Annotated in this window: 22 protein-coding genes and 1 pseudogene (2 of these 23 only partly in view); 16 read left to right on the top strand and 7 right to left on the bottom strand. The window is 74.0% G+C overall.

Features of this window, described 5'->3' with window-relative positions:
* Positions 1-2,071, bottom strand: the 5' portion of a protein-coding gene (locus tag ADK86_RS31925) for an ABC transporter ATP-binding protein (protein ID WP_159394007.1). 1,583 nt of this gene lie to the left of the window's left edge; 2,071 of the gene's 3,654 nt are visible here — the first part of the coding sequence; the start codon lies at positions 2,069-2,071; its stop codon lies off the left edge, out of view.
* Between the two features lie 144 nt (positions 2,072-2,215).
* Here ADK86_RS31925 and ADK86_RS31920 point away from each other — a divergent pair, with 144 nt between their 5' ends.
* From ADK86_RS31920 to ADK86_RS31910, 3 genes are read left to right on the top strand one after another with little or no spacing between them, the layout of a single operon-like run.
* The gene (locus tag ADK86_RS31920) at positions 2,216-3,376 is read left to right on the top strand and encodes a nucleotide disphospho-sugar-binding domain-containing protein (protein WP_053699716.1); all 1,161 of its coding nucleotides are present in this window, start codon (positions 2,216-2,218) and stop codon (positions 3,374-3,376) included.
* Entirely contained in the window at positions 3,376-4,713 is a 1,338-nt protein-coding gene (fes, locus tag ADK86_RS31915; RefSeq protein WP_053699715.1) for an enterochelin esterase, read from the top strand. Before ADK86_RS31920 ends, fes begins: the two co-directional genes overlap by 1 nt.
* Before the next feature lie 35 nt (positions 4,714-4,748).
* Positions 4,749-5,729, top strand: coding sequence for an ABC transporter substrate-binding protein (locus ADK86_RS31910; RefSeq protein ID WP_053699714.1), 981 nt, complete (start codon positions 4,749-4,751; stop codon positions 5,727-5,729).
* 23 nt (positions 5,730-5,752) lie between these two features.
* On the opposite strand, the gene ADK86_RS31905 is transcribed toward ADK86_RS31910, so the two are convergent.
* On the bottom strand, positions 5,753-7,093 hold the full coding sequence (locus tag ADK86_RS31905) for a cytochrome P450 (RefSeq protein WP_053699713.1): 1,341 nt from the start codon (positions 7,091-7,093) through the stop codon (positions 5,753-5,755).
* A 180-nt stretch (positions 7,094-7,273) separates the two neighbouring features.
* On the opposite strand from ADK86_RS31905, the gene ADK86_RS43980 reads away from it, so the two are divergent.
* On the top strand, positions 7,274-7,807 hold the full coding sequence (locus ADK86_RS43980) for a hypothetical protein (protein WP_063789136.1): 534 nt from the start codon (positions 7,274-7,276) through the stop codon (positions 7,805-7,807).
* The gene (locus tag ADK86_RS31895) at positions 7,804-10,743 is read left to right on the top strand and encodes a M48 family metalloprotease (protein ID WP_053699712.1); all 2,940 of its coding nucleotides are present in this window, start codon (positions 7,804-7,806) and stop codon (positions 10,741-10,743) included. Before ADK86_RS43980 ends, ADK86_RS31895 begins: the two co-directional genes overlap by 4 nt.
* A gap of 21 nt (positions 10,744-10,764) precedes the next feature.
* Here ADK86_RS31895 and ADK86_RS31890 read toward each other — a convergent pair whose 3' ends face one another.
* Together ADK86_RS31890 and ADK86_RS31885 are read right to left on the bottom strand one after the other, a co-directional pair.
* The gene (locus tag ADK86_RS31890) at positions 10,765-11,826 is read right to left on the bottom strand and encodes an HD domain-containing protein (protein WP_078952397.1); all 1,062 of its coding nucleotides are present in this window, start codon (positions 11,824-11,826) and stop codon (positions 10,765-10,767) included.
* Positions 11,827-11,930: 104 nt separating this feature from the next.
* A complete protein-coding gene (locus ADK86_RS31885; RefSeq protein ID WP_053699711.1) occupies positions 11,931-12,884 on the bottom strand; it encodes an aldo/keto reductase in 954 nt (317 codons plus the stop codon).
* Positions 12,885-13,032: 148 nt separating this feature from the next.
* Between ADK86_RS31885 and ADK86_RS31880 the strand changes: the two genes are divergently transcribed.
* Entirely contained in the window at positions 13,033-13,968 is a 936-nt protein-coding gene (locus ADK86_RS31880) for a helix-turn-helix transcriptional regulator (protein WP_053699710.1), read from the top strand.
* An 18-nt stretch (positions 13,969-13,986) separates the two neighbouring features.
* Here ADK86_RS31880 and ADK86_RS31875 read toward each other — a convergent pair whose 3' ends face one another.
* On the bottom strand, positions 13,987-14,949 hold the full coding sequence (locus ADK86_RS31875; RefSeq protein ID WP_107088620.1) for an RNA polymerase sigma-70 factor: 963 nt from the start codon (positions 14,947-14,949) through the stop codon (positions 13,987-13,989).
* Positions 14,950-15,123: 174 nt separating this feature from the next.
* Between ADK86_RS31875 and ADK86_RS31870 the strand changes: the two genes are divergently transcribed.
* Both ADK86_RS31870 and ADK86_RS31865 read left to right on the top strand, forming a co-directional pair.
* Complete coding sequence (locus tag ADK86_RS31870) at positions 15,124-15,603, top strand: carboxymuconolactone decarboxylase family protein (protein ID WP_053699709.1); 480 nt, start codon at positions 15,124-15,126, stop codon at positions 15,601-15,603.
* Positions 15,604-15,795: 192 nt separating this feature from the next.
* Positions 15,796-16,080 (top strand): annotated as a pseudogene (locus ADK86_RS31865) (cupin domain-containing protein); the annotation flags it as partial.
* Between the two features lie 14 nt (positions 16,081-16,094).
* On the opposite strand, the gene ADK86_RS41635 reads toward ADK86_RS31865, so the two are convergent.
* Positions 16,095-17,816, bottom strand: coding sequence for an RNA polymerase sigma factor (locus ADK86_RS41635; protein WP_053699708.1), 1,722 nt, complete (start codon positions 17,814-17,816; stop codon positions 16,095-16,097).
* A complete protein-coding gene (locus tag ADK86_RS43465; protein ID WP_030589007.1) occupies positions 17,813-18,094 on the bottom strand; it encodes a hypothetical protein in 282 nt (93 codons plus the stop codon). The genes ADK86_RS41635 and ADK86_RS43465 overlap by 4 nt, the downstream gene beginning before the upstream one ends.
* A gap of 863 nt (positions 18,095-18,957) precedes the next feature.
* Here ADK86_RS43465 and ADK86_RS31850 point away from each other — a divergent pair.
* From ADK86_RS31850 to ADK86_RS45795, 8 genes are all read left to right on the top strand, one after another.
* Positions 18,958-19,989: a GDP-mannose 4,6-dehydratase gene (locus ADK86_RS31850; protein WP_030589004.1), complete on the top strand. Its 1,032-nt coding sequence runs from the start codon at positions 18,958-18,960 to the stop codon at positions 19,987-19,989.
* A gap of 129 nt (positions 19,990-20,118) precedes the next feature.
* Complete coding sequence (locus ADK86_RS31845; protein ID WP_053699707.1) at positions 20,119-20,886, top strand: thioesterase II family protein; 768 nt, start codon at positions 20,119-20,121, stop codon at positions 20,884-20,886.
* Between the two features lie 132 nt (positions 20,887-21,018).
* Positions 21,019-23,922: a helix-turn-helix transcriptional regulator gene (locus tag ADK86_RS31840; RefSeq protein WP_053699706.1), complete on the top strand. Its 2,904-nt coding sequence runs from the start codon at positions 21,019-21,021 to the stop codon at positions 23,920-23,922.
* 19 nt (positions 23,923-23,941) lie between these two features.
* Positions 23,942-26,749 (top strand): helix-turn-helix transcriptional regulator, encoded by a 2,808-nt coding sequence (locus ADK86_RS31835; protein WP_234346140.1) that lies wholly within the window; start codon positions 23,942-23,944, stop codon positions 26,747-26,749.
* Positions 26,739-29,495 (top strand): ATP-binding protein, encoded by a 2,757-nt coding sequence (locus tag ADK86_RS31830; RefSeq protein WP_053699705.1) that lies wholly within the window; start codon positions 26,739-26,741, stop codon positions 29,493-29,495. Before ADK86_RS31835 ends, ADK86_RS31830 begins: the two co-directional genes overlap by 11 nt.
* A 310-nt stretch (positions 29,496-29,805) precedes the next feature.
* Entirely contained in the window at positions 29,806-30,567 is a 762-nt protein-coding gene (locus ADK86_RS31825; protein ID WP_078952394.1) for a LuxR C-terminal-related transcriptional regulator, read from the top strand.
* Between the two features lie 369 nt (positions 30,568-30,936).
* Complete coding sequence (locus tag ADK86_RS43460; protein WP_234346139.1) at positions 30,937-52,191, top strand: type I polyketide synthase; 21,255 nt, start codon at positions 30,937-30,939, stop codon at positions 52,189-52,191.
* Positions 52,191-57,671, top strand: partial view of a type I polyketide synthase gene (locus ADK86_RS45795; protein ID WP_234346137.1) — the 5' portion only. It continues 1,674 nt past the right edge of the window; only the first 5,481 of its 7,155 coding nucleotides appear in the window; its start codon is at positions 52,191-52,193; the stop codon falls past the right edge of the window. Before ADK86_RS43460 ends, ADK86_RS45795 begins: the two co-directional genes overlap by 1 nt.

The following is a 57,671-nucleotide window of genomic DNA, read 5'->3' as shown; positions in this document are numbered from 1 at the left end:
TGACAGCCAGCACCGCGCCGTCGCCCGCACCGACCCCGGCGTCCAGGCCGTGCTGGACGAGCAGCGGCAGCGCGAGGGAGGCGAGGGAATCGGCGACGACGAGCAGCAGGCCCAGCAGCAGCGCGGCGCGGACCGGGGCGAGCAGCCGCCGGAAGCGGGCGTCGGGGTCGGGAGCGCGCAGCCGGGCCTCGTCCAGGCGCGGGTCCTCGGCGGTCTCGTCCGCCGCGGCGTCCGGGGCCGCACCGGCCGGGGGCTCCGGCCACAGCTCCGGGGTGACGCCCCGGTCAGTGGTGTCCGGGGCGGCGGTGACCCGTACGTCGAGGGAGTCGCCGGGCCCGGCCAGCAGCTCGCGGAACAGCGGGCAGCGCGCGGTCAGCTCCTCCTGGGTGCCGGTGTCCACCACGCGGCCCTCGTCCAGGACGGCGATGCGGTCGGCGAGCTGGAGGGTGGAGCGGCGGTGTGCGATCAGCAGGGTCGTACGGTCGCCGGTGACGGCGCGCAGGGTGCGGTGGATGGTGGCCTCCGTACCGGCGTCCACGGCGGAGGTCGCGTCGTCCAGGACCAGCACCCGCGGGTCGGCCAGCAGGGCGCGGGCCAGCACCACGCGCTGCCGCTGCCCGCCGGAGAGGGTCAGGCCGCGCTCGCCGACCCCGGTGGCGTAGCCGTCCGGCAGCGCCTCGATGAACTCGTGTGCCTCGGCGGCCTCGGCAGCCGCCCTGACCTGCGCGTCGGTGGCGTCCGGCCGGCCGTAGGCGATGTTGTCGCGGACCGAGCAGGAGAACAGGAAGGGCTCTTCGAAGACCACGCCGAGGGTGGCGCGGAGTTCCGCGAGCGACAGGTCGCGCACGTCGACGGCCGCTCCGGGCGGGCCGACGCGTACGGAGCCGTCCTGCGGGTCGTAGAAGCGGGGGAGGAGCAGCGAGACGGTGGACTTGCCGGAGCCCGACGGGCCGACCAGGGCCAGCGTCTCGCCGGGCCGGACGGCCAGGGACAGGCCGTCGAGCACCGGGTCGCTCGGCGAGTACCCGAAGCGTACGCCGCGCAGTTCCAGGCCGACCGGCCCGGCGGGCAGGGCGACCGGGTCGGCCGGTTCGGTGATGTCGGGCCGGGCGTCGATGAGTTCGTAGACCCGCTCGGCGGCGGCGCGCGCCTGCTGGGCGGTGACCAGGAAGCTCGCGAACAGCCGGGCCGGTCCGGCCAGCAGCGCCAGGTAGGCGGCGAAGGCGAGGAAGGTGCCGGGGCCGATGGTGCCGCGCAGCGCCAGCCAGCCGCCGAAGGCGAGGACACCGACCTGGCCGAGCGCGGGCAGCGCCGCGAGCGTGGCGGTGGCGCCGGCCTGGATACGGGCCACCCGCATCCGCCGCCCGAACAGACCGCGGGCCGCGCGGGCCAGCCTGCTGACCTCGCGGTCCTCCTGGCCGAAGCCCTTGACCACCCGGACACCGGTGACGGCCTCCTCGACCTGCTCGGCGAGGCGCGCCGCACCCGCCTGTGCCTCGCGGGTGGCGGGGACCAGCCGGGCCCGGCTGCGGGCGGCGGCCCACGCGGTGGCGGGCACCACGGTCAGCGCGACCAGGGCGAGCGGGGCGCACAGCCACAGCATCGCGCCGACGGCGACGAGGAAGAGGGCCGAGGTGCCCAGCGGGATCGGCAGCATCCCGAGCATGACCTGCACCTGCGTCAGATCGCTGTTGGCGCGCGAGACCACCTGGCCGGTGCGCAGCGCGTCCTGTTTGACGCCGTCCAGGCGCTGGAGGGAGTCGAACACCTCGGTACGCAGCCGGTGCTGGACGCCGAGGGCGAGCTTTCCGGCGGCGTACCGGCGGGTGAACTCGGCACCGAACTGGACCAGGGCCAGTCCCGCCATGGCGGCGGCCAGCCAGCCGATGCGGCCGGTGTGCCCGGCCACGGCGTCGTCGACGCCGAGCCGGGCCAGCAGGGGGCCGACCGCCTCAAGTCCCGTGCCGCACACGGAGGTCACGGCGACGGCGAGGAGGAGTCGAGGGTGGTGGCGGCACGCGGCACCGAGCCTGCGCAGCCAGCCGGGGGACGTTGTTGATCTGCTGAGCACGTGGTTAGCTTAGGCTTACCTTAGTCAGGGTCGCCACCTCGGATGTGTGACCTGACCCACACCCGCCGCTCCGCGCCACATTGCCGCACCACCCGTGCCCCGTAAGCCGCCTGACGGCCCGTCGGGGAGGAAAGCAGGTTGTCGATGCGTGTCCTGTTCGCCGGGCCGCCCTTCTTCGGGCTGCTCTACCCGATGGTGCCGCTGGCCCAGGCGTTCCGCGCCGCGGGCCACGAAGTCCTCGTCGCCACCTGCGGACGGGCCGTCGGCCACGCCGCCGCGGCCGGACTCCCCGCCGTCGACTGCGCGCCCGGCATCGACCCCGACGCCCTGTACGCCGCCATGGAGAAGGGCCGGCAGGGCAAGCCGCCGTCCCCGGGAGAGAAGAACGCCCCGCCCAAGGGCAAGGGATTCTCCTTCTTCAGCGACGAGATGGCCGACACCATGACCGGCCTCGCCCGCAGCTGGCGGCCCCACCTCGTCGTGCACACCCCCAACGGCGTGGCCGGCCAGCTCGTGGCCGCCGCGCTCGGCATCCCCTCGGTCCTGCACGCGGTCGGCTTCGGCCACACCGGCCGGCACGTCGCGATGATGAACGACGCCCTCGCCGGCGGATACGCCCGCCACGGCCTGGCCGGGCCCGGGCCGGTCGCCGCCTGGCTCGACGTGACCCCGCCCGGCATGAGCGTCACCGGCGAGCCGCACCGCCGCTATCTGCGCTACGTCCCGTACAACGGCGGCGGCGACCTGCCTCACTGGCTCTTCGGCAAGCGCGAACGCCCCCGGGTCGCGGTCACCCTCGGCACCGTCCGCCCGGTCGTGGACGGTGTCTCGCCCATCGAGTGGGTCATCGACGCCGCACGCGTCACCGACGCCGAATTCGTGCTCGCGCTCGGCGGCGCCGACCTGTCCGGGCTCGGCCCGCTGCCCGAGAACGTACGCCCCGTGGCGTGGACACCGCTCGGCGCCCTGCTCGCCGGCAGCGACGCCACCATCCACCACGGCGGCGCCGGCACCACCCTCACCGCCCTGGACTCCGGCCTGCCGCAGCTCGTCCTCGGCGAGGGCGCCGACCGGCCGGCCAACGCGGCGGCGGTCCGGGCACGCGGCTGCGGCCTGGTCCCGCCGGACCCGTCCGCCCTCGCGGGCCCCGACCGTCCCGGACGCGAGCTGGTCCGGCGGCTCCTGGAGGACGAGGCGCTGGCCACGGCCGCCCGCGAGACGGCCGAGGAGATGGCCGCCATGCCCAGCCCGGCGGACATGGTGCCCCGGCTGGTGGAGCTGGCGCTGACGCACGGAGCGACCTGATGACCCGTACGAACGGCAGCGCCCCCACCGCCTTCCCGGCCACCCCGCCCCGCACGCCCCGCCCCCATCCGGCCGAGACCGCGGAGAGTCCGCGCCTGACCCGTCTGGCCGCCGAGCTGGCCGAGGCCGGCTCGTCCCGCGCGCACGCCGCCGAACTGGCCCGGTTCTGGGCCGAGACGGCGGCCACCGGCACCCCGCTGGTCGAACCGCTCGACGGCGACCCCCAGCACCGCGCCGTCACCTTCCTGTGGCGCGGCGACCCCGCGACCCGCCAGGTGCTGCTGCTGGTCAACCGGCTGATGGACCGTACGGACCTCACCACGAGCCTGATGCGGCACCTGCCCGGCACGGACGTGTGGCACCTGACCTACCGCCTGCGCACCGACCACCGCGGCTCGTACCGCATCGCCCCCGGCACCGAGGAACGGCCGCCCGGCGACCTCGGCCGGCTGGCTGCCACCGGCGTCAGCGACCCCCTCAACCCGCACACCATCGCCACCCGCTGGCACGGCCCGCCCGGCTCCGTCTTCGAGCTCCCGCACGCCCCCGCCCGCCCCTGGCCCGACACCCCGCGCCCCGGCATGCCGCGCGGCACGGTCCGGCGCCACCAAGTGCCCAGCACGGCACTCGGCGGGGAACGCGAGGTGTGGACGTACGAGCCGGCCGCGCCCCGAACGGGGCGCGCCGACGGGCACACCCTCGTCCTCCTCGACGGCGACATGTGGTTCGGCCAGCTGCACCTGGAAGACATCCTCGACGGCCTGATGTCCGACGGCACGGTCCCGCCGCTGACGGTGCTCGCCCCGCACGCCGTCGACAACGCCACCCGCGCCCGGGAGTTCGGCGGCCGTCCCGCATACGTCGACTTCCTCGCCGGAGAACTGCTGCCCTGGGCCGCCGGGCACCTGCCGGTCGCTACGGACCCGGCGCGCACGGTCGTCGCGGGACAGAGCCTCGGCGGGCTCACCGCCCTGTACGCCGGGTACGCGGCGCCGCACCGCTTCGGCAACGTCCTGGCCCAGTCCGCCTCCCTGTGGTGGCACCCGCCGGGCGAGCAGGCCGGGGAGACGGCGTGGATCACCCGCCGCTACGCCGAAGGCGCGCCGTGTGCGCTACGGGTGCACCTGGACGTGGGGCTCCACGAGTGGGGCATGCTCGAACAGACCCGTGACCTGCGCCGGACGCTCCGCGCCGGCGGCCACACCGTCACCGGCGCCGACTTCAACGGCGGCCACGACTATGCCTGCTGGACCATCGCCCTGGCCCAGGGCCTGATCGCCCTGCTCGGACCGGAAGCCCCGCCCAACGACCCCCCTTCTTCTGTCAGACACCGCTGACCCCACCCTTTCCGCACACCCAAGGAGCACCACCGATGCGTTACCGCCGCCCCGCCGCCCTGCTCGCCGTCGCCCTCGCCGGCGCCCTGACCCTCGCCGGCTGCGGGGACGGCGCCGACGGCGGCAAGGACGGCGCCGACGGCACGGCGGGCGGCTCCGGCACCCGTACCGTCACCGACGCCAACGGCGAGAAGGTGAAGGTGCCCGCCGCCCCCCGGAAGGTGGTCACGCTCAGCGAGCCCACCCTCGACGCCGCGCTCGCCCTCGGCACCCGGCCGATCGGCGCCACCAGCGGCCGCGGCCAGTCCGGCGTCTCCGGCTACCTCGCCCCCAAGGCCGGGTCCGCCGAGATCGTCGCCAACACCGCCGAACCCGACCTGGACAAGCTCGCCGCCCTGCGGCCGGACCTGATCCTGCTCGACGAGACGGTGGGCGCCAAGCGCGTACAGGACAAGCTCCGCCGCATCGCCCCCACCGTGCTCACCGCCAAACTGAACGCCCCCTGGCGGGACGCCTTCACCGCGACCGCCGACGCCCTCGGCAAGAAGGCGGACGGCGCGAAGTGGCTCACCTCCTTCGACAGCCGCCTGAAGACCGTGAAGGACGGCCTCGGGCCCAACGCCGGAGCGGTCACCAGCGTCATCCGCTGGCAGAACGGCGCGCCCTCGGTCGTCGGCAAGGGCAAGGGACACGTCGGCGACACCCTCGCCGCGCTCGGCCTCAAGCGCCCCCAGGGCCAGCAGGGCGCGAGCTCCGGCCACAGCGAACCGGTGAGCCTGGAGCGCCTGGACACCATCGACGGCGACTGGCTCTTCGTCGGCGCGCTCGGCGACCGGGCCGCGGGCGACAAGGCCCTCGAGGAGGCCACCGCCGTACCGAACTTCACCAAGCTCAAGGCCGTCGGGAAGCACCACGTCGTGGTGATCGACGGCTCCGCGTGGAACAGCTCGGGCGGCCCGCTCGCCGCACAGGCGGTCCTCACGGACGTCGAGAAGGCGCTGACGAAGAAGAGCTGAGCGGACGTCGACGGGGCGGGGGCTCACGGGCTCCCCGGTCCGGCACTCCGCGGGCTCACGAACATCCGGATGTCGTCGGCCGCCCACAGCACGAACCGCTCGACCGGCGTCACCTCGTGCCCCGGCACGGGCCGGAACCGGAAGCGCTTGAGCAGTACGGCCAGGATCAGTTGCGCCTCGACCGTGGCCAGACCGGCGCCCTCACAACTGCGCGGCCCGAGCCCGAACGGGATGTACGCCAGCCTCGGGCGCTCGGCCACCGCTTCCGGAAGGAACCGCTCGGGTACGAACCTCTCGGGCTCGGGCCAGTAATCAGGGTTGAGATGGACGGCCCAGAACGGATAGAAGACCACCGTCCCGGCCGGAACCTCGTACTCGCCCAGGACCAGCGCCTCGGTCGTCTCCCGCGCACCGTACGGGCCCGGCGGGAACAGCCGCATCGACTCCTTGAGGACCATGTCCAGATACGTGAGGCGCCGCAGATCGGCGTACCCGGGCACCGCACGGTCACCGAGCACGCGGTCCAGCTCTCCGGCGACGCGTTCGGCCACCTCGGGATGGCGCCCCAGCAGATGCAGGGTCCACGACACGGCCACCCCGGTCGTGTGGTGCGCGGCCAGCATCGTCATCATCACCGTGTCACGGATTCGCGCCGGGTCTTCACCGGCCGTCACGAGCGCCCCGATCAGATCGCTCCGGTCCGTACGGCTGTCGGGGCGGTGCGCCGCCACCACCCGGTCGACGGTCGCCCGCAGACAGGCGAGGGCCTGCTCCGCCCGCCGGGTGCGCTCCTCCTCCGTACCGGGCACGGGCACCTGGTAGAGCCGTCCCAGATACTCGGTGAGCACCTCCTCGAAGGCCGCGACGACCTTCTCCGGATCCGCCGCGTCGCCCCCCAGTGCGTACGCACCGATCATCCGCAACGACAGCGCGGTCAGATCCTTCTGCAACGCGACCGGTTCCTGTTCGCCCTGCCCGGCCCACCGGTCGGCGAGGGCCGTCACCAGCTCCGTGAACCGCCCGAAGTGCCGCTCGTGCGACGGCCGCCCGGCCAGCACCGACAACAGCAGCCGACGCCACGGGGTGTGCTCCTCGGCCGGCAACACCTGAAGATTGCCCGCCTCGCACAGCGGCGCCAGAAACTCGAACAACCGCTCCGGCCGCTTGTCGAGGTGCGCCGTGGCCTCCAGCAGCACCGGATCCGCCACCGACACGGCCGTCTCCGCCCCTGGCAGCTGGAACCGCACCACGGGCCCGTACTCGGCATGCAGCCGCAACTGATACCGGTGCAGCCCACCCGCCGCCGCAACAGCATCCACCCCGCCGTCCGGCCGGGGTTCGGGTCCAGGAATGTGCGTGGCCATGGCGTGCCTCCTGACTGACAGGCTGATCCGGTACCGAGGGCGCCCGCTCGGGCGGGCCGGGCGTCCATCATCTGCCCTGGCAGCGCCCCGGCCCATGAATGCCTTCACCACTGTTTCCCCTGTGGCGAAGTGCTGCTCCAATGGTCTCAACTGACTGCTGGGTATCGGGGGTTGCTCACCGTGTACGTACGTGATCTGGTGCGCGAAGTGGTGGCGGAGCACGCGGCGCACGAGCTGCCGCTCGTCGACAGCCTGCGGAGGCTGGACGACGACCGGGTGATCCGCACCCTCACCGGCCGGGGACGGAAACGGGAACCGCTCGGCTTCGGGTACGCGGAACTGACCGCGCTGGTCACGCCCGTGGTCTGGCTGGTCCTCGACCAGGCGGCCCGCCGTACCGTCGACGCGGCCATGGAGAGCGTGACGGCGCGCGGCCGGGCCGGGATGCGCAGACTGTTCCGCCGGACACGGACTCCGGCCGCTCCCGCTCCCGACCGGGTACTGGCCGGGCTGGACCCCGCCGAGCTGGCGCTCGTACGGCGGCACATCCTGGAGCGAGCGGCCGAGCGCGGCATCGACGCCCGGGAGGCGGAGGCCCTCGCGGACGGCGTCGTGGCGCGGATCGCCACGGCCGGCGGGGAACAGCCGGCGGTCACCGACGGCCCCGACGCACCCCCTGCCCCGGACGCCCTCAGGCCGCCCGGCGTCTCATGAAGACCTTCACCGCGTCCAGGAGCCTCACCGGAACCGGAGCCCGCTTCGCGCTGCTGATGGTGATGGTCACGGCGGCCGGCGTCCCCACGTTCGACATCCTCCTGTCGAACCTCCGGGACCGCGCCGACAAGGGCGCCTCCCAGCTGCGCGGCACCATGGGCTGCCTGTACGCCGCGGGTTTCGACCCGAGAGGCAGCGACCTGGACAACCTCATGGCGACCATGCGGCGGGGCGGGCTCCTGACGAAGTGCCTCGCCGAACACGCCGAACGGCCCTACGCGGGGCTGCTCGCGACCCTGGCGCTGTTCGTCCTGGCCGCGCTGGTGTACTGGTTCCTGCCGGCGGTACGCGACCGGCGGCGCCGGACCGTGGCCGTCGGCGAGGTCGACGCCGACGGCACGCTGGGCGCCGAGCTGGCCGCGCTGCACTCGCGCACCGGGATCCGCTCGGCCCTGCGCTTCCGCGTCGACCCGGCCCGTATGACGTCCGGGGCCGCCGTCTACGGCCGTACCGGCAGCTACACCGTCTGCCTGCACGCGGGCCTGCTGGCCCGGCGCGGCACCGACCCCGAGGGCTTCCGTGCCGTCGTCCTCCACGAACTCGCCCACGTGCACCACCGCGACGTGGACCACGCCTACGCCAGTACGGCCCTGTGGCGGGTCTTCGTCCTGCTCGCCCTGCTGCCCACGCTCGCCATGGACGCCTGGACCACCGTCCTCGCCCTGTCCGGCACCGACTCACCGTGGTGGCCCGACGCCGCGACCGTGATCTTCGCATCCGCCGGGTCCGGGCTGCTGCTCGCCGGACTGGTCCACCTGGCCCGGGCCGACCTGCTGCGGCGGCGCGAACTCCACGCCGACGTCCAGGCAGTGGAGTGGGGCGCCGACCCCGCGAACTGGAACCGGCCGGAGCCGCCCGGTACCGCGTCCGTGGTACCTCTGCTGTACCGCCTCACCGCACCACTGCGCACCCATCCGGGCTGGGCGGAACGCCGGCGGGTACTCGCCGACACCGGCCGCCTCTCCCGGATCAGCCCACTGGAGATGTTCCTGACCGGCGCCTCGGCGGCACTGCTGACCAGCTCGCTCGGGACACTCAACTTCCTCGGCGAGGGCAGTACGTCCCTGTGGCTCGCGGTCGCGCTGGTGACTCCGGTGATCTGCCTCATCCTGGGGGCGCCGATCGTACGGGCGCGGCGCACACCGGCCGGGCGCGCCGGCTCCGGCGCGGTCGCCGGTCTCTGGCTGGGCTGCGGGCTGCTCGTCGGCGAGTGGGTCGAAAGCGGGCGCTACCGGGTCGACTGGTTCATGCCGCAGCCGCAGTATCTGCTGGCGTTCCTGTTCATCGCGGCCGTCCCCACGGTGTGGTGGTCGCAGACCCTGCGCCTGTGCCTCGGCCTGCCCAAGCGGGCGCAGCGCCGGGCGGCGGCGGTGCTCTGCGCGGCCGTGACCGCGGCCGTGCTGTGGAGCGGCCTGTGGTGGTGGGAGCTGGGCGGCCGGCGCATCGCGCTGGGCGGCGGCGACATGGGCGGCGGGGGACTGGCCAAGTACTACGCCAGGACCGTTCCGGGCTTCTGGCACGAGTACACCATGGATCTGTCGGGCCTCTCCTGGGGGCTGGCGCTGATCACGCCGTTGCACCGGGAACAACTGGCCGGCGCCGCCACGATCCTGATGTGGCTCGTACCGCTGGTCCTCCTGCTCCTGCAACGCCCGGGCGCGCGTCCACGGATGCGCCGGACGCTGGTCGCCGGTCTCGCGGGCGGGCTCATGGCCTGGGCGGGCGTGGCCTTGGCGTCGTTCATGCTCCACTTCCAGCGGCCCGGCACACCCAGGGAACGCACCGGTCCCTTCCTCGTCGTCCACGAGTGGTGGACGATCGTGGCGGTCATGGCGGCCTGCCTGCTGACCGCCGCACTCGTGGCGGCCTTCTCCCGGCGGTACCAGCTGGTACGGGCGCTGATCGCCGCGCAGGTCACCCAGCTGGCAGCGTACGCAGGGGTGTTCCTCCTGTACGCGGCCGACGGCTGCCTCGGGCCGCTGAACACGGTCTTCGACCGCTGCCAGTGGCATACCGACAACGGCCTGAACGTCGGCCGCGCGGTCGTCCTCCTCACCCTCGTCAGCACCGTTCTCGGCTCGGCCTGCGCTGCCTTGGTGGGGGAGGGGGCGGCGGGAGCTGTTCGGTGGGTGCGGAGGCGGCGGGCGGCTGCGGGCGATTCCGTACGGGCGCATGTCCCCGCCCCGGCGCCGGTCGCACCGGTACGCAGGGCCGCGGTGCTCCTCAGAGCGGGTACGGTCCTGGCGCTCGGCGCCCCCGCCGTACTCCTGGCTGTCGTGGCGACCACAACGCCGACCTCTCCGGCCATGTCGGCCCGGCTCCAACAGGAATCGACCGAGCAGAACAAACAGCCCGGCGAACAGCCGGACAAGCAGCCGACCAAACCGCCGGGCAACCCGTCGGGCAAGAACGAAGCAGAGACGGCCACATTGCGTTCCTGGCAGACCTGGTCCTGGCTGAACAACGGCGGCGCCGTGCACGTACAGCAGGTGGCCCGCGCCGCGCTGTCCCTCAACAAGGAAATCCTCAGGACCGCCGCGAAGGAACGGCAAGCGAACGGCAAGGTCAATGTGGACGAGAAGACGTTCAGCCGCCTGTGCGGCGCCTTGGGCAAGCGGGCCGCAGAGGCCGAGGACTACTTCCCCGTACCCGTACGAGACCTGCAGAAGCCATGGTCGAACGCGCTGAGCCGGCTGCGCCACGGAGCCCGCGACTGCCAGGCGGTCACGACCCCGCCCAACGGCAACCCGCCCCGCTCACCCGCGGAACGCGAACGCCTCTTCAACGCCTCCCTCAACGAAGTCACCAAAGGAATAACCGGCCTGGGCAACGCGTACCGGACCATCTACAAAACAGCCGACACACACGGCAAGTGAGGAATCGGGACGGGTACGGGATCAGCCCCACCAGACGCGGAAGGTGAGGGGCAGCGACTGCAAAGCGGCCAATTCGGCCGCCAGTTCAGGAGCGGCCACCTCAAGCCGTTCCCCTTCCAGCAGTGGCGCGGAACCATAGATCTTGCGAAGCGAGAAGTCCCAGCCGGAAACCCTTCCTCGCTCCCCTTCACCCATGGTCGCCCTGACCTGCAACCGGTGCGGCTCGTACCGGATCATGTCGCTTTCTGCACGCGTATCGGTGCAGGATTCGAGCGCGGACCACAGCTGGGCATCGGTCATCCGGGCAAGCTCGGCCGAAGTGAGCGGCGAACGGTCCAACAGCCTGCCGACCAGGCGCCGGACCACCGAGACCGGCCCCACGTTGTCCCACGAGATGTGCAGCCGCGCCTCCGCGCGGACCAGGCCGACGAGCGACGCGGCGGTCTCACGATCGGCCGCCGATACCGCCGCGTCCACGATGCCGAGCCGCCCCAGCAATTCGGCCGGATCGGCATCGAGACGCCCCGCCGCACGCCCGCTGCGTACGTAGGAATCGAGATGGTCCAGATTCAGCAATCCGGAACGGTTGGTGAGGGGCGAGGCCGGTTGCCTGCCGAGTGCTGCGACGACGGACTCGCTACGGATTCCGTGCTTCTCCAGCACGGAACGGATCGGGTCGGCCCGCGGCAACTGTTCGCCGATGGTGTGATGGTCGAGGCCGGCGATGCCCTCGGCGGTGTGGCTCAGCGGCAGATGTCCGATGTCGTGCAACAGCGCGGCGCTCCGCAGGAGTTCGTCCGCCGGGCGGAAGTGCGCGACCAGCGCGAAGACGCCGAGGGTGTGCTCAAGCCTGGAATACGACTGCAAGGTGCTGATGGTGGAGGCGCCACCGTGGGCGATGAAATGCAGACGCCGTAGGGGTTCGGTACGCAGCAGGTCGATCTCCACGGGATGCAGACGGACGGAAATCCGCCATAGCGGGTCGGTGAAATCGGGGGAAAGGCCCACGACATGGGTCGGGACGGGCTCGACGACGGTGTTCTTGAAGCTCTGCGACTGATTCTGGTGCTGTTGGCCGGCCATCAGATCACCTTAGGCGGCACCACCACACGCGTGTCCCACGGCCAGTAGGCTGGGAAAACCCGCACCACGGCCGAGCGTGGTCCCTTCCCCGGTCCCAACCACTGCTACATCTCGTGCTCCCACCAGCCGCGCGTGTCGACGTCTGCGGCATCCGCCGGCGCCTCCAGTTCCGCGATCTCCCCGTCGGTGAGCTCGATGCCGCGAGCTCGGAGCACCCCGTCGATGTAACCCGCCTTCGTGACCCCGATGATCGGGGTGGTTCCCTTGGCGATGGCCCAGGCGATGGCGACATCGGCGGCGAAGGCTCCCCGGTCCTTGCCGATCGCCTCCATCCGGTCCGTCAGCGCCCGCAGCCGGGGCAGGATGCCGTTGTACACGGCCGCCCGGCTGCTCCCCTCCGGCAACGGATGCGCCGGGCTGTACCTGCCGGTCAGCGCTCCCTGTTCGAGGACCATGTAGGAGAAGAACCGCACGTCGTGCTCGCGGCAGTGGTCGAGGATGCCCGCGCGCTCAGAGCTCCGGTACAGGAGGCTGTAGTGGTTCTGGACCGCCTCCACGCGGAAGCCGGCCTCGCCGAGGATCCGGTCGGCGAGAGCGATCTGCTCCAGGTTGTGGTTCGAGACGCCGACATGCTTGATGGTGCCGCTCTTGAGCAGCGGGATCACAGGCGGCGTCCATCGCGCCACGTCGGCAGGGTTGTGGATCCAGAAGAGATCCACATAGTCCGTACGCATGCGGTCGAGGCTCTGCTCCAGCATGTCCGCGACCGGATCGTCGCCGTCGCCCGCGAGCTGCGGGGTGAACTTCGTCGACAGCTGGTACTCGCTGCGGTGACAGCCCGTCAGTGCCTGGGCGAGGGCGGTCTCCGAGCGGCCCATGCCGTACGCCACGGCGGTGTCCCACAAGGTGAGCCCGTTCGCCTGCGCCTTCTCGACGACCTCTCGCAGGCCGGACCCGCTCAGCCGGCTGCCGAAGTAGCCGTCGCCTGCCTCGCCGCTGTCTCCCCAGGCCCAGGTGCCCAGCGCCACCGCCGGCACAGTCAGCGCCTTGCTCGTCATGCCGTGCCTCCGTTGTCCGTTTCCGGGATCGTGTCGCAACGACCGAACTCCAGGAGACCGTGATCGCCGCCACCGGAGAAGGTCGCGTCCATGGGGGGTACAACCTCAACCCCCCCTCGCGCCGTGACCGGCGGATAACCTGAATGGCATGGACCAGCAGCCCGGAAACCGCGGCGACATCCGGGACTTCCTTGCCGGCAGGCGCGCCAGGATCACCCCGGCGCAGGCCGGACTGCCGACCAGCGCCCGCCGCCGGGTCGCCGGGCTGCGGCGCGAGGAGGTCGCCGTCCTCGCCGGCGTGAGCACGGAGTGGTACACGCGGCTGGAGAAGGGCCACATCGGCGGCGTCTCCGAAGACGTCCTCGACGCGGTCGCCCGTGCCCTGCGACTGGACGACGACGAACGCACCTACCTGTTCGACCTGGCCCGGTCGTCGCGGCACGCGAGTCGCACGCCGTCGCGTCGCAGGGACGTCGAGGTCCCGCCCCGGGTCCAGTGGCTGCTCGACTCCATGACGATGTCCTCGGCGTTCGTACGCAACGGCCGCACGGACATCGTCGCCGGCAACCCCCTGGCCCGGGCCCTGCTCGCGCCGATGTACGACAGCGCCACCGTCGACAAGCGCGGCCGCCCCAACATCGCCCGCTACATCTTCCTCGACCCTGGCGCCCATGACTTCTTCGTCGACTGGGACGCCGCCGGCGTCGCCACCGCCGCTCTGCTGCGCGCCGAGGCCGGGCGCGAGCCCCGTGACCGGGCACTGCGCGAGCTCGTCGGCGAACTGTCCACCCTCAGCCCGGAGTTCCGCAGCCAGTGGGCCGCGCACGACGTCCTGATGCGCCATGACGGCGTCAAACGGCTCCAGCACCCCCACGTCGGCCACCTGGAACTGACCTTCCAGTCCCTCGACCTGCCCCTGCCGGGCCGAGCCGTGCACGACCTGATCATCTACACTGCCGAACCCGGCACCGCATCCGAGGACCGGCTCGAACTCCTCGCCGGCTGGGCAGCCACCCAATCCCGGGCGGCCCGGCCCACCCGCCGCTCTCCTCGGCCCGGGCCGCCTCTTCTTCGAGATCGGTGAAGGGGTGATCCAGGCGGATCAGCGGCGCAGGGCGGTCTCCTGGTGCATGTGCGAGAGCTTTTCGGGGTTGCGTACGGCGTAGAGCCCGGTGATCAGGCCGTCGTCGATGCGTACCGTCACGACGGTGTCGATGGCGTCGTCCAGCCGGAGCACCAGGGCGGGGTGGCCGTTGACCTGAATGGGCCGCAGGGAGCCCAGCGCGGCGACGTTGCCCAGGCCGGCGGCCAGCAGGCGGGACACCTTGTCGGACCCGACGACCGGTCGCAGGACGGCCTGCTTGACCCCGCCGCCGTCGCCCAGGAAGACGACGTCCGGCGCGAGCAGATCGCACAGGCCCTGGAGATCGCCGGTTTCGGCCGCCCGCCGGAACGCCTCCAGCGCGCCTTCGGCCTCGGCGGCGGACACGGCGCCGCGTGGCCGGCGGGCCGCGACATGGGCCCGGGCCCGGTGGGCGATCTGGCGGACCGCGGCCGGGCTCTTGCCGACGGCCTCGGCGATCTCGTCGTATCCGAGGGCGAACACCTCGCGCAGCACGAACACCGCCCGCTCGGTGGGCGCGAGGGTTTCCAGTACGAGCAGCATCGCCGTCGAGACGCTGTCGGCCAGTTCGACGTCCTCGGCCACGTCGGGCGTGGTGAGCAGCGGTTCGGGCAGCCAGGGGCCGACGTAGGACTCCTTGCGGCGGCCGAGCGTACGCAGCCGGCTCAGCGCCTGGCGGGTGGTGATCCGGACCAGGTACGCACGCCGCTCCCGTACCGAGTCGAGGTCCACCCCGGTCCACCGCAGCCAGGTCTCCTGGAGGACGTCCTCCGCGTCGGCGGCCGAGCCGAGCATCTCGTAGGCGACGGTGAACAGCAGATTGCGGTGGGCGACGAAGGTCTCGGTGGCGGGGTCCAGGCTCCCGCCACCGGCGGGCCGCCCGGCCGGGCCCGCCGTGGCTCCGCCGCATCCGTCCGTGCCTTCGCCGTGCTCGCTCGTCACCACTCGCTCCCGCCTGTCCGTTTCCGACTCCGTCACGCGCACAAGACGCCGGTCCCCGCGGTTCTGTGACACCGGCGTGCGGTGGCATACGTCACACGGGCGCCCCGTCACAAGGGGCGGCGCGCCGGCATCTTGTGGGCGTTCGGTTCGCTGCCAAGAGATTGGGACGACGTCATGGACGCCCGGTTCAACCTGTTCGAGAACGAGTTCGCCGCCAAGTTCACCAAGCGGTTCGCCAACGCCGGTCTGCTGATCGCCCAGTCGGCCCTGCCGAAGACCACGCAGGAACTGGTGGCGCTGCGCGTCAGCCAGATCAACGGCTGCGGCTGGTGCGTGGACGCGCACGCCAAGGAGGCCGCGGCTGCCGGTGAGACCGCGGTACGGCTCAGCCTGGTCGCCGTGTGGCCCGAGGCCACCGTGTTCACCGAGGCCGAGCGGGCCGCGCTGGCCCTCGCCGAGGAGGGCACCCGGCTCGCCGACGCCCACCAGGGCGTCTGTGACGAGACATGGGCCCAGGTGCGCAAGCACTACGACGACGACCAGGTCGCCGCGCTGGTCACCTTGGTCGCCATGGTCAACGCGGCCAACCGGCTCGCGGTGATCGTGCACCAGAAGGGGGGCTCCTACGAGCCCGGCATGTTCACGAACCTGTGAACTGACCGGCGTACGCGCCCCGGCCCGGCCTGGAATGGTTCGACCCTGGCCGGGCCGGACGTCGTCATGCACGACCGGGACCGGCGCCTGGACCGGGAGCCGACGAGGCCATGTGGGGAACGCGTGGTCCGGGCAACGGTTTTGGTGCGCCGGGATCTCGTAGGGCAGACGGGAAGCCCGTATAGCTGCCGGAGGGGCCGGCTGACGACCTCCGGCCCGGCCACCGTAGAGATCTGGCGCTGGCAGCTGGAACCCGGTGAGGAATACCCCAGCCACCCGCACCAGGCCGGAGCCGTGGAAACCGTCAGCGTCACGGCCGGGTGCATGACCCTGGTGGTCGACGGTGTCGAGCACACCGTCGAGGCCGGCCAGACCGCCACCTTCGACGGCGACGCCGCCCGCACCTACCGCGGCGCGGGCGACGGAACCTGCCACTTGATCATGACGGTGCACCTGCCGCCCGGCCCCGGAAGGTGATCTCCGGCGGAGCGCTACCCGGGCTCGTCGCTGGTGGGGGTCGAACGGACGAGGAACTCCTGGAAGGCGGAGGGACGCTGGACGGAGGGGTCGACGGCGGATGAGCCGACCGATGATGACTGGGATGGCGTCTGGGAGGTCGACTGGGACGCCGACTGAGAGGTCGACTGGGACATGGACGCCTGCATATCCGTGCTCCCGGTACCCGGGTCCGGGTCAGGGGCCGGGTCCGCCGGGAGTTGTTCGGACGGCCGGGTGCCCGCGGGCTCCTCGTGCGAAGACTGTCCCTCGGCAGGGGCTTGCGTCGACGCCGGGGGCGGGGAGCCGCCCGCCGGCCCGGTGGACCGGTGCGCCGCCTCATCCGCCTTCGGAACGGGCCGGGTGACCGGGCTCGTGGCGGCCGAGCTGTCCGGCGGCGCGGGGGCGGTGTGCTCTGCACCCGTACGGTCAGCAGATGTACGGCCGGCAGGCGCATGGCGTGCCGGGTCGCCGCCGGACGCCGGGGGAGTGCCCCGGTGTTCTCCCGACGAGGCCGGGGAGCTCCAGGGGAGCTGCGCCATCGGAAGGTCCGCGCCGCCGCTTCCGTACACGACACCGAGGCTCAGCGCGAGCGCCACCAGGGTGTTCACCGTGATGCGGCGCCCGATGCCCGGCGAATTGCCCGGCCGGCCCGGTCGGCCGGACGCACCTCCGAACCGGCCACCGGACCGGCTGCTCCGCCTGCCCTTGACCTCGGTCGCGGGCCCGCCATCAGTGGGGATGCTCGCAGAAACCAGGTCGAACCGGTCCCGCACCGCGTCCATGAACACATCGGTGAACGCGAAGGGCGCGACCGCCGGGAACCAGCGGGCGACGCTGCGCCCGGCGTTGCCCCGGCATGTGGGGCACTGGCCGGTGTGCCGCGTGACGGTGCGGCACACGGCGTCCGGCAGGGCCTTGGTGCTGTCGGGGTCCGGATCGGCGAGGAAGCGTTCCAGGGCTTCCTTGGTGCGCCGCGCCCGGTCGGCCGCCGCGGGGTCTCCTGCCCGCTGGGCGTTCGCGGCCTGCGCGGTCCAGTACGTCACCGCGGTCGCCAGAAGGCCCGCCAGCCGGCCGCACGCTTTCCGGTTGTACGGGTCCTTGGCCAGCACATTGGACCTGAACGCCGTCCGCAGCGCCTCGTTGTCCTCCTTGGTGCTTCCGCCGGCGCGCCCGAGCCGGCGTGCCAGCGCGTCGCCGGTCAGTTCCTCGCCGACGTACAGATCGAGGAAGCGCTGCCTGTTGGGGCCCTGTGCCGCCGCGATCTTCCGGATGAGCGCCAGGGCACGGCGGCGTCGGACGGTGAAGTCGGCGTCGTCCGCGGCGATCTGCCGCTGACGGCGGGCCGTCTGCCGGCCGGTGGACTCCTCCCAGCCGTCCAGCGGGGCCCCGGTGGCCCGGTCCCGCTTCCGCCGCTGCTGGGCGCAGCGGCGCCAGGCGATCCGGTAGAGCCAGGATTCCAGGGCCTCCGGGTGCTCCAGCGTCTCCAGCTTCATCCAGGCCGTGAGGAAGGTTTCCTGTAACGCTTCCCGGGCGGCGTCCCGGTCGGGAAACAGACGCTTGAGGCAGAAGCCGTACAGGCGTTGGCGGTGGGTCGCGTAGAGCCTCTCGAAGAGGGCGCCGCGGGTCTGCGGGTCGGTGGTGGACTGGAAGAGCCTGACCAGGGTGGCGTCGTCCGTGTCGGTGCCCGCTGTGCCGATGCCGGAGAGTACGGTCACTGTTCCACCCCGTTCGTCTGTTCCGGGCCGCGGCCGGAGCACGAGCGTCGCACGCGGGCGCGTACGGCGAACCGCAACGGGCGGGGCGCACCGGCGGGCACGTACGGCGCACGGTGGTGCAAGGGGCGCGGACAGAGCGCGATGGCGCTGACGAGGGCGTCGGCGCACAACACCAGCAGGTCCCTGGCTGTGCCCGGAGGCAGCAACAGGTTCGCCAGAGCCATCACCGGACCCAGCAGCGCCACCCGCACCGCGCCCGGCACCAGCTTCCGTTTCATGGTCCTTCTCCTTCGTACGCTCGGGTTGAGAGCCGGTCGAAGGAGAAGGGCGTGCGGAGGGGGCCGTTGGGGGCACTTCCCCGCAAGATTTTTCCGGCGCCCCGGGTGCCGCCACGCTCGGTCCGGCCGCGCGGCAGCCGGCCGACCCGCAGCGAGATGTCATGCAATTCGGAATGGGCGCGGCCGAATCTCGCGTCTTCATGGCTTCGCGCACAAAAGCCCGTACGGCGCGGACTCCGGTGGTGCGTTCGCGCAACGGACCGTCCACCCGGCCCGGGGATTTCTGCAGACGGGCGCAGAACGGATTCGTACGCCGGGGAATGAGCCGGAAAGCGATGGGGTGCCGGAACGGCCGCGCTCCACCGGGCCCACCGGCGCCAGGATTCGCGCCGGTTGCAGCAGCCCCGGCAGCGCGACGGAGCGCCGGTGCGGCCGCAAGGAAATGAGCAGGAGGCTGAGCAGCACCGGGCGACGCTCCAGGAGACGGGCAGGCCCGGACGGCACCAGGGATGAGAGCGCCGGCCGGGCCTGGAGGGGGCACACCCGGACAGTGCAGCGCACCGCCCACCGGAAAATCCCTAGTATGCCGCCGGGCCGGGCGCCGCGGGCCGCGCCGGGGCCGGTGGCACCGGTGACAACCGGCCGCGAACGCCCGGTGACGGGCACTCGGGAATTCCCTAGAGTGCCCGGAATTCCTTGACACCATGACCGGCCGCTTGCCAGCGTGCCGATTACCCAGCGTCCGGGACCAACGGCATTTCGATGTCATCCGGTGCCCTTTCGGGGCCCAGCAGCCAAGAGGTCAAGCAGCCGATTCGGCTCTGCGTTTGGGCGGTGTGTTCCATGCGGAGGAGAGGAATGAGATGTCCAAGCGTGCGCTGATCACCGGAATCACCGGGCAGGACGGCTCCTACCTGGCCGAGCATCTGCTCGCGCAGGGGTACCAGGTGTGGGGGCTGATGCGGGGCCAGGCGAATCCCCGCAAGTCGCGGGTGAGCCGGCTCGTCTCCGAGCTGAACTTCGTCGACGGTGACCTGATGGACCAGGCGAGCCTGGTGTCCGCCGTCGACAAGGTGCAGCCCGACGAGATCTACAACCTCGGCGCGATCTCGTTCGTGCCGATGTCCTGGCAGCAGGCCGAACTCGTCACCGAGATCAACGGCATGGGCGTGCTGCGCATGCTGGAGGCGATCCGCATGGTGAGCGGCCTGAACGGCTCGCGCAGCGCCGACGGCAGGCAGATGCGCTTCTACCAGGCGTCCTCCTCGGAGATGTTCGGCAAGGTCGCCGAGACCCCGCAGTGCGAGACCACCATCTTCCGGCCGCGCAGCCCCTACGGCGTGGCCAAGACCTACGGGCACTTCATCACCCGCAACTACCGCGAGTCCTTCGGCATGTACGCGGTCTCCGGCATGCTGTTCAACCACGAGTCGCCGCGCCGTGGCGCGGAGTTCGTGACCCGGAAGATCTCCCTCGCGGTGGCCCGCATCAAGCTCGGCTACCAGGACAAGCTGTCCCTGGGCAACCTCGACGCGGTACGCGACTGGGGCTTCGCCGGGGACTACGTCCGCGCCATGCACCTGATGCTCCAGCAGGACGAGCCCGGTGACTACGTGATCGGCACCGGCGAGATGCACTCGGTCCGCGACGCCGTCCGCATCGCCTTCGAGCACGTCGGCCTGAACTGGGAGGACTACGTCAGCATCGACCCCTCGCTGGTGCGCCCGGCCGAGGTGGAGATCCTGTGCGCGGACGCCGAGCGCGCCCGCACCCAGCTGGGCTGGGAGCCCACCGTCGACTTCCCCGAGCTGATGCGCATGATGGTCGACTCCGATCTGCGCCAGGCGTCCCGCGAGCGGGAGTACGGCGACCTGCTGCTGGCCGCCAGCTGGTAGCCGGGCGCGAACACTAGGTGATTTCCCGCGTTCTTCCCTGTGGAATGGGCGTGAGGACCACCGGGCCGGTGCCGGCCGCCGCACACCGGCACCGGCCCGGTGCCATCGCGAGGAGGAGGAACCAGCACCATGACGACGACCACGGCGGACGGCCTCTGGGCCCGGAGCTACCACCCGGCGCCGGACCGCCCGCGCCAACTGGTCTGCTTTCCGCACGCGGGCGGTTCGGCCTCGTTCTTCTTCCCCGTGTCGGCACAGCTGGCGCCCGTGGCGGAGGTGCTGTCGGTGCAGTACCCGGGCCGCCAGGACCGGCGTACCGAGACCAGTCCCGACGACATCGCGACGATGGCCGATCTGGTGTACGCGGCCCTGCGGGAGCGGATCAGGTCGCGGCCGACGGCGTTCTTCGGGCACAGCATGGGCGCGATGGTCGCGTTCGAGGTGGCCCGGCGGCTGGAGGCCGACGGCGGCGCACTGACGCACCTGTTCGCCTCGGGCCGGCGGGCGCCGTCGCGCTACCGCGCGGAGAGCGTCCACCGGCGCGACGACGAGGGCATCGTCGCCGAGCTGAAGCTGCTGTCCGGTACGGACGCCGCGCTGCTCGGCGACGAGGAGCTGCTGCGCATGATCCTCCCGGCGATCCGCAGCGACTACACCGCGGTGGAGACCTACCGCTGCGATCCCGGGGCGGCGATCAAGGCGCCGATCACCGCGCTGACGGGGGACGACGACCCCAAGACCACACTGGAGGAGGCCGGGGACTGGCGCGCGCACACCACGGGCGCGTTCGACCTCAAGGTGTACCCGGGAGGCCACTTCTTCCTCAGCTCGCAGGCTCCCGCCGTTCTGGCGCTGCTGCGTGAACACCTCACCAACGGGGCGGAGTTCACCAAGTAAGGGCATCCTGGCCACAAAGTCTGCCGATCATGTACTGTGGCGCACGTCGGGCATCACTCTTTAGAGTGATTTACAACATGATGTGGTGAGGCCCCGTCGCATCTGTTGTGTCTCTGAGGTGCGAGGAGCTCTATGGTGCAAGACCGGAGCACCCCATCGTGCGCGCACAGCACCTTGGTCGGGCGGGCCGACGACATCGGGGCACTCGACCGGCTGGCCCGCGAGGCCCGTTGGGGCAGGGCGGGCTCGGTCGTCGTCACCGGTCCGGCCGGTGTCGGCAAGTCCGCCCTCCTGCGTGCCTTCCTGGACGGAGACGCCTGCCGGCACGCGAAGGTGCTGCGCGGTGCCTGTGCGGAGAGCGCCGCGGGCGACTCCTTGTACGCCTTGCGCACGCTGCTCGGCCCGGCCGTACGGGACGCCTCCCGCGACGACACCGCCTGCCGCGCCCTCCTCGCCCTGACCCCCGGGGCACTGGCCGACGACCCGCCGCACGCCCCCGCCGTGCAGCGCGCGTTCCACGACCTGTACCGCCTCGCGGCGGACGAGCTGAGCCGCCGCCCCCTCGTCCTGGCCCTGGACGACGTCCACCACTGTGACGAACTCTCCCTGCGCTGGCTGGACTTTCTGCTGCGCAGGGCGGACGGCCTGCCCCTGCTCGTCGTCCTCACCCGGCAGGCCGAGGGCACCGTCCTCTCGCGCGGCGCCCCGGCCCACCGCGCCCTGGCCGACCTCACCGCCCACCGCCGCACCACGATGCTGCGCCTGCTGCCGCTGACCGAGACGGACGTGGCCGAGGCGGTACGGCAGGTCTTCCCGGCACCCGCCGCCCCCGTCTTCGTCTCCCGCGCCTGGGCCGTGACCGCCGGCAACCCGTGCCTCCTGGACCACCTGCTGCGGGAACTGCGGGCCGAGGGCGCCGGCTCGGGCGTGGTCGGTGCCGACCGGATTCCCGAGGTCGGCGGGCGCGTCCTGGCGCACTGGACCCGTACCTTCCTGGATCGCCGGCCGGCCTGGGTCGGCGAGGTCGCGCGGGCGGTGGCGGTCCTCGGCGAGCAGGGCACCGACCTCGTGGGCCCGCTGGCCGCCGTACCCGCCGACGTCGTCGAGGACGCCCTGACGGTGCTGCGCGGGGCCGGACTGCTGCTGCCCGGCGGCCGGCACTTCACGGACGGCTCGGTGCGCGCGGCGGTGCTGGCGACGTTGGACGCGCATGCCCTGGTGTGCCTGCGTACCCGGGCGGCCCTCCTTCTGAGCGACGCGGGCAGGCCCGCCGAAGAGGTCGCGGGCCACATCCTGGAGCTGCCCTCGATGTCCGAGCCCTGGATGCCCGGCGTCCTGCGGGAGGCCGCCGTACGGGCCGGGAAGCGCGGCGCCCCGGAGGCCGCGGCCCGCTACCTGTACCGGGTCCTGGAGGTGGACCCCGGCAGCGTGGAGGTCCGCGCCCGGCTGGCCGGAGCGCTCGCCGAGACCGACCCGCCCGAGGCCATGGGGCTGCTCCGCGGAGCGCTGGCGCCCAGCGTGGACATCCGTACCAGGGCGCGGATCGCCGCGCAGTTCGGTACGACCTGCCTGGCCGCCCGCGAGGGCTCCGCCGCCCTGGGCATGCTCGAAGAGGTCCTGGACGCCCTCGACGCCGAACTCGGCCCCGACCCGCTGCCCGCCGACCGGGAACTGCGCACGCTCGTCGAGTCGGTGCTGCTGATCGTCGGCACCCATAGCCGCAGTACGTTCGCCGGGGCCCGGGAGCGGGCCGCGGGGATGGCCGTGCCCGAGGGCGACACCCCCGCCCAGCGCCAGAAGCTGGGGGCGATGGCCGTACTGAGGGTGTTCGACGACGAGGCGGACCCGGAACCCGCGGTGCAGTGCGCCCTGCGCGCGGCCCGCTCGCCCCAGCTGCCCCTGAAGAACTGGTCGCTGATCAACTCCGGCTTCGTCCTGGCCCTCGCCGACCGTACCGACGACGCGCTGCGCGCGCTGGACCGCCTCCTGCGCCACGGCCGGGAGAACTCCGCCGTCTGGACCTACTCCCTGGCCCTGTCCATCCGCGCCCTGGTCCTGCACGGTCTGGGCTCCCTCCCGGACGCGCTCGCGGACGCCCGCAGGGCGGTGCAGATCAGCGAAGCGGAACGGTGGGGCGAGACGGTGGCCCTGCCGCGCCTGGCCCTGGCCGGCGTGCTGGTGGACCGGGGCGAGGCCGCGCGCGCCGAGAAGCTGCTGGCCGGCATCGACCCCGTATGGCGCGACCAGTACGTGTGGTCCTTCTACCGGTACCTGATGGCCCACGGCCGTGCCCGACATGCCCTGGGCGACCCCGAAGGCGCGCTGGCACTGTTTCTCGAATGCGGCCGGTCGCTGGAGGAAGCCGAAGTGCGCAACGCGCTGTATCTGCCCTGGTGGGCGGAGGCGGCCTGTGTGCTCGCGGAACTCGGCCGCGCCGAGGAGGCCCGGGACCTCGCGGCGCACGGCACCCGGCTCGCACGGCGCTGGGGCACCCCGCGCGTCCTCGGCCTCGCGGCCCTGGCCCGCGGTGTGGCCACCCCGGGCGAGAAGGGCGTGGCCCTGCTGGGCGAGGCCGTACAGGCGCTGGCCGCCTCACCGGCCCGCGTGGAGCACGCCCGCGCCGAACTCGTCCTGGGGCGGACCCTGCTGGCCGCCGACGACCGGCGCGGCGCGCGCGAGCACCTGCGTGCCGCCGCCGACCTCGCCCAGCGCTGCGGAGCCCTCACCCTGGGGCAGAACGCCCGCGGCGCCCTGCTGGCGGCGGGCGGCCGCATGCGGAAGATGACCGGCTCGCCCCTGGACCTGCTCACCAGCATGGAGCGCAAGGTCGCCGGCCTCGCCGCCGGAGGCGCGAGGAACCGCTCGATCGCCCAGTCGCTGCACGTCAGCGTCCGTACGGTCGAGATGCATCTGACGAACGTGTACCGCAAGTTGGCCATCACCGAGCGTGCCCAGCTCGCCGCGGTCCTGCGCACTCCGGGCGTCCGCGGGGCGCGGGTGCCACGGCAGGCGTCGCGGACGCGCGGACAGCGCTGAGACGGCCGGGGTGGTGTCGGTGACCGGGTTGAACGACGAGCAGCTATACGCGGGGTTCATACGGGCGGGACGGCTGCGCGTCGATCCGCCCCTGCTCGAACGCGAGGAACAACAGGCCGAGTTGGGCCAGGTGGTGGCCGCCCTCGGCGAAGGCCGACCCGCCGTCGTCTCGGTGACCGGCCGCCCCGGCTTCGGCCACAACGCGTTGCTGCGCTGGGCCGGCCGCCTCGCGGAGGAGCGCTCGGTACGCGTCCTGCGCGTCAGCGGCTCGCTGGCCGAACGCGATCTGCGCTACGGAGCCGTGACCCAGCTGCTCGGCCTGCTGGGCGAGGTGGCCGAACGCTCGTTACAAGACCTGCGGGGCGAGCGGGAGCCGGCCTGTCTGCCGGGCCTGCCCGAACTCCTGCACACCACCCGCCGCACACCCACGCTGGTGACGGTGGAGGACGCGCAGTGGCTGGACCCGGCCTCCGTACAGTGGCTGCAGGCCCTGGTGCGCCGCCTGTCCAACGGCGTCCCCCTCGTCCTGCTCGTCGGACGCACCGGGCTGTACCCGCACGGCCCCGACTGGCTGGCCGACGCCGCCCCCTCCGCACGGCTGTTCCGCCACCTCACGGTCCAGCCGCTGAGCCCGCGCGCGGTCGCCGCCCTCACCGAGCGGATCTGCGGCACCCCGTGCGACGAGGCGTTCGCCGCCGCGGCCACCGAGGCGGCCCACGGCAGCCCCGCCGTCCTGCACGCGGCCCTGCACTGCTTCGCCGACGCCGGCCACCGGCCGACCGCCGACCGTATCCCGCGGCTGCACACCCTGATCACCGGCATCGTCGGCGACCGCGCGGGCCGCGCCCTGCGCGGACTGACCGACGAGGCGACCGCCGTGCTACGCGCGTTGGCCGTCGGCGGCGACCTGCTCGACTTCCCCCTGATCTGCTCCCTGGCCGGGCTGCGCACCGTACGCGAATCCCGGCTGCGGGCGTCGCTGGAGATGGCCGGCTTCACCGTCGCCGAAGGCTCCGACGAACGCCTGCGGCTGCCCATCGTCCGGGCCCGCATCCTGGAGGACACGCCCGCCGCCGAACGCGCCGCCCTGCACGCCCGCGCCGCCCACCTCGCCTACCAGATCGTGGCCGACGACGAGGACATCGCCCGTCTCCTGCTGGAGGCACCGCCCATCGGCGAGCCCTGGGCGGTGCACGCCCTGCGCGGCGGCTCCGGCGCCGCCCTGCGCCGCGGCGACTTCGCCCGCGCCGCCACGTACCTGCACCGCGCCCTGGACGAACCCCAGGACCCGCTGGAACGCGCCCACCTCAGCCTCGACCTGGCCGGCGCCGAGGCCGTGTCCGCTCCCGAAGCCGGCGACCGCAGGCTCATGACCCTCGTCCAGGCCCCGCACGAGGGCGAAGCCTGGGCCCAGCTGCGCGTACGGGCCCTGGACATGGGCCTGGCCCGCGGCGACGACGCCTGGGGCCGCCGCGCCGCCGCGCACGCCCTCGCCACCGCCCACGGCAGCGAGCGCGACGAGCTGATCGCGCTGTACTGGTATGCCGCTGAGAGCGCTCCCGAGACCTGTGACCTGCCCGACCCCGACTTCCCCGCCCTGCCCGAACACCCGTTGGCACCCGCCCAGGCCGGTATCCGGGCCTGGCAGCTCGCCGCACGCGGCCTCCACCGCGCACGGGTCGCGGAGCTGGCCCGCCGCGCCCTGGACGCCGGCAACGCCGCCCCCGCACTGCCCCGCCTGGCCGCCGTCCGGGCCCTGTGGGCCACCGATGCCGCCACCGAGGCCGAGGACCGGCTCGCCACCGTCATCGCCGAACTGCGCCGCCGCCACAGCCACTCCGTCCTGGCCCGCGCCCTGGCCCTGTCCGCCGAACTGCATCTGCGCGGCGGCCGCCTGGACGCCGCCGACCGCGCCGCGGACGCCGCCGAACGGGCCCTGCCCCTCGCCGCCTGGCACCCCCTGGCCGCTACGCACCTCATCGCCGTACGCAGCACCATCGCCCAGGAGGACCGCCGGTGCGACGAGGCCCGCGCCCTGGCCCGTACCCCCATGCCGCCGGGCGCCGAATACGGCCTCTACTGGCCCTACCTGCTGTACGCCCGCGCCCGCGTGGCCATCGAGGAGGGCCACTGGGCCGAGAGCGCCGAACTGTTCAAGGAGAGCGGCCGCTGGCTGCTGCGCCGCCAGTGGGCCAACCCCATCGTGCTGCCCTGGCGCTCGATGGCCGCCCGGGCCTGCCTCACGCTCGGCGACCAGGAACAGGCCCAGCGGCTGATCCGTGAGGAGCTGACCCTCGCCCGCCAGTGGGGCGCCCCCAGCGCACTGGGCCTGGCCCAGCTGGGCGCCGAAAGCGTCGACCAGCAGGAACCGGCCGACGGCACGACCACCCGCCTCCTGGGCGAGCTGCCCACCCGGCTCGCCTACGCATGGGTCCTGGCGGATCTCGTCACCGAGGAGGTCACCAAGGGCAAGCGTGCCTCCGCGGCCCGCCTGCTGTCCGAACTGTCCCGCCTCACCGTCACCCGTACCTCCGGCCGGCTGGCCGAACGCGTACGGTGGCTGACCGCCCAGCTGGACCAGCCCGCCGCCCCCGACGAGGACGCCCTTCCCGAGGGCTGGTCCGCCCTGTCGCCCGCCGAGCGGCAGACCGCCGAACTGGCCCGCCGCGGCCTGGGCAACCGCGAGATCGCTGAACAGCTCATGGTGAGCCGGAGAACCGTCGAGCACCGGTTGAGCAATACCTACAAGAAATTGCGTATCACCTCACGCAAGGAACTCCGCGCGCGGAGCCGGTCGACGGAAAGGGACGTAACGGATGCTGTATGAGCGGGAGTCCGAACTGACCCGCATCAATACCGCACTACGCCGGGCGCAGGCGGGCCGTTCGTCCGCCCTGGTGCTCACCGGCCCCTTGGGCATCGGCCGGTCCACGCTCCTCCAGGAGGCCGGCGCCCAGGCCCCCGACACCGTACGGGTCCTGCGGGCCAACGCCGCGCCCATGGAGCAGGACTTCGCCTACGGCATCGTCCACCAGCTCCTGGGCCCCGCCCTGTACGCCGCCTCCGGGGACCAGGGCGCGGGCGGCGTCGCACGGCCGTGCCCCGCCGGCCGTCTCCCGGCCCCCGGCGACCAGGACACGCCCGCCTCCGAAGCCGTACTGCACGACCTGCGCTCCGTGCTGGCCGAAACCTGCGCCGACACGCCCGTACTCCTGCTCGTCGACGACCTGCAGTGGGCCGACCTGCCCTCCCTGCGATGGCTCGCCTACCTGGTCCGGCGTCCGTTCGGACTGCGTGTCGTCCTCGTGTGCACCCTGCGCGACGGCGACCCCCGCGCGCAGCACCCGCTCATCCGCGACCTCGCGGACGCCGCCGAGATCCTGCGCCCCGCCCCGTTCTCGCTCGACGGCACCCGGGCCATGATCCAGCACCAGCTGGGGGAGCCGGCCGACGACGCCTACGCGCACGCCTGCCAGGAGACCTGCGAGGGCAACCCGCTCTTCCTCGAAGCCGTCCTGCGCGAGCTGGCTCTGACCGGCCACCGCCCCACCGCCGAACACGCCGACGAGGTGCGCGTGCAGGGGCCCGCCCAGTTCCGCGACCGCCTGGCGGGCTGCCTGTGCACCCAGCCGGGGCCCGTACGGGACCTGGCCGCTGCCATCGCCGCCTTCGGCGACCACGGCGACGCCGACCTCTTCCGGCGCCACGCGCGCCTGGACGCCGTCGGCTTCCAGCAGGCCCTGCGCCCCCTGCACCACCTCGGTCTGCTCGGCCCGCACGACACCCCGCGCTTCATCCACCCCGTGGTCCGCGACGCCGTCGACTCCTCCCTCACCGTCGCCGAACGCGAGCGCTCCCGCGAGGCCGCCGCCGAACTCCTCCACCAGGCCGGCCGGCCCGCCGAACACGTCGCGGACCTGCTGATGACCGTCACCGCCACCCACCACCCATGGGCCGTGGCGGTACTGCGGGCAGCCGCGCAGGCCGCCCTGCGCCGCGGTGCACCGGACACCGCCACCCGCTATCTCCAGCGCGCTCTGCTGGGAAGTACGGGCTCCTTCGAGCGCGCGCGCCTGCTGATCGAGCTGGCCGGCGCCGAACGCGCCACCGACCCCGCCGCCTGCGAACGCCACATCGGCCAGGCCGTCCGCCTCCTGCCGTCGGCCACCGACCGGGCCGCCGCCACCCTGCTCATCCCGCCCACCTTCCTGGGCGAGGCGCCCGCCTCGGCGGTGGACCTGCTGCGCCGCGCGTCCGAAGACCTCGACCCCACGGCCGCGCACCGGGGCACCGCCCGGGAGATCGCCCTGCGCCTGGAAGCACGGCTCTGGCACGCCGGGCACGAGAACCCGACGGAACTGACCGGAGCGGTGGAACGCCTGAGAGCACTGGGCACCCCGCCCCCCTTGGACACCGGCGGCGACCGCGAACTGGCGGCCGTGCTGACCAACGCGGCGACCCTCTCCAGCGCCCTGTCCGCCACGGACGTCGCCGCCCTGGCCGGGCAGATCCTGGAACGCGAGCCGGTGACCGCCGCGCGCGCCTGCATCGCGCTCCCGCTGGTCGCGGTGGCCCTGTACGCCGCCGACACCGTGGAGGGCCTGAACACCCGCCTGTCCGGCGAGCAGCACGCCGGCCGCCCGGACGCGGTGGTGCACGCCGAGAACGCCCTGGTCCAGCTGGCCTGCGGCCGCCTGACCCAGGCCCGTGAACAGGCCGACCTGGCCGCCGAACGGGCGGATGCGGACTGGCGCGAGTCCACCACCGCCGTACGGGCCGCGGTGGCCATGGAGACCGGCGACGTCCAGCTGATCGAACACCTCCTGCGGGACGCCGGGCAGCGCTGGACGGGCGGCCTCGCGCTGACCGCCATGCTGCAACTCCTCAAGGCATCGCTCGACGCGCGTCGCGGCCGTGGCGCCCACGCGCTGGAATCCCTGCTGGGCTGTGGGCGCCAGCTGGAAGCGGCCGGCTGGCGCAATTCCGTCCTCTACCCCTGGCGGCCCCGCGCCATCGCCCTCCACCACCGCCTGGGCGAGCCCCGTGCGGCCCTGGCCCTGGCGGAGGAGGAGCTGGCCTGGGCGCGGCAGTGGGCGGCCCCCGCCTCGCTCGGCCGCGCCCTGCGGCTGCGGGCCCTGCTGCCCGGGGGAGGGGGCGTCGCCACGCTGCGCGAGTCCGCCGATGTCCTGCGGGCATCCGCCAACACGCTCGAACGGGCCCGTACACTGCTCCAGTTGGGCCGGGCGCTGGAGAGCGGCAAGGAGTCGAAGGCCGTCCTGCGCGAGGCCGCCGATCTGGCCACCGCCTGCGGTGCCCCCTGGCTGACCGAACGCGCCTACGCGGCCCTGGGGACCACCGCGCCGAGTGTGGACGCCTCCCTCACCCACAGCGAGCGCAAGGTCGTCTCCCTGGTGGGCAAGGGACTGACCAATCAGGAAATCGCCGATGAACTCGGTGTGAGTACACGGGCCGTGGAGAAGCATCTGACCTCGTGCTACCGGAAGTTGGGCGTGGCGGGGCGACGCGAGTTGCCGGGAAGCCGAAGTGCGGGCGCGGTGTTCGCCGTGGGGTGAGTCCGCCGTGCCCCGTACGGCTTACCGGCGGTAAACGGTACGGGGTGTTCGGGGGCACCGAAAGAGTGGTGCGGGACCGTACCCCTCCGGAGGGCGACCACAGGTTTAGCCGTACCGGGCCGGGTGGACGTTGACGCTTGTCTGGACCTCTCCCTAGTGTCGAATGTGTTCGGGGAGGTCGGAATTCTCTCCCACAGCTGCCGGGCCTTCGGTCGGCCCGGGGCGTTTCATTCTCCGGATTTTTTGCCACCTCGCTCGATTGCTCGTGCACTTCTGGTTACAGACGGGGGTTGGAAAGGATGTCGGTCCCTTGAAGTTTTCCGCTCTGGTGGATTCCCCGCAGATTTCGACAGGCCGGAGTGCGGCCGGCCCGGTCGCGACGGCCGTCGCCCCGGTACGGCGGGACGCGCGCCCGCCGTCCGACCGGCAGGGCGTGTGCATGGCCGTACTGGACCCCACCCTGACGATCCGTCAGGCCACCCAGGACTTCTTCCGCAACTTCGCGACCCCCGACGAGAGCGGCACCGATGTGCTCGCCGGCGCACCCTCCGACTCCGCTACCACCACGGCCCCCGACGTCTGCGGCCGCGACTTCCGCGAGCTGGTGCATCCCAGCGTGCGGCAGCCGCTCATGCGGCAGTTCGAACGGCTGCTGAGCGGCCGCTGCGACCGGTTCTCCGCGCACGTCGTGGCGCTGCGCTCGGAGGGCGACGCCTTCACCGGCAGCCTCACGGCCACCGCGGTGAGCGGCTACGCCCCCGACCCGGCGGCGGTGCTCGTGCTGATGCGGCCGGGACAGAGCGCCGAGGGCGACGCGGTGGTCGCGCCCCGCAAGAAATTACTCAGTGAGATCGACGCGAGAATCCTGGAGGGAATAGCGGCGGGCCTGTCCACGATTCCGCTGGCCTCCCGGCTGTATCTCAGCCGGCAGGGAGTGGAGTATCACGTCACCGGACTGCTGCGGAAACTCAAGGTGCCCAACCGCGCGGCACTGGTGTCCCGTGCCTATGCGATGGGGGTGCTGACGGTGGGAACCTGGCCGCCCCGTGTCGTGGAGGGCTTCATCAAGTAACGCACAAGCAACATTCCCGCAATCCCGTGGCTCGCCGAACGCGGACCGCGGGCCGGTCCCCGCCCCGTGCCCGGCCCATGGTCCGAATGCGAGCCGACGGGACTCAAGGCGCCGGGGTACCGCGGAGCAACCGCGGTACCCCGGCGCCTCGTCGTGCGGCCGCTCCCGGGGCCCGGCCGATTCTAGGGAATTCCATGGCCGTCCTTGCCGAGACTGGGCAGGTGGCGTGCGGGAAGTCGAGCTGCCTCGTGCCGGGCACGCAGATATCTCATCAGTCGCTGTGGAACAGCCGTCCCCAGTGCCGGATGCCCACAACGAAATCCTCTGCTGTCCGCCGGTCTTAGATGGGTTGGGTTGAACGTGGCGAACATGGACCAGGAACAGAAACTCCGCGACTACCTGAAGCGGGCCAGTGCCGATCTGCGGCGCTCCCGGCAGCGGGTGGGCGAGCTGGAGGCGGCGGCCCGCGAGCCGATCGCGATCGTGGGCATGAGCTGCCGCTTCCCGGGCGGCGTGCGCAGCCCCGAGGAGCTCTGGTCCCTGCTCGCCGCCGACGGGGACGGCATCACCGCGGCGCCCGCCGACCGCGGCTGGGAGCAGGCGGCCGAGGACGCGGGGGAGTTCTCCGGCGGCTTCCTGCACGAAGCGGCCGAATTCGACGCCTCCTTCTTCGGGATCTCCCCGCGTGAAGCGCTCGCCATGGACCCGCAGCAGCGGCTGCTGCTGGAGTCCTCCTGGGAAGCCTTCGAGCGGGCCGGCATCGACCCGGCGGCGGTCCGGGGCACCCGAACGGGCATGTTCGTCGGGGCGATGCCCCAGGAGTACCGGGTGGGCCCGGACGACGACGTCCAGGGCTTCGCCCTGACCGGCACCACCACCAGCGTCATCTCGGGCCGCCTCGCGTACTTCTTCGGGGCCGTGGGCCCGGCGGTCACCGTCGACACCGCCTGCTCGTCCTCCCTCGTGGCCCTGCACCTGGCCGCCCACTCGCTGCGCCAGGGCGAGTGCTCCCTCGCGCTGGCCGCCGGTGTGACCGTGATGTCCAGCCCCACCACCTTCGTGGAGTTCAGCCGCCAGGGCGGCCTCTCCCCGGACGGGCGCTGCCGCTCCTTCGCCGACTCCGCCAACGGCACCGGCTGGGCCGAGGGCGTCGGCGTCCTGGTCCTGGAGCGCCTTTCCGAGGCCCGCCGCAACGGGCACGAGATCCTGGCCGTCGTACGGGGCTCCGCCGTCAACCAGGACGGCGCCTCCAACGGCCTGACAGCCCCCAACGGCCCCTCCCAGCAGCGGGTCATCGAACAGGCGCTGGTCAGCGCGCGGCTCTCGGCCGACGAGGTCGACGCCGTCGAGGCGCACGGCACCGGCACCACCCTCGGCGACCCGGTCGAGGCGCAGGCGCTGCTGGCGACCTACGGCCAGGGCCGCGACGCCGGCCGCCCCCTCCTGCTGGGCTCCGTCAAGTCGAACCTCGGCCACACCCAGGCGGCGGCCGGCCTGGCCGGTGTCATCAAGATGGTGCTGGCCATGAAGCACGGCCTGCTCCCGCGCACGCTCCACGTGGACGCGCCGTCCTCGCACGTCGACTGGACACAGGGGGCCGTACGCCTGCTCACCGAGCAGGTCCCCTGGCCGCAGGGCGAACGGCCGCGCCGGGCCGGCGTCTCCTCGTTCGGGCTCAGCGGCACCAACGCGCACACCATCCTGGAGGAGGCCCCGGCCGCGCCCCAGGAGGACACCGAACAGCCGGCCGCGCCCGAGCCCGTGGCGGCGGGCGCCGTCCCGTGGCTCGTCTCCGGCCGTACCCGCGAAGCGCTGCGCGCCCAGGCTGCGCAGCTCCTCGAACACCTCGCGTCCGACCCTGGCGCCGCGCCGGTGGACGTGGCCTACTCCCTGGCCACCACCCGCTCCGGTATGGAGCACCGCGCCGCGTTCACCGCGGCCGACCTCGACCGGGCGCGCGCCGCCCTCACCGCGCTGGCCGACGGCACGCCGGACCCGGGCCTCGTACAGGACACCGCACGGACCCGCTCCAAGCTCGCCTTCCTCTTCACCGGGCAGGGCTCCCAGCGGCCGGGCATGGGCCGCGAACTCGCCGCCCGCTTCCCCGTCTTCGCCACCGCCCTCGACGAGGTCCTCACCCACCTCGACCAGGGACTCGACCGGCCGCTGAAGGAGCTGCTGTTCGCCGGGGAGGGCACGCCCGAGGCGGCCCTGCTCGACCGGACCGGCTACGCGCAGCCCGCGCTGTTCGCCATCGAGGTCGCGCTCTACCGCCTCGCCGAGTCCTTCGGCATCAAGCCGGACCACCTCGCCGGGCACTCCATCGGCGAGATCGCCGCCGCGCACGTGGCCGGGGCCTTCTCGCTGGCCGACGCGGCGGCCCTGGTGGTCGCCCGCGGCCGTCTCATGCAGGCGCTGCCCGAAGGCGGCGCCATGATCTCCCTCGAAGCCACCGAGGAGGAGGTCCTGCCCCTCCTGGAGGACCGGCGGGACCGCGTCTCGATCGCCGCGGTCAACGGGCCCGCCGCCGTCGTGGTCGCGGGGGAGGAGAGCGAAGCGCAGGCCGTCGCGGAGCACTTCGCCGCGCTGGGGCGCAAGACCAAGCGGCTGCGCGTCTCGCACGCGTTCCACTCCCCGCTGATGGAACCCGTGCTGGAGGAGTTCCGTACGGTCGTCGCCGGACTCACCCCGCAGACGCCGGTGATCCCGGTCGTCTCCGGCCTGACCGGCACCCTCGCCACCGTCGAGCAGCTGGCCTCGCCGGACTACTGGGCGGACCACGCCCGGCACACCGTGCGGTTCGCCGACACCCTCGCCTGGCTCGACGGCCACGGCACCGCCACCTACCTGGAACTGGGCCCCGACGGCGTCCTGTCCGCCATGGCCCAGAGCTGCCTGGCCGCGGCCGACGACGCCGCCGACGGCGTTCCCGCGACGCTCGCCGTCCTGCGCAAGGGCCGCCCCGAGGCCGAAACCCTCACCGCCGCGCTGGCGGGCCTGCACACCCGCGGCGTCACCGTCCAGTGGGAGCCCTACTTCCAGGGCACCGGCGCCCAGCGCGTCGACCTGCCCACGTACGCCTTCCAGCGCCGCCGCTACTGGCCCCGGAACGTGCCCGGGGCGGGCGGCGACGTGCGCGCCGCCGGCCTGGGCGCGGCCCACCACCCGCTGCTGGCCGCGGCCGTGTCGGTCGCCAACTCCGACGGCCTGCTGCTGACCGGCCGGCTGTCGCGGCGCACCCACCCCTGGCTCGCCGACCACGCCGTACGCGGCACCGTCCTGCTGCCGGGCACCGCCTTCCTGGAACTGGCCGTACGCGCCGGGGACGAGGCCGGATGCGGCCGCGTCGAGGAACTCACCCTGGCCGCACCGCTGGTCCTGCCCGAGGAGGGCGGCGTCCAGGTGCAGGTGTGGGTGGGCAGCCCGGACGAGTCGGGCCGCCGCGCCGTGAGCGTCCACTCCCGCCCCGACGGGCCGGAGGAACTGCCCTGGACCCAGCACGCCGCCGGCACCCTCGTCGCCGGTGAGCACCGCGCCGACTTCGACGCCACGGCCTGGCCGCCCGCCGACGCGCGTCCGCTGGACCTCGACGGCTTCTACGACCGCATGGCCGACAACGGCTTCGGCTACGGGCCGCTGTTCCAGGGCCTGCACGCCGCCTGGCGCAGCGGCGACGCCGTCTACGCCGAGGTGACACTGCCCGGGGCCGACGGCGCCGACGCCGCGTCCGCCACGTCGTTCGGCATCCACCCGGCCCTGCTGGACGCCGCGCTGCACGCCGCGGCCTTCGCCGACCTGGGCGAACAGGCCCGCGGCGGACTGCCCTTCGCGTGGCAGGACGTGACCCTGCACGCGAGCGGGGCGAGCACGGTCCGTGTGAAGCTGACCCCGGCCGACGACGACGCCGTGGCGATCGCCGTCGCCGACACCACCGGCGCCCCGGTCGCCTCCATCGGCTCGCTGGTCCTGCGGTCCATGCCCGACGAACAGCTCGGCGGCGCCGACGCCCTGGTCCGCGACGCCCTGTTCGAGCTGCGCTGGACCGAGGCACGCCAGGCCGCCCAGGCGGCGCCCGCCGCGGTCGCCGTTCTCGGTGCGGACCTCTTCGGCCTGGAGCAGGCCCTCGCCTCGCCGGACCGTACGGTGACGGTGCTGCCCGGCCTGGACGCCATCGCCGACCTACCGGACGTGGTCCTCGCGCCCGTCGCGGGTGCGGACGGCGACGAGGTCACCGACGCCGTGCACGCCCGTACCGCCCACGCCCTGGAGCTTCTGCGCACCTGGCTGGCGGAGGAGCGCTACGCCGCATCCCGGCTGGTCCTCGTCACCCGTGGCGCGGTCGCCACCGACGCCGGGCAGGCGCCGGACCCGGTGGCCGCCGCCGTCTGGGGCCTCGTACGGGCCGCACAGAGCGAGCATCCCGGCCGCTTCGCGCTGCTCGACCTCGACTCGGGCGCCGCCGAGACCGCCGCCGAGCCGCTGTCGCGCGCCCTGGCCCTGTCCGCGGACGAGCCGCAGACCGCCGTACGCGGGACCAGTGTGCTCACCGCACGGCTCGCCCGCGCCCAGGCGCCGCGGACCGCGGCGGACTGGGACCCCGAGGGCACCGTGCTCCTCACCGGGGCCACCGGCGGGCTGGGCCGCGTACTGGCCCGGCACCTGGTCGCCGAACGCGGCGTACGGCACCTGCTGCTCGCCAGCCGCCGCGGCGCCGACGCCGACGGCGCCGGAGAGCTCGTCGCCGAACTGACCGGGCTCGGCGTGCAGGTGACCATCACGGCATGTGACCTGGCCGACCGCGCCGCCGTCGACCGGCTGCTGGCCGGCGTGCCCGACGCGCACCCCGTCACCGCCGTCGTGCACAGCGCCGGAACCCTCGACGACGGTGTGATCGAATCGCTCACCCCCGAGCGGATCAGCGCGGTGCTGCGGCCCAAGGCCGACGCCGTATGGCACCTCCACGAGGCCACCCGCGGCCTGGACCTGGCCGCCTTCGTCGTCTTCTCCTCCCTGTCCGGCACCGTGGGCGCCGCGGGCCAGGGCAACTACGCCGCCGCCAACGCCTTCCTCGACGCGCTCGCCCAGCTGCGCCGCACCCAGGGCCTGCCGGGCCTCTCCCTGGCCTGGGGCCCGTGGGCGCCCACCGCCGGCATGACCGGCGGCCTCACGGACGACGACCTCGACCGGCTGGCCCGGATGGGCACCCCCGCCCTCACCGAGGACCAGGGCATCGCCCTGTTCGACGCGGCCACCGCCACGGACACCGCCGTCCTGCTGCCGACCCGGCTCGACCTGTCCGTGCTGCGCCTCCAGGACCAGCTGCCGCCGCTGTGGCGCGGCCTGATCCGCACCCCGGCCCGCCGCGCGGTGGTCTCGGGCTCGGAGGCCGCCGTCACCCTCGTACAGCGGCTGTCCCGGCTGCCCGAGACCGACCGCCGCGAGGTCGTGCTCGACCTGGTCGCCGGTCAGGTGGCCGGTGTCCTCGGCCACGCCGGCACCGCCGACATCGACGCGCGGCGCCCGCTGCGGGAGCTGGGCTTCGACTCGCTGACCGCCGTGGAACTCCGTAACCGGCTCAGCGCCGCCACCGGCCTGCGCACCGCCGCGACGGTCATCTTCGACCACCCGACCGTCGACGCCCTCGCCACCCACATCCTCGACGGCCTGATGGGCTCCGAAGCCGCCGCCGCGGTCCGGGCACCCCGTGCCGCCACCGACGACGACCCCATCGTCATCGTCGGCATGAGCTGCCGCTACCCGGGCGGCGTCGCCTCGCCCGAGGACCTGTGGCGGCTGGTCAGCGAGGGCACCGACGCCATCTCGGGGCTGCCCGCCGACCGCGGCTGGGACCTGGACGCGCTCTACGACCCGGACCCGGACCGGACCGGGACCTCGTACTCCCGCTTCGGCGGATTCCTGCACGACGCCGCCGACTTCGACCCCGCCTTCTTCGGCATGAGCCCCCGTGAGGCGCTGGCCACCGACTCCCAGCAGCGGCTGCTCCTCGAAGCGTCCTGGGAGGCCGTCGAGCGGGCGGGCATCGACCCGGTGTCCCTGCGCGGCAGCCAGACCGGCGTGTTCGCGGGCGTCATGTACAACGACTACGGCGCGGTGCTGGCCGGCGGGCAGTTCGAGGGCCACCAGGGCAGCGGCACCGCCCCGAGCGTTGCCTCCGGCCGCATCTCGTACACCCTCGGCCTCGAAGGCCCCGCCGTCACCGTCGACACCGCGTGCTCGTCGTCGCTGGTCGCCATGCACTGGGCGATGCAGGCGCTCCGCGCAGGGGAGTGCTCGCTCGCGCTGGCCGGCGGTGTCACGGTCATGTCGACGCCGGGCGCCCTCATCGAGTTCTCCCGGCAGCGCGGCCTGTCCCCGGACGGCCGCTGCAAGGCGTTCTCCGACGGCGCCGACGGCGTCGGCTGGTCCGAGGGCGTGGGCGTCCTCGTCCTGGAACGGCAGTCCGACGCCCGCCGCAACGGCCACCGCATCCTGGCCGTCGTACGGGGCTCCGCCGTCAACCAGGACGGTGCCTCCAACGGCCTGACCGCGCCCAACGGCCCCTCCCAGCAGCGCGTCATCCGGCAGGCGCTGGCCGCCGCCGGCCTGACCGCCGCGGACATCGACGCCGTGGAGGGCCACGGCACCGGCACCACCCTGGGCGACCCCATCGAGGCGCAGGCCCTGCTCGCCGCCTACGGCCAGGACCGCGACCCCGGGAGCCCGCTACTGCTGGGCTCGGTGAAGTCCAACATCGGCCACACCCAGGCCGCCGCCGGTGTCGCCGGTGTCATCAAGATGGTCATGGCCATGGAGCACGGCGTACTGCCCCGTACGCTGCACGCCGACGAGCCGTCCTCGCACGTGGAGTGGGACTCCGGCGCGGTGCGCCTGCTCACCGAGGAAACCCCCTGGCCGCAGGCCGACCGGCCGCGCCGCGCCGCCGTCTCCTCCTTCGGCTTCAGCGGCACCAACGCGCACCTCATCGTCGAGCAGCCCCCGGCCGCCACCGAGCAGCGCGAACAGCCCGCACTCAGCCCGGCCGTGCTGCCGTGGACGCTGTCCGGCAAGAGTCGGGCCGCGCTGCGGGACCAAGCCGCCCGCCTGCTCTCCTTCCTCGACGAGCGCCCCGCCCTCGACCCGGCCGACATCGCGCTCTCCCTCGCCACCACCCGCTCGGCCTTCGACCAGCGCGCCGTCGTCACCGGCGACCGCGACGAACTGCTGCGCGCGCTGGCGAACCTGGCCGCCGACCGCCCCGACTCCGCGCTCACCGAGGGCGAGACCGGCGGTGCGGGCAAGCTGGCCGTGCTGTTCTCCGGACAGGGCAGCCAGCGCCCCGGAGCGGGCCGGGAACTCGCCGCCCGCTTCCCCGCGTTCGACCGCGCCCTGGACGAGGTGGCCGCCGCCCTCGAACCGCACCTGGACCGCCCCCTCAAGGACGTCCTGTTCGCCCCGGAGGGCAGCCCCGAGGCGGAGCTGCTGGACCGCACCGAGTGGACCCAGCCCGCCCTGTTCGCCTTCCAGGTCGCGCTCCACCGGCTGCTGGGCACCTGGGGGATACGCCCCGACATCCTGATGGGCCACTCCGTCGGCGAGATCGCCGCCGCGCACGTCGCGGGCGTCCTCTCGCTGCCCGACGCGGCCCGCCTGGCCGCCGCGCGGGGACGGCTGATGCAGGAGCTGCCCGCAGGCGGCGCGATGATCTCCCTGGAGGCCACCGAGGACGAGACCGCGCCGCTGCTCGCCGGGCGCGAGCACGAGGTGTCGCTCGCCGCCGTCAACGGCTCCCGCTCCGTCGTCGTCGCGGGCGACGAGGCCGCCGCCGAGGAGATCGCCGCCCACTTCAAGGCGCAGGGCCGCAAGACCAAGCGCCTGAAGGTCAGCCACGCCTTCCACTCGCCCCTCATGGAGCCCGTCCTCGACGGCCTCCGCGAGGTCGCCGCGCAGCTCACCTACGGTACGCCGGAGGTGACCATCGTCTCCGGGCTGACCGGACGGCCGGTCACCGACGACGAACTGCGCTCCCCGGACTACTGGGCCGCACACGCACGCGGCACCGTCCGCTTCGCCGACACCGTGCGCGCCGCGCACGCCCGCGGCGCCGGCACCTTCCTCGAACTCGGCCCCGACAGCACCCTGTCCGCCCCCGCGCAGGACGCCCTGGGCGACGAAGCGGACGCCGACTTCCTCCCGCTGCTGCGCGCCGGCCGCGGCGAGGAGCGCTGCGCCGCCACCGCGCTGGCCCGCCTGCACGTACGCGGTACGGCCGTCGACTGGCCCGCGTACCTCGCCGGCACCGGAGCCCGTACGGTCGGCCTGCCCACCTACGCCTTCCAGCACGAGCGCTACTGGCCCGAACCGGCCCCGGCCCGCCCCGCGCAGGCCGCTGCCGACCCGGCGGACGCCGAACTGTGGGGCTCCGTCGAGCGCGGCGACGCCGCCGGACTGGCAAGCCTCCTGGGGCTGCGCGACGAACAGCACGCCTCCCTGTACGCACTGCTGCCCGCACTGTCCTCCTGGCGCCAGCAGCGGCACGAGAAGGCGCTGCTGGACTCCACCCGCTACCGGGTCGCCTGGCGGCCCGTACGGGCGGCCGCCGCGCCCGTGCTCGAAGGCACCTGGCTGCTCGTCACCGCCGACGGCATCGACAGCGACGAGATCCTGGAGGCGCTGCGCGGCCACGGCGCCCAGTTCGAAACCCTCGTCCTGGACGCCGACGCCTGCCGCGACCGCGCGGAACTCGCCGCCCGGCTCGACGCCGTACGCACGCAGGAGCGCGCCTTCTCCGGCATCCTGTCCCTGCTCCCGCTGGCCGACGGCCCCGGGTGCCGGCCGAACGCCGAACTCCCGGCCGGGCTCGCGCTCAGCCTCGTACTGACCCAGGCGCTCACCGACACCCCGCTCGACGCGCCCCTGTGGACCCTGACCCGCGGCGCGGTCACCACCGGCGCGGACGACCCGCTCACCAACCCCCTCCAGGCAGCGGTCTGGGGCCTGGGGCGCGTCGCCGCCCTGGAGCACCCGCAGCTGTGGAGCGGCCTGATCGACCTGCCGGCCACCCTCGACGCCCCCACTACCCAGCACCTCGTCAGCGCGCTGGCCGCGCAGGGCGGCGAGGACCAGCTCGCGATCCGCGCCACCGGGGCGCTCGGCCGCCGCCTGGCGCGCCACCCGCAGGCCGAACTGCCCGCGGCCGACGCGTTCACCGCGCGCGGCACCGTGCTCGTCACCGGCGGTACGGGAGCCCTGGGCGCCGAGGCGGCGCGCTGGCTCGCCCGCAGCGGCGCCGACCACCTCGTCCTTACGAGCCGCCGCGGCCCCGACGCTCCCGGCGCGGCCGAACTGGCTGCCGAGATCCAGGAGCTGGGCGCCGAGGTCACCATCGCGGCCTGCGACACCGCCGACCGCGACGCGCTCGCCGCCGTCCTGGCCTCCGTACCCGCCGAGCATCCGCTGACCGGCGTGGTGCACGCGGCCGGCATCGGCCAGAACGCCGCCCTCGCCGACACCCCGCTGGACGAGGCCGCGGCGGCGATGGCCGCCAAGATGCTCGGCGCGGCCCACCTCGACAGCCTCCTGGACGGCCACGACCTGGACTTCTTCGTCCTCGTCTCCTCGATCGCCGGTGTGTGGGGGAGCGCCGGGCAAAGCGCCTACAGCGCCGCCAACGCCTACCTCGACGCCCTCGCCGAGCACCGCGCGGCCCGCGGCCTGCCCGCCACCTCCGTCGCCTGGGGCCCGTGGGCCGAGGCCGGCATGGCCACCCACGAGGCCGTCACCGAGGACCTGCGCAGGCGCGGACTGCGCTTCCTCGTGCCCGCGACCGCCATGACCGAACTGCGGCGCGCCGTCGTCCACCGCGACGTCACGGTCACGGTCGCCGACATCGACTGGGAGCGCTACCACCCCGTCTTCACCTCCACCCGCCGCAACGTCTTCTTCGACGAACTCGGCGAGGTCCAGGCCCTGGTGCGCGCCGAGAACGACGTCGAGAGCGCCGCGCCGGAGTTCGCCGCCCGCCTCAGGGGCCTGGCCGAGGACGAGCAGGAACGGCTGCTGGCCGACCTGGTGCGCGCCGAGGCGGCCGTCGCCCTCGGCCACGACTCCGCGGACGCCATCCCGGAGCGGCGGGCCTTCCGCGACGCCGGTTTCGACTCGCTGACCGCCGTCGAACTGCGCAAGCGGCTGGCCGCCCTCACCGGCCTCAACCTGCCCGCCACCCTCGTCTTCGACTACCCGACGCCCACCGTCCTCGCCCGCCACCTGCGCGAGGAGATCCTGGGCACCGGCGGCGCGCAGACCGCGGCCGTGGCGTCGGCTGTGTCGTCGTCCGGCGGCTTCGACGAGCCCATCGCCATCGTCGGCATGAGCTGCCGCTTCCCCGGCGGCGTCCGCTCCCCGCGGCAGTTCTGGGAGCTGATCTCCGACGGCGTCGACGCGATCAGCGACTTCCCCGTCAACCGCGGCTGGGACACCGGCCTCCACCACCCCGACCCGGACCACCCCGGCACCACCTACTCCAGCCAGGGCGGCTTCCTGCACGACGCGGGCGAGTTCGACGCCTCCTTCTTCGGCATCTCGCCGCGCGAGGCGCTGTCGATGGACCCCCAGCAGCGGCTGCTGCTGGAAACCACCTGGGAGGCGTTCGAGTACGCCGGGATCGACCCCACCACCGTCCACGGCAGCACGACCGGCACCTTCATCGGCTCCACCTACCAGGAGTACGGACTCGGCATCGAGGACGGCTCCGCCGGCCACCTGGTGACCGGCACCAGTCCCAGCGTCCTGTCCGGCCGCCTGGCCTACCTCTTCGGCCTCGAAGGCCCGGCGGTCACCGTCGACACCGCCTGCTCCTCGTCCCTGGTCGCCCTGCACCTGGCCTGCCAGTCGCTGCGCAACGGCGAAAGCTCCCTGGCCCTGGCCGGCGGCGCGACCGTCATGACCAACCCCAACCCGTTCGTCGCCTTCAGCCGCCAGCGGGCCCTGGCCGGTGACGGCCGCTGCAAGGCGTTCGCCGACGGCGCCGACGGCATGACCCTCGCCGAGGGCGTCGGCATCCTCGTACTGGAGCGTCTGTCGGACGCCCAGCGCAACGGGCACGACATCCTCGCCGTCGTGCGCGGCTCCGCCATCAACCAGGACGGCGCCTCCAACGGCCTGTCCGCCCCCAACGGCCCCTCCCAGCAGCGCGTCATCCGCCAGGCCCTGGCCAACTCGGGGCTCGACCCGGCGGACATCGACGCCGTCGAGGCCCACGGCACCGGCACCGCCCTCGGCGACCCGATCGAGGCGCAGGCCCTGCAGGCCACGTACGGCCGGGACCGCGACCCCGAGCGCCCGCTGCTGCTCGGCTCCGTCAAGACCAACATCGGGCACACCCAGTCGGCGGCCGGTGTCGCCGGCGTCATCAAGATGGTGATGGCCCTGCGTGAGGGAACGCTGCCGCGCACCCTGCACGCGGGCACCCCTTCCGGCCACATCGACTGGACGCCCGGCACCCTCGCCCTGCTGAACGAGCCCGCCGAGTGGTCCGAGGGCGAGCGCCCGCGCCGCTGCGCGGTCTCCTCCTTCGGCATCAGCGGGACCAACGCCCACACCATCCTCGAAGAGGCCCCCCGCCCGCAGGAGACGGCTCCCGCCGAGCCGGTGCCCCCGGCCGGTGACGCCGTGCCCTGGGTGCTGTCCGCCCGTACCCCGGGCGCACTGCGCGCCCAGGCGGCCAGACTCGCCGCCCACCTCGACGGCGAGCAGGCACCCGGCGCGCTGGACATCGCCCACAGCCTGGTGGCCTCGCGCACGCTCTTCGACCACCGCGCCGTCGTCGTCGGCACCGACGACGCCACCCGGCGGGCCGCCCTGGACGCCCTCGCCACCGGCGGCTCCGCGCCCGGCGTCGTGCAGGGCACGGCCGACACCGACGGCAAGACCGTCTTCGTCTTCCCCGGCCAGGGCTCCCAGTGGGTCGGCATGGGCGCGCGGCTCCTGGAGGAGTCCCCGGTCTTCGCCGAGCGCCTGACCGAGTGCGCCACCGCCCTGTCGGCATTCACCGACTGGTCCCTGCTGGACGTACTGCGCCAGGCAGAGGGCGCGCCGACCCTGGACCGCGTCGACGTGGTCCAGCCCGCGTCCTTCGCCGTCATGGTCTCCCTGGCCGCGCTGTGGTCCGCCCACGGCATCACCCCCGACGCCGTGATCGGCCACTCGCAGGGCGAGATCGCCGCGGCCGCCGTCGCCGGGGCGCTGTCCCTGGAGGACGCGGCCCGCGTCGTCGCGCTGCGCAGCCAGGCCATCGCCCGCGGCCTCGCCGGCTCCGGCGGCATGATGTCGGTCCCGCTGCCCGCCGCCGAGGTCGAACAGCGCCTCGCCGCGTACGAGCACCTGTCCGTCGCCGCCGTCAACGGCCCCCGCTCCACCGTCGTCTCCGGCGCCACCGCGCCGCTGGACGCGCTCCAGGCCGAACTGGTCGGCGCCGACATCCGCGCCCGGCGCATCGCCGTGGACTACGCCTCGCACTCCGCGCAGGTCGAGATGGTGCGCGACGAGCTGCACGCCGTCCTCGCGCCGGTCCGCCCGCGCCCGGCCGAGGTGCCCTTCTTCTCCACCGTCACCGGCGACTGGCTCGACACCACCGCCATGGACGGCGACTACTGGTACACCAACCTGCGCCGGACCGTCCGCTTCCAGCACGGCATCGGTGCACTCCTCGCCCAGGGCCACCGCTTCTTCATCGAGGTCAGCTCCCACCCGGTGCTGTCCATCGGCGTCCAGGAGACCGTAGAGGAAGCCGGCGGCACGGCCGCGGTGCTCGGCACGCTCCGGCGCGACACCGGCGGCACCGACCGCTTCCTGACCTCGCTCGCCGAGGCTTTCGTACGGGGCGCCGGCGCCGACTGGACCGCCGTCCTCGCGGACACCGGCGCCCGCCGCGTGCCGCTGCCCACCTACGCCTTCCAGCGTGAACACCTGTGGGCGATCCCCGAACGGGCCGGGGCCAGGGCCGAAACGGACCCCGCCGACGCGGAGTTCTGGACGGCCGTCGAGCAGGAGGACGTCGATGCCCTCGCCTCCAGCCTGCGTCTCGACCAGGCCGCCCTGGCCCCGGTTCTCCCCGCCCTCTCGCACTGGCGCAAGCACCGCCGCGACCTGTCCACCGTCGACTCCTGGCGCTACCACGCCACCTGGAAGCCGCTGACCAGCCTGCCCACGGCCACCCTGACCGGCAGCTGGCTCGTCGTCGCCCCCGAAGGGACCGACACCGACGGCCTCACCGCCGTCCTCGCCGCCCACGGCGCCGAGCCGCGCACCCTCGTCCTGGACGACGCCTGCGCCGACCGCGCGGTCCTGGCCGAGCGCCTGACCGGCCTCGGCGACGCGGCCGGTCCGACAGGTGTGGTGTCGCTGCTGGCCGAGGCCGAGGAGCAGAGTGCGGCGCACCCGGCGCTCACCCGCGGCATCGCCCTGACCCTCGCGCTCGTCCAGGCACTCGGCGACGCCGGGATCGACGCACCCCTGTGGTGCCTGACCCGCGGCGCCGTCTCCACCGGCCGCGCCGACCGGCTGACCCGCCCCGGACAGGCCCAGATCCTCGGCCTCGGCTGGACCGCCGCCCTCGAACACCCGCAGCGCTGGGGTGGCCTGGTCGACCTGCCCGAACAGCTCGACCAGCGGGCCGGCGAGCGCCTGGCCGCCGTCCTGTCCGGCCGTACGGGTGAGGACCAGCTCGCCGTGCGCGCCTCGGGCGTCCTCGCCCGCCGCGTCGTACGCGCCACCCCCGCGGACGCCACCCCGGCCCGGCCCTGGACGCCGCGCGGCACCACCCTCGTCACCGGCGGCACCGGCACCCTCGCCCCGCACCTGGCCCGCTGGCTCGCCGGGCAGGGTGCCGAGCACGTCGTCCTCACCAGCCGCCGCGGCCCGGACGCACCCGGCATGGACGAACTCGTCCGGGAACTCGCCGAGCTGGGCTGCGAGGCCGGTGTCGTCGCCTGCGACCTGACCGACCGCGACGCGGTCGCGCGGATGCTCGACGGGCTGGCGGCCGAGGGCCGTACCGTACGCACCGTCGTGCACACCGCCGTCACCATCGAGCTGGCGACGCTGGAGGAGACCACCCACGAAGCGTTCGCGAAGGTCATCGACGCCAAGGTCACCGGCGCCCGGCACCTGGACGAACTGCTCGGCGACGACCTCGACGCCTTCGTGCTCTACTCCTCCACCGCCGGCATGTGGGGCAGCGGCGCGCACGCCGCCTACGTCGCCGGCAACGCCTACCTGAACGCCCTGGCGGAGCACCGCCGCGCCCGCGGCGCCCATGCCACCGCCGTCTCCTGGGGCATCTGGGCCGACGACCTCAAGCTCGGCCGCGTCGACCCAGCCCAGATCCGCCGCAGCGGACTGGTCTTCATGGACCCGCAGCTGGCCCTCACCGGCCTGCGGCAGGCCCTGGACGGCGACGAGACGGTGCTGGCCGTCGCGGACGTGGACTGGGAGCGCTACCACCCCGTCTTCACCGCCGCCCGGCCCACCCGGCTCTTCGAGGACGTGCCCGAGGTGCAGCGGCTCGAAGAGGACACCACCGAGACCGCGGACACCGGCAGCGAGTTCGCCACCCGGCTCCTCGGGCTGGCCCCCGTCGAGCAGGACCGGCTCCTGCTGGACCTGGTGCGCACCGAGGCGGCCACCGCGCTCGGCCACGCCTCACCCGACGTGCTCTCCGAACAGCGTGCCTTCCGCGATGTCGGCTTCGACTCGCTGACCGCCGTCGACCTGCGCAACCGGATCGCCCATGTGACCGGGCTCGCCCTGCCGAGCACCATGGTCTTCGACTACCCCAACCCGCTCGCCCTCGTCGCCTTCCTGCGCGAGTCGCTCGCCGGGTCCGCCACCGGCACCACCGCCACGGCCACCGGCACCGCCACCGCCGCGGACGACGAGCCCATCGCCATCATCGGCATGAGCTGCCGCTACCCCGGCGGCATCGGCTCGCCGGAAGACCTGTGGCGCCTGGTCGCCGAGGGCGGCGACGCCACCGGCGAGTTCCCCACCAACCGCGGCTGGGACGCCGAGGGCCTGTACGACCCCGACCCCGACCGGGCCGGGCACACCTACTCGACCCGGGGCGGCTTCCTCCACGAAGCCACCGACTTCGACGCCTCCTTCTTCGGCATCTCGCCCCGCGAGGCCCTGGCCATGGACCCCCAGCAGCGCCTGCTGCTGGAGACCTCCTGGGAGGCCATGGAGCGCGCCGGGATCGACCCCGCCGCCCTGCGAGGCAGCAGCACCGGTACGTTCATCGGCGCCAGCTACCAGGACTACGGCGCCGGCGCCGGCAGCCCGGAGAACGCCGAGGGCCACCTGATCACCGGCACCATCTCCAGCGTCCTGTCCGGCCGCCTCTCCTACACCTACGGCTTCGAGGGCCCGGCCGTCTCCCTGGACACCGCCTGCTCCTCGTCCCTGGTCGCGCTGCACCTGGCCTGCCAGTCGCTGCGCAACGGCGAGAGCACCCTGGCCCTCGCGGGCGGCGTCAGCATCATGTCCACGCCCGGTGCCTTCGTCGGCTTCAGCCGGCAGCGCGCGATGGCCGCCGACGGCCGCTGCAAGGCGTACTCCGACCAGGCCGACGGCATGAGCCTGGCCGAAGGCGTCGGCCTGGTCCTCGTCGAACGGCTCTCCGACGCCCGCCGCAACGGACACCAGGTCCTCGCCGTCATCCGTGGCTCCGCCGTCAACCAGGACGGCGCCTCCAACGGCCTGACCGCGCCCAACGGCCCGTCCCAGCAGCGCGTCATCCGCCAGGCCCTGGCCAACGCCAAGGTGGACCCGGACGGCATCGACGTGGTGGACGGCCACGGCACCGGCACCGCCCTCGGCGACCCCATCGAGGCACAGGCCCTGCTCGCCACGTACGGCCAGGGCCGCGACCCCGAGCACCCGCTGCTCCTGGGCTCCGTGAAGTCCAACATCGGGCACACCCAGATGGCGTCCGGCGTGGCCAGCGTCATCAAGATGGTCATGGCCATGCGCCACGGCGCCGTGCCGCGGAGCCTGCACATCGACCGGCCCTCCTCGCACGTGGACTGGAGCTCCGGCGCCATCCGCCTGCTCACCGAGCCGCTCGACTGGCCGGACACCGGCCACCCGCGCCGCGCGGGCGTCTCCTCCTTCGGACTCAGCGGCACCAACGTCCACACCATCCTCGAACAGGCCCCGCAGGAGCCGGCCGAGGACGCCACCGGCACCGCGCCGGTCCGCCCGGCCGAGCCCGCTCCCGTACCGCTGGTCCTGTCCGGACGCACCGAGGCGGGCCTGCGCGCCCAGGCCGGACGGCTGCTGTCGCACCTCGCCGACCACCCCGGCCTGCCGCTCACCGACCTCGCGTTCTCCCTCGCCACCTCCCGCTCCGCCCTGGAGCACCGCGCGGCCGTCGTCACCGACGACCCCGACGCCCTCATCCGGGCCCTGACCGCGCTGCGCGACGCGGACGCCGACGGCGCGCTGCTCACCGGCAGCCCGGACCGCGGCCGGCTGGCCTTCCTCTTCACGGGCCAGGGCAGCCAGCGCCCCGGCATGGGACGCGAGCTCTACGACACCCACCCCGTCTACGCCCAGGCCCTGGACGCCGTACTGGCCCGCTTCGACCTCGAACTCGACCGCCCGCTGCGGGACATCCTGTTCGCGGAACCGGGCACGCCCGAGGCCGACCTGCTGGACGACACCGGCTACACCCAGCCCGCCCTGTTCGCCCTCGAAGTGGCCCTGTTCCGCCTCGCCGAGTCCTGGGGCCTGCGCCCCGACTACGTCGCGGGCCACTCCATCGGCGAGTTCGCCGCCGCGCACGCCGCCGGGGTCCTCTCCCTGGAGGACGCCTGCACCCTCGTCGCGGCCCGTGGCCGCCTGATGGCGGCCCTGCCCCCGGGCGGCGCCATGGCGTCCGTCGAGGCCACCGAGGACGAGGTGGCCGCCGTGCTCACCGCGTACGAGGGACGGGCCGCGATCGCCGCCGTCAACACCCCGGGCTCGCTGACCGTCTCGGGCGACGAGGACGCGGTCCTCGCCGTGGCGGCGCACTTCAAGGAGCTCGGCCGCCGCACCAAGCGGCTGCGCGTCAGCCACGCCTTCCACTCGCCGCACATGGACCCGATGCTCGCGGACTTCGCCCGCGCCGTCGGCTCCGTCACCTGCCACGCGCCCACCGTGCCGCTGGTGTCCACCGTCACCGGCGCCCTCCTCACGCATGAGGAACTGGCCGCGCCGGAGTACTGGACCGGGCAGGTCCGCGGCACGGTCCGCTTCGCCGACGCCGTACGGCACCTCACCGAGCACGGCGTGACGACCTTCTTCGAGCTGGGCCCCGACGCCGTACTCAGCGGCGCGGTGCGCGAAGGCACCGGTGAGCAGGACCGGGCCACCGCCGTACCGGCGCTGCGCCGCGACCGGCCGGAGGCCCCGGCGCTGACCACGGCGCTGGCCCGGCTCCACCTCCACGGGGTACGGGTCGACTGGGAGGCCGTGTTCGCGGGCAGCGGTGCCCGCCGGATCGACCTGCCCACCTACCCCTTCCAGCGCGAACGCTTCTGGCCCGAGGCGACCGCCGGAACAGCCGCACCCGCCCACCCCGCCGACGAGGCGGACGCGGAGTTCTGGTCGGCCGTGGAGCGCGCGGACCTCGCGTCCCTCGGCTCCTCGCTGGACCTGGACGACGACACCCTCACCGCCGTCGTGCCCGCCCTCTCCTCCTGGCGGCGCAAGAGCCGGGAGCGCTCCACCGTCGACGGCTGGCGCTACCGGACCACCTGGAAGGCCCTGACCGGCCCGGCCGCCGGCGGACGCCCGTCCGGCACCTGGCTGGTGCTCGTGCCGGCCGACGGGGCGGGGGAGTGGACCGAGGCGGTCATCGGCGCCCTGGGCACCGATGCCGTACGGATCGACATCACCGCACCGCAGCGCCGGGACCTGGCCCGGCGGGTGCGCGAACTGTCCGCCGAACACGGCGGATTCGCGGGTGTCCTGTCCCTGCCGGCAACAGCCGGCGAAGGCGACGCGGACACCGCGACCGAGGGCCTGCTGCTGACGGCGACCGCCGTCCAGGCCCTGGGACACGCCGGAATCGATGCGCCGCTGTGGTGCGTGACCCGCACCGCCGTGGCCGTCGACCGCGCCGAACACCCGGCCCGCCCCGCCCAGGCCGCCGTCTGGGGCCTGGGCAGGGTGGCCGCGCTGGAGCACCCGCAGCGCTGGGGCGGTCTCATCGACCTCCCGGACGAGCTGGACAGCACCACCCTGCGCCGCCTGGCCACCGTCCTCGCCGACAGCGGCGGCGAGGACCAGATCGCCGTCCGCACCACCGCGGCCTTCGCCCGCCGCCTGGCGCACCACCGCGTCACGCCGGACTCCGGGGCGGGCACGTTCAGCCCCACCGGTACGGTGCTCGTCACCGGCGGCACCGGCGCCCTCGGCGGACACGTCGCCCGCTGGCTCGCCGAAGCGGGCGCGCAGCACCTGCTGCTGGTCAGCCGCCGCGGGGCCGACGCGCCCGGCGCGGGCGAACTGGCCGCACAGATCGAGGACACGGGCGTACGGGTCACCCTCGCGGCGTGCGACATCGCCGACCGCGACGCGCTCGACGCCGTACTCGCCGCGATCCCCGAAGAGCACCCGCTCACCGCGGTCTTCCACACCGCCGGAACCGTCGACGACGGCACCCTGGACACGCTCACCCCCGAGCAGTTCACCTCCGTCCTGCACGCCAAGGTCACCGCGACCCGCACCCTGCACGAGGCCACCCGCGACCTGGACCTGAGCGCCTTCGTGCTCTTCTCCTCCGTCGCCGGCACCCTCGGCGCACCCGGCCAGGCCAACTACGCCGCGGCCAACGCCTTCCTCGACGCCTTCGCCGAACACCGCCGCGCCCACGGCCTGCCCGCGACCTCGATCGCCTGGGGCCCCTGGGCCGAGGACGGCATGGCGGCCGACGGCACCGACGTCCAGGCACGCATCCGCCGCGGCGGCTACACCCCGCTCCCGCCGCAGCTCGCCCTCACCGCCCTGCGGCAGGCGATCGAGCAGGGCGCCGCGACGCTCACCCTCGCGGACATCGACTGGCAGCGCTACGCGGAGGTGTTCACCGCGACGCGCCCCAGCCCCCTCGTCGGCGACCTGCCCGAACTGCGCCGGGCCACCGCGTCCGCCGGGGCACCGGAGGCCGCCCTGCGGGAACCGGCCCTGCGGCAGCGGCTCGCCGGACTCTCCCCGGCCGCGCGCCCGCGCTTCGTGCTGGATCTCGTACGGACCCGGGTCGCCGCGGTCCTCGGCCACAACGGCACCTCGGGCATCGGCGCCGACCGCGCCTTCAGCGACCTCGGTTTCGACTCGCTGACCACCGTCGAACTGCGCAACACCCTCACGGCCGCCACCGGCCTGAAACTGCCCGCGACCCTCGTCTACGACTACCCGACACCGACCGCCCTCGCCGACTTCCTGCTCGCCGAACTCCAGGGCGCCCTGCCCGACTCCGACCGGCTCGCCCCGGCACCGGGCGGCCGCGCCGCCGACGACGACTCGATCGCCGTCGTCGGCCTGAACTGCCGCTTCCCCGGCGGCATCCGGTCCCCCGAGGACCTCTGGCAGCTGCTCGGCCGGGGCGAGGACGCCATCTCCGGCTTCCCCGCGGACCGCGGCTGGGACCTGGACGCCCTCGCCCAGGGCGGCTCCGCGACCCTCGAAGGCGGATTCCTCGACGGCGTCGGCCTCTTCGACGCCGCGTTCTTCGGCATCTCGCCCCGCGAGGCCCTGGCCATGGACCCCCAGCAGCGCCTGCTGCTGGAGACCTCCTGGGAGGTCTTCGAACGCGCCGGCATCGACCCGGCCACCCTGCGCGGCAGCCGTACCGGCGTCTTCGTCGGCACCAACGGCCAGGACTACGCCACGGTCCTGCGCCGGAGCACCGGCAACACCGACATCCGCGGCCACGTCGCGACCGGCAACACCGCCAGCGTCCTGTCCGGCCGCCTCTCCTACGCCTTCGGCCTGGAGGGCCCGGCCGTCACCGTCGACACCGCCTGCTCCTCCGCGCTGGTCGCCCTGCACATGGCGGCGAACGCCCTGCGCAGCGGCGAGTGCACCCTCGCACTGGCCGGCGGCGTCTCGGTCATGTCGAGCCCCGACTCCTTCACCGAGTTCACGGTGCAGGGCGGGCTCGCCCCCGACGGCCGCTGCAAGCCCTTCGCCGACGCCGCCGACGGCACCAGCTGGTCCGAGGGCGTGGGCGTCCTCGTCCTGGAACGGCTCTCCGACGCCCGCCGCAACGGCCACGAGGTGTGGGGCATCGTGCGCGGCACCGCCGTCAACCAGGACGGCGCCTCCAACGGGCTGACCGCGCCCAGCGGACGGGCCCAGCAGCGCGCCATCCGCCAGGCCCTCGCCGACGCCGACCTCACCCCCGCCGACATCGATGTGGTCGAGGCCCACGGCACCGGCACCACCCTCGGCGACCCCATCGAGGCACAGGCCCTCATCACCGCCTACGGGCCGGACCGGGAGCGCCCGCTGCTGCTCGGCGCCGTCAAGTCCAACCTGGGCCACACCCAGGCCGCCGCGGGCGTCGCGGGCACCATCAAGATGCTCCTGGCCATGCGCCACGGCGTGCTGCCCAAGACCCTGCACGTCAACGCCCCGTCCTCGCACGTCGACTGGTCGGACGGCACGGTCTCGCTCGTCACCGAGGAGCAGGCGTGGCCCGAGACCGGCCACGCCCGGCGGGCCGGTGTCTCCGCCTTCGGCGTGAGCGGCACCAACGCCCACGTCATCATCGAGCAGGCACCGGAGGCGGAGGAGCCCGAGGCGGCCGAGCCCACCACGGTGCCGGGCCTGGTGCCCTGGCCGGTGTCGGCCAAGTCCGAGGCCGCGCTGGCGGCACAGATCGAGCGGGTCACGGCGCTGACCGGCCTCCGGCCCGCCGACGTGGGCCACTCCCTCGCCACCGGCCGGTCGGCGTTCACCCACCGCGCTGTCCTCGCGTCCGACGGTACGGGCGTACGGGAACTCGCCCGCGGCATCGCCCAGGAGACCGACGGCAAGCTGGCCATGCTGTTCTCGGGCCAGGGCGCGCAGCGTGCCGGGATGGGCCGCGAGCTGTACGGCCGGTTCCCGGTGTTCGCCGAGGCGCTGGACGCGGTACTGGCGCACTTCGACGCCGGGCTGCGGGACGTGATCTTCGGCGACGCGGAGGGCCTGGACGAGACCGGGTTCACGCAGCCGGCCCTGTTCGCCATCGAGGTGGCGCTGTTCCGGCTGGCCGAGTCGCTGGGTATACGCCCGGACTTCGTGGCCGGTCACTCGATCGGCGAGATCGCGGCGGCGCACGTGGCCGGGGTGTTCTCACTCGCGGACGCGTGTGCGCTGGTGGCAGCCCGCGCCCGGCTGATGCAGGCCCTCCCGGAGGGCGGCGCGATGGTGGCGATCGAGGCCACCGAGGGCGAGGTCGGGCCGCGGCTGGCCGACGGAGTGTCGATCGCGGCGCTCAACGGCCCGGAGTCGGTGGTGATCTCCGGAGCGCAGGATGCGGTCCTGCGGATCGCGGCGGAATTCGCCGACGAGGGCCGCAAGACCCCCACTCGCCGCTGATGGACCCGATGCTGGCGGACTTCCGGCAGGTGGCCGAGGGGCTGGCGTACGAGGCCCCGCGTATCCCGCTCGTGTCCAACGTGACGGGCGAACTCGCCACCGCGGAACTGGTCTGCACGCCCGGCTACTGGGTGCAGCACGTACGGGACACGGTGAGGTTCGCCGACGGTGTCCGCGCGCTGGAGGCCGAGGGCGCTTCGGTCTTCCTGGAGGTGGGCCCGGACGGGGTGCTGACGGCGATGGCCCAGCACAGCCTGGACGACGCGGCCGTGGCCGTCCCCGCCCTGCGCAAGGACCGCCCCGAAGAGACCGCGCTGCTCACCGCGCTGGCGCAGCTGTACGTCACCGGTGTCGGCATCGACTGGTCCGGCGTCTTCGACGGCACCGGCGCCCGCCGCGTGGACCTGCCCACCTACCCCTTCCAGCAGGAGTGGTTCTGGCCGGAGACCGCGCCCGCGGCGAGCCCGGCGGACGGTTCGCAGGCTCCGGTGGACGCCGAGTTCTGGGACGCGGTGGAGCGCGAGGATTTGACAGCGCTCTCCGCCGACCTCGACCTGGACGACTCCGCGCTGGGCGCCCTCGTACCAGCCCTGTCCGCCTGGCGCCGCAAGCGCGTCGAGCGCTCGACCGTCGACGGTTGGCGCTACCAGGTGACGTGGAAGCCGCTCACCGGCACCTCGGCGAGCACGCTTTCCGGGCCGTGGCTGGCGCTCGTCCCGGCGGGCGGTCCCGACGACGAGTGGACCGCGTCCGTGGTCGCGGCCCTCGGCGACGACGCCGTGAGCGTCGAGGCCGACCCGGCCGACACTCTGGAGCTGACCACCCGGCTGGCCGAACTCGCCGCACCGGGCCAGGAGTTCGCGGGAGTCGTCTCCCTCCTGGCCATCCGGACCGCCGAAGGCGTCGCTCCCGCCGGGGCGGCCTGGCCGGACACGGCGGTACAGGCACTGGCCGACGCCGGTATCGGCGCCCGCCTCTGGTACGTCACCCGTGGCGCGGTGGCGGTGGGCCGCTCGGAGACGGACGTGGACGCCGCCCAGGCGGCGGTGTGGGGAGCGGGCCGGGTCGCGGCCCTCGACCACCCCGACCACTGGGGCGGCCTCATCGACATCGCGGACGTCCTCGACCGGCGCTCGGCGGACCGGTTCCGTGCGGTGCTGTCCGGTACGGGCGGCGAGGACCAGGTGGCACTGCGGTCCTCCGGCGCCTTCGGACGCCGGCTGGTGCGGGCTACTGCCGACGCCTCGTCGGCCCCGTGGCAGCCGTCCGGCACGGTCCTGGTCGTCGGCGGCGCGTCCGGCACCGGCGGGCACTGCGCCCGCTGGCTCGCCGGACAAGGCGCCCGGCACATCCTGCTGGCCGGACCCGCCACGCCCGAGACGGACGCCCTGCCCGCCGAGCTCGACGGCCTGGGCGCCGAGCTGACGCGGGTCACCTGCGACCCGGCCGACGGCGACGCGCTGCTGACCGCCCTCACCGCACTCCCGCCCACGGCACCGCTGACCGCCGTCGTCTATGCCGACGCGGAAGCACTGTCCGGCGACGGCGAGCCGGGCGCCGCCCTGGCCACGCTGCACACGGCCGTGGAGAACCTGGCGGCCGTCGCCGAAGCGGCGGCCGGCGAACGGCCCCTGGGCGCCTTCGTCCTGTGCTCCTCGATCGCCGGTACCTGGGGTGCCGGCGGCCGGGGCGCGGAGGCGGCGGCCGGAGCCCTGCTGGACGCCCTCGCCCGGCGGTACCGCGCACGCGGACTGCGGGCCCTGTCCGTCGCCTGGGGCGCCTGGGCGGACACCACCGACGACAGCCTGGCCGCGCACCTGCGGGTCAACGGCCTGCCGGTGATGGACGCCGAACGGGCCCTGTCCGCGCTCTCCCGCTCCGCCGGTACCGACGCGGCCTCGGTGACGGTCGCCGACGTACGGTGGGACCGGTTCGCGCCGGCCTTCACCCGCAACCGGCGCGGCGCCCTGTTCACCGACCTGCCCGAGGCCAGGGCCGCGCTCGCGGAACCCGAGAACGCCGGGCAGGGCACCGCGACCGGACTCGGGTCCCAGCTCGCCGGCCGCCCGGCCGCCGAGCAGACCGAGGCGCTGCTGACCCTGATCCGCGGCGAGGTGGCCACGGTGCTCGGCTTCGCCGACGCCGACGCCGTCCCGTCCGGACCCGCCTTCAAGGACCTCGGCTTCGACTCGCTGACCGCCGTCGACCTGCGCAACCAGCTCGCCACGGCGACCGGCCTGTCCCTGCCCGCCACCCTCGTCTTCGACTACCCGACGGCCGAGGCGCTGGCCGGGCACCTGCGGACCGAGCTCTTCGGCGAGGACGGCGACGCGCTGCCCGCCGTCGGCGCGGTACGGGCGCGGGGCGCGGCCGACGACCCGGTCGTCATCGTCGGCATGAGCTGCCGCTACCCGGGCGGGGTCCGCTCGCCCGAGGACCTGTGGCAGCTGGCCGTCGGCGAGGTGGACGCCATCGGCGGCTTCCCCGTGGACCGGGGCTGGGACCTGGAGACGCTGCTGAACGGCGACCGGGACGGCCGCGGCCGGACCGCCGTCCGCGAAGGCGGCTTCCTCTACGACGTGGCCGACTTCGACCCCGGGTTCTTCGGGATCGCGCCGCGCGAGGCCATGGTGATGGACCCGCAGCAGCGCATCCTGCTGGAAGCATCCTGGGAGGCGCTGGAGCGGGCGGGCATCGACCCGGCCGGGCTGCGCGGCGGTGACACCGGCGTGTTCATCGGCGGCGGCTCGGGCGACTACCGGCCCGAGGCGGGCCAGCTGGGCCACGCGCAGACCGCGCAGTCGGCCAGCCTGCTGTCCGGCCGGGTGGCCTACCACTTCGGCCTGGAAGGCCCGACCGTCAGCGTCGACACAGCCTGCTCGTCGTCCCTGGTGGCGCTCCACCTGGCCGCCCAGGCACTGCGCAACGGCGAGTGCTCCGTCGCGCTCACCGGCGGTGTGACGGTGATGTCCAGCCCGGTGAACTTCGTCGAGTTCGGCGAGATGGGCGCCCTCGCGCCCGACGGCCGCTGCCGGGCCTTCGCCGACTCCGCGAGCGGCACCGGCTGGTCCGAGGGCGTGGGCGTCCTCGTACTGGAGCGCCTCTCGGACGCCCGCCGCAACGGCCACGAGATCCTGGCCGTACTGCGCGGCTCGGCGATCAACCAGGACGGCGCCAGCAACGGCATCACCGCGCCCAACGGCCCCTCGCAGCGCCGCGTCATCCGCCGGGCCCTGGCCGACGCCGGGCTGGCACCGGGCGACGTGGACGCGGTGGAGGCGCACGGCACCGGCACCACCCTGGGCGACCCCATCGAGGCGCAGGCGCTGCTGGCCACGTACGGGCAGGAGCGTGAACTGCCGCTGTACCTCGGGTCGCTGAAGTCCAACATCGGTCACACCCAGGCCGCCGCCGGTGTCGCCGGCGTGATCAAGATGGTGCAGGCCATGCGGCACGGCGTACTGCCCAGGACCCTGCACGTCGACGCGCCGTCGGCGCACGTGGACTGGGACTCCGGCGCCGTCGAGCTGCTGACGGAGGCGGCCGACTGGCCGCGTACGGGCCGCCCCCGGCGCGCCGGCATCTCGGCCTTCGGCGCCAGCGGCACCAACTCCCACGTGATCATCGAGCAGTTCGAGCAGCCCGAACCGGCGGCCGCCACCGGACCGGTGGAGGCCCACGGCCCGCTGCCGGTGCCCGTGTCGGCCGCCGCGCCGGAGGCACTGCGGGCCCAGGCCCGGCAGTTGCACTCCTACGTGACCGCCCGGCCCGGACTCGGCACCGCCGACCTGGCCCGCGCGCTGGCCACCACCCGCTCGGTCTTCACCCACCGCGCCGCCGTCCTCGCGGGCGACCGCGACGAACTGCTGGCCGGCCTCGCCGCGCTCGCCGACGGCCGCACCGCACCGCAGGTCGTACAGGGCGAGGCGGCGGCCCGCCGCGGCAAGCTCGCGGTGCTGTTCTCCGGCCAGGGCACCCAGCGCCTGGGCATGGGACGGGAGCTGTACGCCCGCTTCCCGGCGTTCGCCGCGGCCTTCGACGCGGTGACCGCGCACCTGGACACCGAACTGGACCGCCCCCTGCGGGACGTGCTGTCCGAGGACGCGGAGCGGCTGAACGAGACCGGCTACACCCAGCCCGCGCTGTTCGCCGTCGAGGTGGCGCTGTTCCGCCTGGTCGAGTCCTGGGGTATCCGCCCGGACTTCGCCGCCGGGCACTCGATCGGCGAGATCGCGGCGGCACACGTGGCCGGGGTCTTCTCCCTGGAGGACGCCTGCAAGGTCGTGGCCGCGCGGGCCCGGCTGATGAACGCCCTGCCGTCCGGCGGCGCCATGGTCGCCGTCCAGGCCACCGAGGAGGAGGTGACGGCCCTGCTGACCGCGGGAGTGTCGATCGCCGCGGTCAACGGGCCGCGGTCGGTGGTCCTCTCCGGCGACGAGGGCGCCGTCCTGGACATCGCGGACAAACTCACCGCCGACGGGCGCAAGACTAGGCGTTTGCGGGTCAGCCATGCATTTCACTCACTGCACATGGACGCCATCCTCGACGACTTCCGGCGGGTCACCCGCAGCGTGGACTACCACGCCCCGCGCATCCCGCTGGTGTCCAACGTCACCGGCGAGGCGGCCACCGAGGAACAGGTGTGCTCTCCGGAGTACTGGGTGCGCCACGTCCGCGAGGCCGTCCGCTTCGGCGACGGCATCCGCACCCTCGCCGAGAGCGGCGTGACCGCCTTCCTGGAGCTCGGCCCCGACGGCGGGCTGTGCGCCATGGCCCAGGACACCCTGGACGCCCTCGCGTCGCGGGCCCTGGCCGTACCGGTGCTGCGCAAGGACCGCGGCGAGCAGGAATCCGCGGTCACCGCCCTCGCCCGGCTGTACGCCGACGGAGCCGCCCCGGACTGGGACGCCCTGCTCGCCGGGACCGCCACCGGGCCCCGCCGAAACGACCTGCCCACCTACCCCTTCCAGCACCAGCGGTACTGGCCCGCCACCCTGCCGGGCGACGCTTCCGCAGCGCCGCAGGGCGAGGACGACGGCTTCTGGACGGCGGTGCGCGAGGCCGACTTCGCCTCGCTGGAGACGACGCTGAACGTCGACGGCGAAGCGCTGGCCAAGGTGCTCCCCGCCCTCGCGGACTGGCGCCGCCGGCGCGGCGAGGAGAACACCGTCGACGGCTGGCGGCAGCAGATCACCTGGCAGCCGCTGAGCCCGCAGCCCGCCCGCACCCCGGCAGGCACCTGGCTCGCCGTGCTCCCGGCCGGACACGCCGACGACCCCTGGGCCGCCGACGCCGTCACCGCGCTGGGACCGGACACCGTACGCCTGGAAGTGGCGGACCCCGACCGCGCGGCGCTCGCCGAACGGCTGCGTGCGCTGGCCGCCGACGGGTTCGCGTTCACCGGAGTGGTGTCCCTGCTTGCCCTCGCCACCACGCCCGCGCCCGGCGCGGACGCCCCCGGGGCACTGGCCCTGACCACC

The organism is Streptomyces sp. NRRL F-5755 (assembly GCF_001279365.1).
GTDB classification, from domain to species: domain Bacteria; phylum Actinomycetota; class Actinomycetes; order Streptomycetales; family Streptomycetaceae; genus Streptomyces; species Streptomyces rimosus.
The sequence above is the reverse complement of the archived record's forward strand: the minus strand, read 5'-3'. Positions and strand labels throughout refer to the sequence as shown.

Coding starts and splice junctions, on each gene's coding strand:
- ADK86_RS31920 (WP_053699716.1), top strand. CDS start 2,216: ATGCGTGTCCTGTTCGCCGGGCCGCCCTTCTTCGGGCTGCTCTACCCG.
- fes (WP_053699715.1), top strand. CDS start 3,376: ATGACCCGTACGAACGGCAGCGCCCCCACCGCCTTCCCGGCCACCCCG.
- ADK86_RS31910 (WP_053699714.1), top strand. CDS start 4,749: ATGCGTTACCGCCGCCCCGCCGCCCTGCTCGCCGTCGCCCTCGCCGGC.
- ADK86_RS31905 (WP_053699713.1), bottom strand. CDS start 7,093: ATGGCCACGCACATTCCTGGACCCGAACCCCGGCCGGACGGCGGGGTG.
- ADK86_RS31895 (WP_053699712.1), top strand. CDS start 7,804: ATGAAGACCTTCACCGCGTCCAGGAGCCTCACCGGAACCGGAGCCCGC.
- ADK86_RS31890 (WP_078952397.1), bottom strand. CDS start 11,826: ATGGCCGGCCAACAGCACCAGAATCAGTCGCAGAGCTTCAAGAACACC.
- ADK86_RS31885 (WP_053699711.1), bottom strand. CDS start 12,884: ATGACGAGCAAGGCGCTGACTGTGCCGGCGGTGGCGCTGGGCACCTGG.
- ADK86_RS31880 (WP_053699710.1), top strand. CDS start 13,033: ATGGACCAGCAGCCCGGAAACCGCGGCGACATCCGGGACTTCCTTGCC.
- ADK86_RS31870 (WP_053699709.1), top strand. CDS start 15,124: ATGGACGCCCGGTTCAACCTGTTCGAGAACGAGTTCGCCGCCAAGTTC.
- ADK86_RS43465 (WP_030589007.1), bottom strand. CDS start 18,094: ATGAAACGGAAGCTGGTGCCGGGCGCGGTGCGGGTGGCGCTGCTGGGT.
- ADK86_RS31850 (WP_030589004.1), top strand. CDS start 18,958: ATGTCCAAGCGTGCGCTGATCACCGGAATCACCGGGCAGGACGGCTCC.
- ADK86_RS31845 (WP_053699707.1), top strand. CDS start 20,119: ATGACGACGACCACGGCGGACGGCCTCTGGGCCCGGAGCTACCACCCG.
- ADK86_RS31840 (WP_053699706.1), top strand. CDS start 21,019: ATGGTGCAAGACCGGAGCACCCCATCGTGCGCGCACAGCACCTTGGTC.
- ADK86_RS31830 (WP_053699705.1), top strand. CDS start 26,739: ATGCTGTATGAGCGGGAGTCCGAACTGACCCGCATCAATACCGCACTA.
- ADK86_RS43460 (WP_234346139.1), top strand. CDS start 30,937: ATGGACCAGGAACAGAAACTCCGCGACTACCTGAAGCGGGCCAGTGCC.